Origin of the sequence: Actinoallomurus vinaceus, from assembly GCF_039542055.1 — a bacterium.
GTDB lineage: Bacteria > Actinomycetota > Actinomycetes > Streptosporangiales > Streptosporangiaceae > Actinoallomurus > Actinoallomurus vinaceus.
This window is the reverse complement of record NZ_BAABHK010000025.1, coordinates 1-56,785: the sequence shown is the minus strand read 5'-3', so window position 1 is coordinate 56,785 and position 56,785 is coordinate 1. Positions and strand designations below refer to the sequence as shown.

Here is a 56,785-nt window from a genome sequence, read left to right as displayed (position 1 = left end):
ACGCGATGAACCGGCGGGCGGCCACGTCGCCGCGGAAGATGACTCGGTCGTAGCCGCCGGGTTGGACGTGGCCGACGTATTCCATGCCCAGGTCGTATTGGTCGGTGAAGAAGTAGGGCAACTCGTCATAGACGGCCTCACGGTCGAGCATCCTCGCGGCGGCGGTGGCGGGCTGGTTGAGGGCGTTGGCCCAATGCTCGACCCGGATGTGGCGGCCCAGGAACGGGTGGAAGGCGTTGGCGACGTCGCCTGCGGCGCTGATGTCGGGGTCGTTGGTGCGCAGGCCGGAGGCGACGACTATGCCGTTGTCGACCTGCAGTCCGGCCTGCTGGGCGAGCCCGGTGTTCGGGCGGATCCCTACGCCCACGACCACCGCATCGGCGTCGATGGTGGTGCCGCTGGCGAGCTGAACCCCGCTGGCCCTTCCGTTCTCGGTGACGATGGCGGTGGCCTGGGAGCCCAATCGCATATCGACGCCGTGCTCGCGGTGCAGACGGGTGAACACCTCGGCCACCTCCCAGCCGAGTACGCCCACCAGCGGCAGTTTCGCGGCCTCCACCACAGTGACCTCGACGCCCGCCTGGCGTGCGACGGCGGTGACCTCCAGGCCGATCCACCCACCACCGATCACCACCAGCTTTGAACAGGTGGCCAGTACCTCCTTGATGACCTCACAGTCCTCAAGCCGGCGCAGGTAGTGCACTCCGTCGGCGTTGGCGCCGGGCACGGGCAGCCGACGCGGCGAGGACCCGGTCGCCAGCAGCAGCTTCTCGTAACCGAGATGCGTGCCGTCGTTGAGGGCGATGTGGTGGTCGACGCGGTTGATGCCGATCACCGCTTGGCCGAGTCGGAGGTCGACGTCGTGATCGGCGTACCAGGCGTGGGGATGGACGAAGACCTGCCCGCGTTCGCTCTTGCCCGCGAGGTAGCCCTTGGACAGCGGAGGCCGCTCATACGGCCGATGCGGCTCGTCGCCGATCAGCACGATCCGGCCGTCGAAGCCCTGCACGCGTAGCGCTTCGGCTGCTTTGGCCCCGGCCAGACCGGCGCCGACGATCACGAACGTACGGGTAGATGTCACGGTGTAGTCCTTCCTGCCCGGGGCGGGCTGGTGTGCCCGCGCGACGACGGCGACCAACCTCACTGCGTGAGCAGTCCCATCCCTCCTGCGTGCCCGCCAGCGGGTGAGGTGAACGTCATGCCAGGGTCCCCAGTCCGAACCTATTTTAGAGGGCTATCATCATCTAAAATAGTAGGAGCGGGAAGGGGGTACCGGTGACCTATGTGATCGCGGAGCCGTGTGTGGATGTGCTGGACCGGGCCTGCGTGGAGGAGTGCCCGGTGGATTGCATCTACGAGGGCGGCCGTGCGCTGTACATCCACCCCGATGAGTGCGTGGACTGCGGGGCGTGCGAGCCGGTATGCCCGGTGGAGGCCATCTATTACGAGGACGACGTCCCGCAGCAGTGGTCGGCGTTCACCGCCGACAACGCCGCCTTTTTCACTGAGCCGCTCGCGGGCCGGGCCGAGCCGCTGGGCGCACCGGGCGGAGCAGCCAAGCTCGGCCGTCTGGGGGTGGACACGCCGTTGGTGGCCGGTCTGGAGGAGCAGGGATGAGCACTCAGGATCGTGCGCGCGCGCACGCGGTGCTGTCGGTGCCGGCTCGCCTTGACATCCTCGACCGTCTGCGGGCATCCCCGCATCCCTTGGACGCCCACGCGGTGGCCGCCGCCACCGGCTTGCACGTGACGACCGCACGTTCCCACCTGGACGCTCTCATCGAGGCGGGGATCGTCGTGTCACAACGGCAACCGCCCCAGGGGCGGGGACGGCCGCGCACACTGTATGCGCCGTCGTCTCGGGAGCGGGACGGCGGCCCGTACCAGGAACTGAGCGACCTGCTGGCTGCACACTTCGGCGACACGCCCGCCCAGCGGACGCGCCGCGCTCAGCGGGCCGGACGCGACTGGGCGGCCCGGCGGCTGGAAGCGGCGTCGGAGGGGAGTCATTCGGCCGCCGAAGCGCGGCAGGTGGTGGCCGGCCTGTTCACCGAGATGGGTTTCGACCCCGAACCGGCCCCCACCGGGCGCCTTTTGTTGCATGACTGCCCGTTCCGGGACACCGCCCGCGCCCACCCAGAAGTGGTGTGCGCGGCTCATCAGGGGCTGCTCGCCGGCCTGCTGGCTCGCCTGAACCCCGCCGCGCCCGTCCCCGTCCTTGAACCGTTCGTCCGCCCCGATCTGTGCGCCGTCGACTTCGGCGACGCAGCGTCCGAACCGGAGGTGGGCTGAATGGCGCATCTGGCGGCGGCGGTGGTGGTGTTGATCTGGGCCGGGATGGTGGCCGCCATCTCCTTCCTCGAAGCGCCGCTGAAGTTCCGGGCGCCGGGCATCACCGTGTGCTTGGGGCTGGGGATCGGACGGCTGGTGTTCCGGGCGCTGAATCTCGCCGAGACCGCCTTCGTGGTCATCCTCGTCATCGCACTGGCCGCAGGGCACCCGACCGGCCGGATATGGGTTCCGGCGGCCATCGTGTGGGCCTGCCTGTTCATCCAGGTGGGCGCGCTTAGTGACCGGCTGGACCAGCGGGCCGCCACCATCATCGCCGGGGGCCAGGTCGCGCCGTCTCTCCTGCACCTCGGTTACATCGCCCTCGAAGTGATCAAGATCATCGCTCTGCTCGCCGTCGGCGTGCTATCGCTGGCCTGATGCCAACAGCAGGTGACCATGCATACCGGCGTCATCCAGATCCCACGCGACCCGATCGGACGGATCATGCCGTTGTTGATCGGCCCACCCGGCGGCCGTGCGCATCGAGGTGCCCGTCGAAGAACGGGCCGAGGTGGAAAACGCCAGCCGGGGGGGTAGTCACGCTTTTGACGGGTTTTCCCGCCTGGCTGCCTCGATGACCTGAAACGTCCCCCGCAAGGAGAGGACTCATGGCCACGACCGGTACGCAGGCGCCGGAGGCGGCGACCAGGTCGGCGCGACGCGGGCACATCCTGGTGTCCTGGCTGACCAGTACCGACCACAAGGTCATCGGCTACCTGTACCTGATCACCTCCTTCAGTTTCTTCCTGTTCGGCGGGGTGCTGGCGCTGATCATGCGCGCCCAGCTGGCCCAGCCCGGCCAGCACCTGGTCTCAAGCGAGCAGTACAACCAACTGTTCACCATGCATGGCACGATCATGCTGCTGCTGTTCGCGACCCCGCTGTTCATCGGCTTCGGCAACGTGATCATGCCGCTGCAGATCGGCGCTCCTGACGTGGCGTTCCCGCGCCTGAACATGCTCAGCTACTTCTTCTTCACCTTCGGCGGGCTGATCACCATCAGCGGATTCCTCACCCCGGGCGGAGCAGCCGGCTTCGGCTGGTTCGCCTACACCCCGCTGTCGGACGCCGTGCGCTCCCCAGGCATAGGCGGCGACCTGTGGATCATGGGCCTGACCTTGTCCGGGCTCGGCACGATCTTGGGGGCGGTGAACTTCATCACCACCATCTTCTGCATGCGGGCACCGGGCATGACGATGTTCCGGATGCCGATCTTCACCTGGAACGTGCTGTTCACCAGCATGCTCGTGCTGATGGCCTTCCCCGTGCTGGCCGCCGCACTGCTCGTCTTGGAAGCCGACCGCAAACTCGGCGCGCACGTCTTCGACGCCGCCAACGGCGGCGCGATGCTGTGGCAGCACCTGTTCTGGTTCTTCGGCCACCCCGAGGTCTACATCATCGCGATCCCGTTCTTCGGAATCATCACCGAGGTCATCCCCGTGTTCAGCCGCAAACCACTCTTCGGCTACATCGGGATGGTCGGCGCGACCATCGCCATCGCCGGGCTGTCGATGAGCGTGTGGGCCCACCACATGTTCGCGACCGGCCAGGTCCTGCTGCCGTTCTTCTCCTTCATGTCCTTCCTCATCGCCATCCCCACCGGCATCAAATTCTTCAACTGGGCCGGATCCATGTGGCGCGGGCAACTCACCTTCGAAACCCCGATGCTGTTCGCGATCGGATTCCTCATCACCTTCTTGTTCGGTGGTCTCACCGGTGTCATCCTGGCCTCACCCCCACTGGACTTCCATGTCACCGACTCCTACTTCGTCGTCGCCCACTTCCACTACGTCGTCTTCGGCACCGTGGTGTTCGCGATGTTCGCCGGCTTTTACTTCTGGTGGCCGAAGATGACCGGGAAGATGCTCAACGAGACCTGGGGGAAAATCCACTTCTGGCTCACCTTCATCGGGTTCCACACCACCTTCCTGGTCCAGCACTGGCTCGGCGCCGGCGGCATGCAACGGCGTATCCCCGACTACGCAACCGAATTCACAGGCCTCAACGTCGTCTCCTCCATCGGATCGATCATCCTGGCCCTGTCCACGCTGGCCTTCCTCTGGAACGTCTTCACCAGCCGCCACGCAGCCCACGTCACCGCCGACGATCCCTGGGGACACGCCAACTCCCTGGAATGGGCCACCACCTGCCCCCCACCACGCCACAACTTCACCGCCATTCCCCGCATCCGCTCCGAACGCCCCGCCTTCGACCTCCACCACCCCTACGCGGGAACCAGAGGCACACCGCAGGCACCCGCGGAACGCAAGGACCCCACCTGAGCCCGCATGCGGCGGGCCGCGTCCGTATGCGCGCGCCGGCCAGCACCTGCGTTTGCCAAATGGGCCCGCGGCCCACAGGCTGAAATGGATCGCTATTGTGCGGCGGGATCCAGTGCCCCGGCGGCGTGGCCCCAAGACAGCGGCGTGCTTGCCCTGACGGAACCCTCAGGAACGTGACCGGCGGAGCTCCTCTCCGCCGCGAAGCGGGAAGGAGGGGCATACCATGAGCGACCCATTGGCCGCGCTCAGTGCCCGCGGGGTTTCGATCTGGCTCGATGATCTGAGCCGGGAACGGCTGGTATCGGGCAGTCTCGCTGACCTGGTCGCCGACAAACACGTGGTGGGAGTGACGACCAACCCCACCATCTTCGCCAAGGCCATCACAGCGGGCGATGCCTACAACCCGCAGTTGCACGACCTGTCCGTCCGGGGAGTCGAGGCCGAGGAGGCGCTGCGGGCGCTGACCACGTTCGACGTCCGCGCCGCCTGCGACGTGCTGCGGCCGGTCCACGACGCCACAAACGGAGTGGACGGGCGCGTTTCGATCGAGGTCGACCCACGCCTCGCCCATGACCCCGAGGCGACCATCGCCGAGGCACGGGCCCTGTGGTGGCTGGTCGACCGGCCAAATCTGTTCATCAAGATCCCGGCCGTCCGTCAAGGGCTGCCGGCGATCGCCGCGTGCCTGGCGGAGGGAATCAGCATCAACGTCACGTTGATCTTCTCTCTGTCCCGCTACGACGCGGTCATCGATGCCTTCCTCGACGGGATGGAACGCGCCCGGCAGGCCGGCCATGACCTGTCTTCGCTCGGGTCGGTGGCTTCGTTCTTCGTCTCCCGCCTCGACGCCGAGGTCGATGCGCGACTGGACAAGATCGGGACGGCGGAGGCTGCCGAGTTGCGCGGCCGGGCCGCGCTCGCCAATGCCCGACTCGCCTATCAGCACTACGAGCAGGTGTTCTCCTCGCGACGCTGGGAAGCGTTGCGCGATGCTGGTGCTCGCCCGCAGCGGCCGCTGTGGGCATCGACGTCGACCAAGGACCCGGCCTCCCCCGACACCCGTTACGTGGTCGGCCTGGTCACGGCCGGTGTGGTCAACACCATGCCCGAGGCCACCTTGCGTGCGGTCGGTGACCACGGTCAGGTGCCCACCGACTCGGTGCGCGGCCACTACGCCGAAGAACAGCAGGTGCTGAACCGGCTGCAGGCCCTTGGCATCGACTACGACGACGTGGTGCAAAAACTCGAGGACGAGGGCGTGGCCGCGTTCGAGGCGAGTTGGGACCGGCTCCGCGAACAGCTGTCCGCCACCCTGCGCGCACAGCCCGCGGGACAGCACAGGAGTTGACCACGGCCTCGGACACGACGCGCCTGATCGTCGGAGCGAACCCGGCGGGGCCGGGGCCACGCAGCCCCTGCCGCGAGGAGTGTCGACGAGGGCAGGATCGTGCTGGTCGGCGAGGACAACACCCTCAAACCAGCGGCGCCCACCGGCGCCGCTCAGACCCTGCTGCGCCGTTCCGCGGGCCGGGTAGCGTGGGAAGCAGGACCAGGAAGCAGGACATGAAGCCCTCATACCGCGATCGAAGGCGGAAGGGTCCTTATGACGCATCCACAACAAGCGCCCTCCGGTCCACGCAGTGCGCTGCTTCCGGCGGATGCGGAGCCGGCCGGTAGCGGAACGGATACGCGCGGGCCGCGGCTGGCCTCGGTCGTGGTGTTCGTCCACGACCTCGACGACTCGGTGGACTTCTACCGGGAGCTGCTGAGAATGGAGGTCACGGTCCGCACCACCAGTGCCGCGTTGCTCGTGGGCCGGAACGGTTTCCAGGTGTACGTACGCACTGTGGGCCCGAGGGCCGCCCACCCGGTAGGCCACGTCGGCGCGCAGTACGTGATCTGGACGGCGGACGGCCCGGAGGATTTCCAGCGGTGCGAGCGCGTGCTCAAAGCCCGGTCCGACCATGTGTACACCAGCCACGGCGAGGGCTTCACCGTCATCGAGGGCCGGGATCCCAGCGGCCTGCCGGTACTGGTGGCCTATCCGGGGCCGGACGAAGTGGCGCGGCTGGAGATCATCGCTCGTTACTACGCGTGATGCCGCAAGAAGCGGAGTACTCAGCTCACGAGGAGGCCCCTCCATGACACGCAAGAAGACGGTGCACGTCCGAAGGGTCTACGAGGCTCCAGAGCAGGCCGACGGCACCAGAGTGCTGGTCGACCGGATCTGGCCCCGGGGAATGACCAAGGACAAGGCCCACCTCGACGAGTGGTGCAAGCAGGTCGCACCGTCCACGGAACTGCGCAAGTGGTACAGCCACGACCCCGAGCGTTTCGCGGAATTCAGCCGCCGCTACCGGACCGAACTCAACGATCCCCAGCACGCAGACGCACTGGCGCACCTGCGTGACCTCGCCAAGGAACGGACCCTGACACTACTCACCGCAACCAAGCATCCCGAGATCAGCGAAGCCGAGGTGCTCGCTGAGCTGCTCCGGGACTGACGCGAGCATTCGTCCCGCCTTGAGGCTGCTATGAACGATCAATCACCACAGATAAACGGTCCCCCACCGGTCACAGGGCTGGTCGGTGAACGGCTCGTACCCATCACGGACGAGGCCGAGTGGGCGGCCGTGTCTCCGCGGCAGATCACCCCCGAAGAATGGCAGCGGTTCGAGGACTACCTGAAGGAGATCTTCGAGGCGCTGGGCCTAGCCATCGGGTCAGCGGCAACGGCCGACACCCCCCGCCGGTTCCTGCGCGCCCTCTTCGACGCCACCAGCGGGTATGAAGGCGACGAGAAGCTGGTCACCGCCTTCGAGACCGAATGCCATGGCGGTCCGGACTGCCAGATCAGTCAGATCGTCGAAGGGCCGATCCCGTTCTTCTCCCTGTGCGAGCACCACAGCCTGCCCTTCTTCGGCAAGGCATATGTCGGCTACATCGCGCACGAACACGTCCTCGGACTGTCCAAACTGACCAGGCTGGTGCGCCTGTTCGCCCGCCGGTTCTCGATGCAGGAACGCATCGGCCGCCAGCTCGCCGAATCATTGCAACAGATCCTTCAACCCCACGGCGTCGCGATCCACTTGGAAGCGGTGCATCTGTGCACGCAGATGCGCGGAGTACGGGAAATCGAATCCAGCACCCGCACCACCCACTGGCGGGGCACCTACGACGAGGACCCGCACCTGCGTGCCGCATTCTTCACGCTGTGCGGCCAGCGGGGCCTGGCCGGACATGGCTGAGGACACCGCCGCGCATCCCGCCAGCGCAACACCGCCAGACTCACTGGAGCCGCTGGAGCTGCTGTACGAAGAGGCCGGGCAGCCCCGCTTCACCCTGCCGCCGACGCTCGCCACGGCCTACAACGGGGACCTGGGCTTCACCACGCCTTGCGTGTACGCGAACTTCGTCACCTCCATCGACGGAGTGGTCGCCCTCGGTCCCGAATACCCCTCCTCCGGCTCGGCGATCAGCGGGCATGAACCCGCCGACCGCCTCGTCATGGGACTGCTACGCGCATGCGCCGACGCCGTACTCATCGGGGCCGGCACGCTCCGAGCCACGCCCCGCCACCGGTGGACACCCGACCACGTCTGTCCGCAAGCCGCCCCCGACTTCGCCGAGCTACGACAGAACCTGGGACGCGCCACACAACCGGAACTGGTCGTGGTCACCGCGAGCGGCGACGTGCCCACCATGCACCCAGCCCTGCAGTCGGGCGCGCTCGTGGCCACCACAGCCGACGGCGCCCACCGCCTGAACGGACACCTGCCAGCAGTATGCAAGATACTCACCGCGGCCGAAGGACCCACCGTCCGTATGGTTGACGTCCTCGCGGCTCTGCACGCCCACGGACACACCGCAGTGCTCACCGAGGGCGGGCCGCACCTCATCGGCCACCTGCTCGGTGAGGACCTGCTCGATGAACTGTTCCTCACCACATCCCCGGTGCTCGCCGGCCGGGCCGGCACAACCCGACCCGGGCTGATCGCCGGGCTCGAACTCCTGCCGAACCGGCCAGCGTGGACAGACCTGATCAGCGCACGGCGACGCGATTCCTACCTTTTCCTCCGCTACCGACTTCGGCCCCCACGTGCGCATGTTCGCCCGCAAACAGCGTTGGTCAGTTGACGCGAGCGATGCGCCCGTCATTCGGGCCCAGGTCGCCACCACCAAACCCGACCCCCCAAGGAAACCTCGCCCTGATCAAGCAGGCCCTGATCCGCACCTACCTGCACATCGGCCCCGGCGCCGAACCCCCAACCGACTTCAAACGCTGGCAGACCGGCACGCGATCCAGAGTGAAATGTGAGACCGCCACCTTCCTCCTAACGCCTACCAGCAGATACGCCGCAGGTGGGGGGCTGTACGGTCAACGGCTCTGTCGCTATTAACTGGACACACCCGCAGGTCCACCTGCCGGCTCAGGTGGCGGGGTCGGGTCGAAGTTGGGTCGGGAGCGCTCGGACCCGAGTGCCGGGTTCGGTGAGCTCAGCGCGTAGCTGCTGGTTCTCCAGAGTGAGCTGGTTGACGGTCCGGACGAGGTGCAAGACGTCTGCCCGGAGTTGGGCGAGTTCTTCGGCGTCTTGGGCCCGCAGCTTCTTGAGCTTGGCGAACTGCTGACGCAGGCGGGCTTCGCTATCGGGCATCTGACCGCGGGCGCGGACCTTGTCGTAGAACTCGTTCTTCAGGTCGAGGTGGCGTTGGGTGAGGGCGTTGCGTGGGACGTCGGCCTCGTGAGCGAGCGCGACGATCGTCAACCCGCCGGTGGAGCGCTGGGGCGTCCCAGCCAGGATGCGATCCATCGCTGCGCGGATACGGTCGCGTTCGTCGGGCGCGGGACTCATCAATCGGCTTCCTGCAGGTGGAGGCGAGTGCGGTCGTGCTCATGCGCGAGATGCCGGAGACGGGCGGCGCTGGCCTGCAGACGGCTGCCCACGGGGCCGGGGAGACGCCGTGCTTGACCTTCCATGGCGGCGGCGCGGTGGCGGAGCTGATCAGCGTGCCTGTCGGTGCGCGCGATGTTCGCGCACGAGCTGACACACCGGTCGAGGTGGGGAGACTCCGTCACACCGTCGCGGTGGCACAGGGCGCGATCACGTTGGTAGACACACATCAGCAGGGTGTTGGGGTTGTCGTAGACCGCCAAGGTCAGGGTTGTTGAGGATCGTCCTGGCGGTGCGCAGAGTGATGACGACACCGCAGAACCGGGGTGCGGTCGCTGCGGCGTTGAGGGCGCGGCGTGCGGAGACGCCGACGCCGTCCGCCAGGTCGGCGTGCAGGTCGGTGACGGTGTCGACGGTGGCGCGAGCTGTTTCGATGTCCAGCAGGTCGCCGAGGCCGTCGCGGCTGCGTGAGGCGTAGGCGCCGCTCACGGTGGTTCTCAGGTGGCCGTACTGGATGGCCAGTGCCACCAGCCCGCCGGGTCGGCGCGCGATATGCCAGGCCAGAGTGCGACGGAATCGCCGAGTGCCGATGCGGCCATGTGGGTCGGCCGGCACGAACTCGTGGAAACGGTCAAGGACGGCCGCCTCAGTGTTCACCCAGGTGACGAAGTCCTCGATGCGGTTGCCCATGGTGTCGAGCGCGATGGCCTTGCCGGCCCGGTAGCGGCCTCGGTTGCTGACCAGATCGTGGGCCAGGTTGTCGAAGAGGAGATGACCAGGTGAGACAAAGCGTTCCAGGGTTCGGATGGCATTTACCACGGGGGCGATGGCGACCCACGGCACCTCACGGAGCACTCCGGAGGACAGATGATTGCCGTCGTCATCGCGGGCGGTCTTGTAGACATGGCCATGGATGAGGTGTCGGGGGGTGAGCCCGTCCTCGCCGGGTTCGGGGTCGGGGCAGCAGCCGCTGCGCAGGCCCAGAACCTCACCGGGCCGCATCCCGGTGAGATAAGCGATGACGATGAAACAGGCCGTGCCCAGGTGCCGCATCAGCGGGCCGGCTTCGTTGAAGTCGATCGCGGTGCGCCATGGCCTGCCATCGATGGCTCCGGTGATGCGGATCTGCAGCGGGCAGTGCCCGGGCCAGGGCGGCGACGGACGGCCTCCCTCCAGGCGGGCCGCCGACGGGCCAGTTCGTGGACGTGCTGGGCCGGGGCGCCCAGGCTTCCGGCTAGATACTGGGCGGCCAGTCGGGGAATGCCCGACCTCACCACGGTCGGGACAGGCTGATTCGTAGTAACGAGCCGGTCGATGTGCGCCCGGACCGCTTCCCGGGACGCGGGAGACCCGATGGTATTGCCAGCCGCTTCGATGAGCCGGGTCCGCTCTGCCCAGGCTGCGAAGATGTCGTCGGCAAAGTCCTCGATCATGCGTATCGCCCAGATCAGCAGCGGCCCCATCGTCTGGGCGGCGAGCGCTTCGGTGAGGTTCTCCCCGCCCGCGCGGGTTGCCGGCGGCAGGTAGTCGTCAACGCCGCTTTCCCAGGGCGGCCTGCCGATGCCCCTGGGTCGGCCGCTCAGCGCGTCAAACACCCACAGCCGGGTCACCGACGTCAGGTTCATGTGCACGCTGTCGCGGGCGGTCCCCGGTCACGCAGGAAGGCCCCGTACTCCTCCAACGTTTCGGTGGCGCAGTCGGCCAGCGTGTCGATGCCACGCCGTTCCAGCCAGACCGCCAGGTCCCGCCACGCCATCACTGTGCGATACAGGCAGCGGGCGCCGACGCGAGAGCGCCAGGTGGTGGCGCGGCCGCGGAGAAAGCTCCCCGGCAATTCACTGTTGATCATTATCCAGGCGGCCAGGCGGAGCTCTTCCCGAAGACCGGAGGGAAAGCCAGACCAGGAGATCGGGGACACATCCGCGCTGGGGTTGTCATTGATCGCCGACAGTGGCCACCGGTCGTCGCTAAAGCGGATGACGGGACCGCGGTATCCCGCAGTGAGGTGCTGGCGCGGGAAGACCGGGGTGTCCGGGCCCGGCCGCCCAACACCCAGGTCAGGAGCGACGGTCATGCGTCCAGCGCTCCCGTCAGCAGACCGCCGACCAGCGCCCGGTCGACGTCAGTCACTCTGCTCAGCGCCTGGGCCCATGTGGCCGGTCCCAGGCGTTCACGTAGATCTTCCAGGCGGGTGTGGGCGTCTGCCCAGTCGGACTGCCACAACCGTGGGCTCATCGCCGAGCGGAGATTTCCCAGGGCGTGGTGCAGGTGAGCCAGGCGAGAATGGTGGCCGGGATGGATGTGGGCGTTGGTGCAGCCCAAGCACATCAGGAACGAGGCCCCGCAGCCGCCGCCAGGGGCGGGGAAGGGGCCGTGGTCGGGGTCGGTGCAGTCCGCGGTCGCCGTCGGCACGTCGCCGGGGTCGGCTTGGTCCCGCAGCTGTGCGACCAGCACGGCCTGCTGAGCGTGCCGCAGAGCCGATTCGGCGCCGTCGGCGAGCAGGGGAACGGTTGCGCGCTGCGTCTGAGGGTCGGACAGCACGTAGACACGGTCGTGGGTGTCTTGGGTGTTCTGCAGCGGCTCACCACGTACCACCTGAACGGTGCGTCGTCCCCGCCGAAACGGTGATCCGCCTGCGCCGTTGACCCGGCCCCAGCCCGTCAACGTCTGACCGGAGATTCCCATGCGCAACAAGGGTCCCACACCATTGTCCTGGCCTTGGTGCGGCATGGTGGTGCGCCAGACGAGAAGGCGATCGGTGCCCGGGGCCAGGTCCTCCACGATCGCCCGGGCGAACCGAGTGGCCCGCAGCGACTGGGTGATCAGCCGGCCACCCGAACCGGCCCCATGGTCAGTGACGTTGCGGGTCTCGTGGTGGCGGCCGCTTCCCCGCCTGCGCTTGACCAGCTCAAGTCGGTAGGTCGGTTCATCAGGGTCGGCATCGGGCGTCGCCCGCGGAACCGCCAGCGTGTCGATCACTGACAGGTTCCACCCGAATTCCGCCATCAACAGCACGCCCAGCGCTACTGCCTCATCGCGGGAGAGAAAAAGCCGCTGCCAAGTGCACGCGCCCGATTCGCCCCCCAACGCCCTCAGGTATCGGTAGCGCACCCGTCGGGTTCCGTTGTGCGCGCGGGGGTAGGACGGGACGTCGGCGGTGCGGGCCAGGCACTCCAACGCCTCCCCGACCAGCCACTCGCGGCTGCCCTCCTCAAACGCCCCGCCCCGCCACCGCTCCAGGTGCGCTGCATTGTCTTCGATACGCAACACAGCGCTACGGAACATCCGCCGAGCGGCCACCTTGATCTGGTCGAAGTCGCCGGCCTGATACGACTCCTCAACGCGGCGGGGCCGCACCATGCGCCGTGCCATGACTTCAGCGGCCGACCTCGACAGGTGCTCGTCGTTCAACAACAGCGCGGCCACGCGCGTCACCTGCTGCTGACCGCCGACCGTGGCGGGACGGCTGATCCTCCAAGCGTCCCAGATCGCCGCGGTGATCTGCGCAACCTCCGTCGGGGGTGCGGGAAGGCCGGCCAGCCAGCTGGCGAACGAGCGCACCGGCAGCCAGTAGCCCTCACTGGTCCGGTGACTGGCCCACCCGTTCGAGGAGCAGCGCGCCGCGAACACGCGGGCCAGTGACCGTTGCAGCCCCTCGGCAACCGGCAGCTGCGCAAAGTCGTAGCAGGCCACCCGGCCACGGTGATCGCGGTGGTCAACCACCAGGCCGCCGACCAGCACCGGTGGGCGGCGATGCGGCGTCGGTGGCCGCGCAGCCCGCCGGCCGCGGCCGCTCACGTCTCCACCGCCCGCCGGGTGACCCGCATCCGCGCATCGATGTCCTGGATGCCTTCACTCTCCCGAGCCACCCGGGCAAACAGCAGGTCCATCATCCCTTCGCCCGCCGCCCCGTCGCCGACCTCCGGGGCGGGGCGCTGGCCAGCAGCGACCGCAGCTGCAGGTCCGCCACCGGGGCCAGGTAGATGTTGCGTGTCGTCTCGATCGAAGAGTGCCCCAGCAGATCCTGCACCATCCGCCACGGATCCCGGGCCTGCCCGCCGCGGACGCCCCGGATGAGTCCGAGTGCCGATCCTCCTGCCAGAACCTCGCCTACACCGACCGGGACATCAACCAGATGACAACGCACGTCACCGCGCTGGAGCGCGCGGCCACCGACCCGTTGACGCCCCGGCCCCTCCGCGACCGAGCCGCCGCCCAGGCCACCCAGCGGCGAACCATCATCGCCCGCCACGAAGCCTCCCGACCGGGAAAGTGACATGACCCGATCACCCCGTGACCGCGAGGCCGAGCGCACCGCTATCCGGGCCGCCGCCGACCGGCTCCTCGCCGGCACACCCCTACGGTCGGCCAGCGGCAAGCTCACCGTCAGCGAGCTGATCACCGAGTCCGGAATCCGCCGAGACGTCATCTACGCCGACCACAAGGACCTGGTGGAAGAGTTCCAAGCTCGCGTCAAGGCCCGACGCAACGTCCCCACCGCGATGCAGGACCTCGCCGAACAAAACACGACCCTGAAGACCGAGCTCGCTGCGGCCAGGAAGGAACTCGACGCCGAACGATGCGCATCGGCGACGCTCCGCAAGGTCATCGCTGAACTTTCCCTCGAACTCCAACAAACCACCGATGAACTGGCCGCAGCCTCCGGCGTGAGCCGCATTCCCCGCACTGGAAGGCGTCACTGAACGCCTTCCAGATCGCCTTCGAAGGCCGGCTCACCCCAGCGACCCACTGACCAGTCCAACAATCAAGATCATCCGATAAGTGGACAGTTCACCGCCCGCAGATTCGGAACGACAACAGCCACTTATGCGGTCCTCGGGCGGCGACGGTCTCGATCCTCTGCCTCGTCCGACGCAACCGCGGGGGTGGCATTCTTCGGGCCGCGGAGGGCGATGTAGACGAGCAGTACGCCCATGACGGCGACGCCTGCCCACATGGCCTGCTGCCATCCGTCGACGTAGGACTGCTTTGCGGCGTGGACCAGGTCCTGCGCGTGTGAGCCTGCGCTGCCCGAGGCCTCGACGGCGTTGGCGATGCCTTCCCGTGCGGTGTCCGCGGTCCCCTGGGGGATGCCGTGCAGCCTGTCGTCGATGGCGTTGCGGTAGCCGGCCGTCAGGAGTGCGCCGAGCATGGCGACGCCGAGTGCGGTGCCGAATTCTCGGGTGACGTCGTTGAGAGCGGAGGCGACGCCTTGTTTCTCGCGCGGCAGGGAGCGGGTGATGGCCTCGGTGGAGGGCACCATGGACAGGCCCATGCCGATGCCCATGACAATTATGCCGGGCAGGATCGACAGGTAGCCACCGTCGACAGAGACGAACAGGGCCATGAGCGCCAGGCTGACGCCGGACAGCGCGATTCCCACGGACATGGTCGGGCGGGGGCCGATCTGCGCGGCCAGCCTGGGGGCCAGGCCGGAGGCCATCATCATTGAGACGGCCAGGGGCATTAGCGCCGTCGCGGACAGCAGTCCCGACCAGCCGAGCACGGCCTGGAGGAACGGGAAGAGGACCACGGAGATACCCGCCTGGACACCGAAGACCGCTACCAGCGTGATCGAGCCGCCGGCCAAGCCGCGCTCACGGAACAGGCGTACGTCCAGCAGCGAGGCGTCCCGGCGGTGCAGCTCCCAGGACACGAAACCGGCCGTGGCGATGAGGCCGATGGCGAGGCTGATCAGAGTCCCGGGTGCGGTCCAGCCGCGGTGCGGTCCCTCCTGCAGGACGAAGATGAGGCCGACCACGGCGACGGTGGACGCCAGTGCGCCGACGGTGTCGAAGGCGTGGGCGGAGCGCTCGTGGGAGTTGGGAACTGACTTCAGCGTCATGGTCAGGGCCATGACGATCAGGACTACGGGCAGGACGAACAGCAAGCGCCAGTCGGCGACGTCGACGAGAAGGGCGGAGAGGAACATGCCCAGGATGCCGCCGCCTCCGGCGACGCCGGTCCACACGCCGATCGCCTTTCCGCGCTGCTCCTCGGGGAAGGTGGAGGTGATGACGGCCAGGGTGATGGGCATGATCGTTGCTGCGCCGATACCGCTGGCCACGCGCGCGGCAATCATCACCTCAGCGGTCGGGGCCAGGCCCGCCACAATGCTCGCGACGCCGAAGACGGCCAGCCCGGCGATCAGCATGGGCTTGCGGCCCAAGCGGTCACCGATCGCGCCGAGCGGCAGCAGCAGTGCGGCCAGGGCGAGGGTGTAGCTGTTGATGATCCACAGGACCGTGTTCTGCGAGGTGTCGAAGTCGACGGCCATGTGCGTCTGGGCGACGTTCAGCCCGGACACTGACGCGATGACGGCCATCAGCGCCATCGAGACGGCGATCAGGATCGCGCGCAACTGACGCGCGTCCGGCGCGCCTCCGCCGCTCCCCTCAGCGGGTGCCACCTGTGCAGGGTTCGTACTCATGGATTCCTCTCAAAAGGGCATGCAGAATCGGCGACGGAACAGGACCAGTTGCCGAGTGAATGGGAGGTGGGTCCGACCGCCGCGCGCAGCGCTTGGCGCGGCGGCGCGGTGAGCCAGTGCGGGCCCGGACGTCAGTGGGCCCGGACGTCAGGTGGTGATGGCGCCCTGTGCTGCGGCGAGGGCCGCGTCGGCACCAGCGGTGGCCAGCAGGGCGTTGATGTGGGAGGCGGCCAGGGCGCCAGCCGCGGCGAAGGCACCGACCTGGGCGGCCAGGTCGGCGGCGCTGCCGGCCACCCACACGCCCGGCGCCTCGGCGGTGCTGGCCATGCCGGAGGCGAAGCGGCGCCCCATGTTGTCGGGCAACTCCTCCATCGACAGCTACAGGCCATCCAGGCCCTCGGTGCGGGCCTGCATCTGGGTGGCGACCACGAGGATGCGGTGGGCCACGAACGTGCCGCCGGCGCCGAGGACGACGATGCGGTGCTTCATGTGATGCTCCCGTCGGTTCGCTTGCTTCCGGTGAGTTGAGCGGAACAGCGCCCGATCGCTGACAGGAACTGCATATGGCATGGGTCACAGAGCGGCAGGGCACCGCTCGACGAACAGCACTCTCAGCACGTGACGGCAGCGAGCCGCTGCACGCTGTCCACATGCGGCCGGTGGCGTCCCAAGCCCGCGAGCGGTTCATCACAGCGCGGAGGCTGCGCCTGGCCGCGGTCGGCGTCGGGTCACCACTGGGTGATGAGCGGCGTGTCCGGTCCGTGCTGCCGCCAGGCTTCGGTGAGGCGGACGAGACGGGTGGGGGCGGCGATGCCGCGCACGGTTGCGATCTTGCCGCCTGTGATGTCGAACGTCACGGCGCCGATGACCTGGTCGCCGAGCACGAAGAGGATGGCGGGGGCGCCGTTGAGGAGCGCGTAGTGGATGGCGGGCGTGCCGCCGGCGAATCGCCGTTTCGCGGGTGTGGGTTTGAAGCCGGCCCGTGCGACGGCGGCGATGCGCTGCGGAGTGTCGTATCGCAGCAGCGTCTCGGTCAGGCCGGCGCCGTCGGAGATCGCGGTCGCGTCGTCGGTGAGCAGCGCCACCAGCCGTTCGGTGCGGCCCGAGAAGGCGGCGGCGAGGAATTCCTCGACGACCCTGCGGGCGGATACCGGGTCGGCTTCGCCGCCGCTGCGGCGCGCGGCGGTGATGCGGCGCCGGGCCCGGTGGAGGTGCTGCTGGCTTGCGGACTCGGTGATGTCGAGGATCTCGGCGATCTCAGCGTGGCTGTAGGAGAACGCTTCGCGCAGGAGGTAGACGGCCCGCTCGAGGGGCGACAGGCGCTCCATGAGAGTCAGCACGGCCAGGGAGACCGATTCGCGCTGCTCGAAAGTGTCGGCCGGGCCGAGCATCGGGTCGCCGCCGAGGAGCGGTTCGGGCAGCCAGGCGCCGGCGGTGCGTTCGCGGCGGGCTTGTGCCGAGCGAAGCCGGTCGAGGCACAGGTTGGTGACGACCTTGGTCAGCCATGCTTCCGGCACCTTGATCCGCTGCCGGTCGGCGGCCTGCCAGTGCAGAAACGCATCCTGCACGACATCCTCGGCATCGGCGGCGGAGCCCAGCAGCCGGTAGGCCAATGAGGCCAGCCGGTTCCGGCTGGCCTCGAACCGGCTGGTGTCGAAGCGATCCGTGGCGGCGCTGTCCACGCGGGCCACCCTATGAGGCGGCTACGCGAGCCTTCTCGGCGTACGCGACCGCCTTCTCGGCGGTCGCGTCTGGTGCGGCGGCCAGGCGGTGCTTGCGCTTGGGCATGCCGAAGGTCGGGTGCGAGGTGGCCCACAGCGACATCTTGACGATGCCCGCCTTGATCCGCGCGGCCTTCCGGCCGCCCATGTACTTCGGCTTCGCTTGCCCTTCGTCGTCGACCATCTGCAGGATCCCGTCCCGCCGCCCGAGGCTGATGTGGTTGTACGCGTAGACCAGCTTGGTGTTCGCGATCTTGCGGCCGATCAGGCGTCCCACGATCGCCTCGATAGCCTGCCGGCCGGTGTAGCCGGCCGAAGCGCAGGACATCGGCAACGGCCGGCCGTTGTCGCCGATGGCGTAGGCGCTGTCACCGATGGCGTAGACGTTCGGATGCGAGACCGACCGCATGGCGCGATCGACGACGATCTGACCGTTCTCGGTGACCTCCAGCCCGCCGGCGGCGGCGATGGCGTCGACCTCGAACCCTGCCGTCCACACAGTCGCGTCGGACGCCAGGGCGGTGCCGTCGGCGCACAGCACCCGCGTCGCTTCGACGGCCTCGACGCAGGTGTGCTCCAGAACGGTGATGCCCAGCCGGTCGCAGGCCTGGCGCAGGTGACTGCGAGCCCCGGCGGAGAGCCGGGCACCCAGCTCGCCGCGGGCGACCAGCGCCACCGACAGGCCGGGCCGGGATTCGGCGATCTCGGTAGCGGTCTCGATTCCGGTCAACCCGTCGCCGACGACCACCACACTCCCGCCCTCGCCCCGCCTGGCCAGGCTGCCCAGGCGCTCGCGCAGGCGCAGCGCCGAGGGCCTGGCGGCGACGTCGAAGGCGTGCTCGGCCGCGCCGGGGACGCCGCGGTCGGCGCCGTGGCTACCGAGCGCGTACAAAAGCGTGTCGTAGCCGAGCTCGCCACCGCCGTCGGCGTCGGCCACGGCGACGACCTGGCCCTCGGGGTCGATGGCGGTGACACGGGCCACGCGCAGCCGTATCCCCGTGCCCGCGAAGACCTCGGCGAGCTTCGGAGCCTCGACCTCCCGACCGGCCGCCAACTGGTGCAGCCGCAGCCGCTGGACGAAGTCCGGCACGGCGTTGACCACGGTGATCTCGATGTCCGCCGGGGACAGCCGGCGGGCCAGGGTCCCGGCCACATAGGCCCCGGCATAACCGGCGCCGAGGACGACGATGCGGTGCTTCATGTGATGCTCCTGTCGGTTCGCTTGCTCCCGGTGACTTGAGCGGAACAGCGCCCCGATCGCTGACAGGAACTGCATGTGGCATGGGTCACAGAGCAGCAGGAGCGCCCTGTGGCTCGGCCTCCGCCGTCCCGAGGCGGAGCGCGGTGGCGAACTTGACCATCCGGTCGTGCTGCTGGGCGATCAGGTCCCACTTAATGGGCCGGGTCAGGGAGGCACCGAGGGCCAGCCAGCCAGGCGGGGCAACTTCAGAAGACCGAAGCTCCGCCTCCTCATCCACGCCTTGGCCGGCGTGAGAGTTAGCGCCGCTCACCGACGTGGCCGTTGTGCGTACCGAACGAACTCGACAACAGGAGTTTCGACAACCGACTTGCGTAGTGAACATAGCCCACGTGCCAGCCGGAGACCATGACCGCAGCACCGATCAGACTGGCCCAGATCCACGGCCGGGATCGGACCGCCGACCAGCCTTCCACCAGGTCCGCCCGCAGACTCGAGGACCGGCGAGCGGCACGGGGGGCGTGAATGGTGGCGATCAGTGCGGCGGAGGCGAAGAACGAAACCGCGTTGAGGCCGACACCGTAGGCCGGGCCGGCGGTGGCGACGATCGTGCCGCCGATGGCCGGTCCGACGGTTCGGATGACATGGCGCGACAGTTGAACCAGCGCGTTGGCCTCCTGCAGCTGCTCGGCCGGGGCGATGGCCGGTATCAGCCCCACGCGGGCGGGTTCGGAGAACGACGCGGCGGCCGAATTCGCCGCGGCGAGCGCCGCCAGGTTCCACACGGCCGCACGCCCGGTGGCAATGAGAACGGTCTCGGTCACGGTGATCAGGCCGATCACGACCTCGACGACCGCGATGATCCGTGCCCGGGGCAGCCGGTCGGCGACCACCCCGCCCAGCGGGCTGATCACGATGCCGGCGACCATGTTCGCCAGCAGCACCATCGCGATCCCCGGCGCACCGGCCCCGGTCCCCAACACGACGAACGCCAGGGCACCGACCTCCATCGTCGTCCCCGCGGCATTGATCTGACCGGCGATGAAGTAACGACGGAAACGCCGGTCCCCGCGAAGCGGCGCGCTGATCCGGTGCAGATGCCCTCTGGCCTGGCCGGATGTGGCGAGCCGCTGAAGCAGGCCACGTCTGCTCATATCGCCAGCACTCGGACGACGGGCGAGCCGGAGGTAGAGCCATACGCGCGGCGACTGCTGCCGCTCCTGCAGCTTCGAAGCGCTAACTCCCAGAATGTTCGCGTCGGCGTGATCATCATCCGCCTTCAAGGGGGACCGTGTCGGGCGTGGACACTACGCGGCGGGGCGCGTGATCGTGTGGTCCGACACGTATCGGCCGCCATCGGCCGTACCTGATCGACGATGCGGGCGGAATGACCTCGCGCAGGGGGCCGGCGATGCGTTTATGCGAACACCGTGGTGCCGCCCCCGGTGAGCCGGTCGCTCGGATTAGGGTGACGCCGGTGACGGCGACCGACAGCCCCCGGACCCCGACTGCAAACTCTGCGCGTGCTCTCCGCGACGCCATGATGGACCAGCTCCTCACGGACGGAAAGATCACCTCCCCACGGGTGGAGCACGCCTTCCGGACGGTGCCGCGGCACGAGTTCGTTCCGGCCGGCACGGCCCTGGAGGCCGCGTACGATGCCTATCAGGCGGTGGTGACCAAGACCGGTGAGCAGGGGGCCGCGATCTCCTCGGTCAGCGCGCCGTTCATCCAGGCCCGCATGATCGAGCAGGCCGAGCTCCGGCCGGGCATGAGTGTGCTGGAGGTCGGATCGGGCGGCTGCAACGCTGCGCTGCTGGCCGAAATGGTGGGCCCCAAGGGACGCGTTGTCACGATCGACATCGATCCGGAGGTGACCGACCGCGCCAGCATCCTGCTGGACGCCACCGGGTACGGCGGCCGGGTCACGGTGACGTTGGCTGACGCCGAGCAGGGAGCCCCCGAGTTCGCACCCTTCGACGCGGTCATCGTCACGGCCGGCGCCTGGGACATCCCCCCGGCCTGGCGGGAGCAACTGGCCGACGACGGGCGGCTCGTCGTACCGCTGCGGATGAACGGCATCACCCGCGTCATCGCTTTCCGCCGCGAGGCGGATCATCTGGTGAGCACCTCCGCCGAGGTGGCGGGGTTCGTCGCGATGCAAGGCGCTGGCGCGCGCCACGAACCAGCAGTCTCGCTGACCGACGTCCAAGGCCGCCGCGTCGAGCTGTGCTTCGATGAGGGGGGCACCGGAGAACCCGCACCTGCTGGACGGCGTCCTGGCGACCGAGCCCGCTGCGGTGTGGTCCGGCGTCACGATCGACCGCGGCGTCTCGTTCGCTGACCTGCACCTGTGGTTCGCGTGCTTCCTGCACGCGGTCGCATGGCGGGACGTATTCGGGGCTAGGAGGTGGTGCCGTCGGAGTACCTGATCGAGTAGGTGAGCGGGGTGCTGTCGATCGTGGCCCACCAGTCGCAGTGCGAGGAGCCCGACGGTACGGACACTGGAAGGGCGCGGCCGAAGCCCTGCCCGCCGCCGTCGATCGCGTCCTCGCCTTGTTCTGCCGATGTGGGGCACTGCCAGGTGAAGTACACGTTGAAATTGGCGGTGCTGGCGGTGCTGGGGGTGCTGGAGGCGTAGTAGGAGGCGTTGAAGTTCCTGCCGCCGCTCGGGGCCAGGCATACGGTCAGGTTGAATTTCGCCCAGCCGTTCGACCAGGAGCCGCTGGTGCACCGGCCGTTGGCGGCGTGCGCGGCTCCCGCGGTCCCCACCATCGTCGCGGCGGCGGCTGCGACCGCCAGCGCGGCCAGCCTCATATGAGCTCTATGTGTCGGGTTCCTTCCGTTCCGGAGAGAGATACAAAGGGCGTACGTCGATGACGGCCTCGGGGCGGGCCGCCGTGTGGGCACGCTCCGCAAGCCGCGGAGTGCGCCGGACGGCCGCGGCCATGTCGGCGACCAGACAGCAGTAATGCGCCGTGCCGCGGGGCCGGTTCAGTACTCGATCGCTGTGGCGGCCTGAGCAGCGCCGGCCGGCAGTGCAACACCGGTCAGCGCCAACGGCACTGCGAGCATGAGCGCAGCGCACAAGCGCTTCATCGTTCCTCCCTTCGCTGTTCGTCGGCTACGCGGAGCTTCAGCGCGATCAATGCCGAGGTCGGATAAGGGCGAGCAGGCGTCGGTCGTTTGTCGAATTGCTGCTCGACTTCACCGGCGTACACCACGTTCAATCGACAGGCCTGGGGTTGCCCAAGTTAGCTGCGCCGCCGTCGTCAACCGGTGGCGCTGTCTGCCGAGTGCACGATGGCCTTGAACGAATGAGGTACCCCGTGTTCGTCCGGGAATGAGTCCGAACGGCTCCGCGCGGGTCTTCGCGGCGGGGTCGTTCGGTCGGGCAGGTGGTGGCCCTGAGGGCACCCCGGGATGCCTTTTCATCCCTTCGGACTGGAGCCCCGGTTTGAGGCGGCATGGTCGGGGACCATGACGTGGAACCCCTTATCCGAGGGTTCTGCATTCTGCGGTCAGTAGTCGTAGGCGCGTCTGGACCAAGCCCAGGGAGATCCGTTCCCGGACTCGAAGACCCGTCCGATGGCCCACACGCCCGAGGAGCAGCTGATGTTCACGTGGTAGCTGTTTATGTAAGGATCGGTGTTGCTGCCGGGCCACCAGTGGTTGTAGTCCGAATCGGGGTTCATGCCGTACGTGGCGCCGTTGCACGAGTCATAGATACCGACATAGGCGCGCACGTCCGTGCTGCCGCCGTGCCCCTGGAAGGAGGCGACATAGCCCGCGTCGTCGTGCTTGATGCAGGGCATGAGGAACCAGTTGTTCCAGGGCGAGGTGCCGCCTTGCCATTCGCCGCAGGCCCATTGCCCAGCGTGGGCGGTGCCCGTCATGGCGACGGTCGCGCCGCCGGTGAGCGCGAGAGCGGCTGCTGTCGTGGCAACGGCGCGGCGGGTCTTGGATGGTTTGAACACGGGAGCTGTGTCCTCTTTCAGCTCGTGATCGTGAGTCGTGGGCTCTGAGCGGCTCCGTAATAGCCGTAGTGGCCGTCGATGGTGGCCCAGAAGCCGGTCTGGACGACATAGGTCCCCGGGACGAGGCCCCTTAGCTTCGCGCTGAAGGTGGCGTTTGACGCCGACTGCCACCCGCCGCAGCCGCCGTCGGCGACCTGCCAGGTGGTGGTGCCGCTGACGGCGAGCAGTTGGATGCACGGATCGATCCCCAGGCCCGAAGGTCCCACTGATGCGGTGCTCCCTCCGATGTTCCAGTTGGTCTGGCCACCACCGCTGGTGCTCGACATATAGATGCACGGGTTGAGGTAGACGCCGGCCGCGATGTAGGCCCAGCCGGCCGTGTCCGAACGGCACCCGCCGCCGGACCACGAGGAGGCGTGAGCGGTACTCCCGGTAGCCAGGAGCGCGGCGGCCGTGGCCGTACCGGCGACCCCAAGGGAAATGATCTTCTTCATTGGTGTGAACCTCCGAGCTCGGGGCTAGTAGGCGGCGGAGCACTCGACGTAGTCGCCAGTCGTGTAGCCGTACCAGCAGCTGATCTCGCCGGTGAAGCCGGCTAAGAAGCTGCTGCTCAAGTTCGGCCTCTACCCGCATGCGCTTCCTGCGGTGTGGCGGCATCGGACGCAGCGGTCACTCCCGTTCGCTTGGCATGCTCATTACTTGGGTCCGGCCACTCCCCTTGGCCACCTCCCTTGGTCGCCTCAAGCGCGGAATCCGAAGGCACGCTCCGCACGCATTGCCTGCCCACTGGTCTTGGGTGAGCCCCGCTACGGTGACGCTATGGACACGGGTCCGTCGGCCGTCCTAGATTCGTCCTTGTGCGAGGTCGGCCGGGGGATCGGCGCTGATCGTCAAGTGCCGGGGGGACTATGAGATTCGGCGTGCTGGGGCCGTTACACGCCCAGATCACCGGGCGCGAGGTCCGGCTCGACGGACCGCGGCAGGCCAAGATCCTGGCCGCGCTTCTGGTCGACGCCAACAACCTCGTCGCCACCGAACGGCTCGTCGCCGTGATGTGGGACGGGAAAGCACCCGCCACCGCGGATCGCCTCACCATCGACGCCGTAGACCTCGTGGGCGCCTGCCGCCGATTGCCCATGACCGCCGGTAGGTCAACGTGCGCTGCGCGCGAGCGGGGAAGGAGAACTCGGCCCAACGCTTCGCGGCGCTCATGCATGTACAAGGCGTGAGGGGCTAGATCAGGCCGCCGCTCCGCAAGGAAGGATCCGCTGATGGCCGTCCAGAATTCGCGCACGGTGATCGCCGTCTTAGTGGGTGTGGTTGTCGGCCTTTCGCCGCGATGATGTTGCGCCTGGACGGCGCGTCCCGAAGAAGCCGTGAACACTTCGTCAAGCACCTGACCTGCGGGTATACAAATGTCCCTATTTGTACGCGCGCCGCCACCTGTAGCTTCAAAGCTGTGGATTAAAAGTCCACAGTTCTGCAAGAATTCCCTACTCGACGCGCTACGCGTCCTATTCAACAGTACCACTACGTGCCATTCCGTCCGCGTTCGCCATTCGCTTTCCGGTGCATCGGCCCGACGGTGTACCGGCTGCTGCCGGGGTGTGCCGCGACATACGAGCAAACAAGGAGCAAACACGGGCCCGCGTCGGCGACGATTGGCCGCGATGGCGGACGTTCGAGTCCCTGCCTCGCCCCTTGAGGTAGGGGCGATCATCTGGTGTTGACACCCGGGGACGCGTGACACGAGAGTGGCCGCGCGATGGACGCCAAAGATCTGACATCCGCAGAACGCCGTGTCTACCGGGCCTTTCCGCGTGGCGACGAGGTCGACTTTCGTGACTGCGATGACGATCCCGTCGACGGTGCGTCCTGGGGTCCGAACGGACCATTCGTGCCAGGGTTCTTCGTACGCTGCTTCTCCGCGAGGGGGCCGGGCGAGGCGAGATACCGGCGCTGCGGGTCGTCGGCGCCCGCATCACCGGTCCGCTGGACCTGCGGAATGCGGTCGTCGCGCATCCCGTCCGGCTGAGGACCTGCTATTTCGAGGACGCACCGAACCTGTACGCCGCGCGGACCCGCCAGCTCAATCTCTCCGAGTCGGTCCTTCCCGATCTGGTCGCCGCGGAGATCCAGATGGAGGGTGCTCTGCACCTCACCGATTGCCATGTCCTGGGAACGGTACGGCTGGTCAGCGCGAGGATCACCGGCGCGCTCCTGCTGGACGGCGCCCGCCTCGGCTCGGGAAAGGGCGAGGTACTCCAGCTCAACCCGGCGCACATCCAACACGACCTGTGGGGCCCTGGCCTCACAGCAGCCGGGCAGGTCCGGTTGGACGGGGCCCACATCGGCGGCGCGTTGAACCTCCAGAACGCCGAACTGACCAACCCCGGCGAGGTCTGCCTTCGAGGAGTCAATCTCACCATCGGTTCGGGCATCTACGGTGAAGGCCTGACCTCCCGCGGGGAGATCAGGCTGACCGGCGCCCGGATCGGCGGCTCGTTCAACGTCTCATACGCCGCGCTCACTAATCCCGGTGGCCCTGCCCTGACAGCCCCAGTGATCAACGTCGGGCTCGACATGCTCTGCGTCCGGATGCGGTCCGAAGGACATGTCCGTTTCAGAGGCGCGCGCATCGCCGGGGTCGTGAACCTCGATGACGCGACGCTGATCGATCCCGGTGGCACCGCGTTGCAGGCCGAGAACCTCGCCGTGGGCACGGATCTTCAGGGGATGCGGCTACGCGCCGACGGTCGCGTGGACCTGCGGGGAGCGAAGATCACAGGCCAGCTCAACCTCGCCTACGCCAGGCTTACCAATGCGGGCGGCATGGCTCTGCGGGCCAGTGGTTGCACGGCGGCCGAGTGCTGGCTTCGCGATGCCGAACCGATCGTAGGGTCGGTCAACCTGCGCCGTGCGCAGTTCGATCTCCTCCACGCCACCCCCGACCTGTGGCCCGGTCCGGTCAAGCTCGATGGCCTGATCTACGGCAGGCTGGCTCCCCACCTGCCCGCGCGCGAACGACTGGCATGAGCTGCCCCGGGTTCGGTGAAGTGAGCTGCCCCGGGTTCGGTGAAGTCCTTCAAGCCAGTCATGATCTTGGCTGGCGGGGAGGAGAATGACCCCCGATGGCGGCACCACGTAAATACCCCCAAGAGCTCCGTGACCGGGCGGTGCGCCTGGCGCTGGAGTCCGACCGTCCTTTGGCTCAGATCGCCCGGGATCTGGGCGTGCACAAAGAGGCACTGCGGACCTGGGTCCGTCAGGCCCAGGCCGATGCTGGGCAACGCCCCGAGCAGCTCACCTCGGCCGAGCGGGAAGAGCTTCGGCGGCTGCGTAAGGAGAACAGCGAGCTCAAGCGCGCGAACGAGATCCTCAAGGCCGCGAGCGCGTATTTCGCCGCCGAGCTCGGCCAGCCCCGGACGAAGTAGTCGCCGTGATCGATCACCTGCGCGACGACTTCGGGGTCGAGCCGGTGTGCAGAGTTTTGGATCTGTGCCCGGGCACCTACTACGGCCGCAAACGCCGGCCGCCATCGGCCCGTGCCCGGCGCGATGCCGATCTGCTCGCACAGATCAAGCAGATCCACACCGACAACTACGGCGTCTACGGTGCCCGGCGCGTCCATCAGCAGCTGCGGCGCCAGGGCGTGCAGGTGGCGCGCTGCACCGTCGAACGGCTGATGCACACGCACGGCATCGAAGGCGTGCGCCGCGGATCACGCGCCCGCACCACCACCGCGGATGAGACGGCGCCACGGCCACCGGACCTGGTCAACCGGCACTTCAACGCCGACCGGCCGGATCTATTGTGGCTGGCCGACATCACCTATGTGCGCACCTGGGAAGGCTGGGTGTATGTCGCGTTCGTGCTGGATGCCTTCTCCCGCCGGATCGTGGGCTGGCAACTGGCCGATCACCTGCGCACCGACCTTCCGCTGGACGCACTCGAGATGGCGCTGTGGCAACGCAGCCGTCGGCGGCCGGTCGAACGCGGCACGCTCATCCATCATTCCGACCGCGGCTGCCAATACACCAGTTTCCGTTACACCACCCGCCTGTCCGATCTGGGCGTGAGTGCCTCGGTCGGTTCGGTCGCCGACTCCTATGACAACGCGATGGCCGAGGCGCTGAACGGCACGTTCAAAGCCGAACTGATCCACCGCCGAACCTGGCGGACACGTGACCAGGTCGAATACGCCGTCGTGGAATGGATCGGCTGGTATAACCACCGCCGGCTCCACTCCGCCATCGGCCACGTGCCACCCGCCGAATACGAGACCAGCTACTACCGTTCGATCAACACCCTGGCGTCGACCGGCACCAGGTAGACCGGGCTTCACGAAACCCGGGGCAGCTCAACCCGGGTTGTAGCCACGGAGATCTACGAACAGATCTCCGTCGGGAAAGCGCTCGCGGACACGGTGGGCCCAGTGCACAGCGAGTGTCGTCTTCCCGACCCCTCCACCCCCTGTGATGGCCGAGATCACCACCGAGCGGGCTTGACCATCGTCGGCGAGCAGCGCATCAAGCGCAGCAAGGTCCGTCTCCCTGCCGACGAACGATGAAGCACCAGCGGGCAGCTGGCGAGGTACGGGCAACCGGCTGATCGAGTCGTGATACGGTCACGTCCACGCGGGTGGTGTATGAGCCAGCCTTCGCGTGATCCTGTTTCTGCAGGTTAAGCGGTGATCGCTTGAGTGGCGGTGTCCTCGGTCGGCGTTTCGCCGGCGACCAGTCGCAGGCGGGCTTTGGCCAGGAATTCCAGGCCCATGTAGCGGCGGGCTTCGGTCCATTCGTCGGTTTGTTCCATCAGGACCGCTCCCACCAGGCGGACGATCGCGGCCCGATCCGGGAAGATCCCGACCACGTCGGTGCGGCGGCGGATCTCTTTGTTCAGCCGTTCTTGGGGGTTGTTGGACCAGATTTGCCGCCAGATCTCGCGCGGGAAGGCGGTGAAGGCCAGCAGGTCATCACGGGCCTCGTCCAGGTGGACGGCGGCGTCGGGGTACTTGGCCTCCAAGCTGGCCACCACCCGGGCGTGCTGGGCGGCGACTTCCTCGGCGGCGGGCTGGTCGAAGATGGTCCGCACCAGCGTCGCGACCCACGGCTGGGCGGACTTGGGCACCTTGGTCAGCAGGTTCCGCAGGTAATGCGTGCGGCAGCGCTGCCAGGCCGCCCCCGGCAGGGTGGCGGCGATGGCCTCGACCAGCCCGCGGTGCGCGTCGGAGATGACAAGCTGGACCCCGGATAGGCCGCGGGCGACCAGGCCGCGCAGGAATGCCAGCCAGCCGGCACCGTCCTCGGCGGAGGTGACCTCGACCCCGAGGATCTCCCGGTGCCCGTCAGCGTTCACGCCGGTCGCCACGAGCACGTGGACGTTGACGGTGCGGCCACCTTCACGGACCTTCTGCGTGAGGGCGTCCATCCAGACGAAGGAGTACGGGCCGGCGTCCAGGGCCCGGTTCCGGAATGCGGTGACCTGGTCGTCCAGGACCTTCGACATCTGGGAGACCTGGCTTTTGGAGATGTGCTTGATCCCGAGCTGGTCGACCAGCTTGTCGACCCGCCGCGTCGAGACCCCCAGCAGGTAAGACGTGGCGACGACCGAGACCAGGGCCTGTTCGGCACGGCGACGACGCTCCAGCAGCCAGTCGGGGAAGTACGACCCGCTGCGCAGCTTCGGAATCGCGAGCTCGATGGTGCCCGCGCGGGTATCCCAGTCCCGCTCCCGGTAGCCGTTGCGGCGGTTGACCCGCTCGCCGGACCGCTGCCCGTACTCGGCGCCGCACAGGGCATCGGCCTCAGCGCTCATCAGCGCCTCAGCCATGGTCTTGACCATCTTTCGCAGCAGATCCGGTTCACACGCCCCGATCTATCTGCTCGGCGATCCAGCCTGCGGGGTCCACACTGTCACTGACGGCCATCGCGTTGGTGTCCTTTCGATCTTGAAGTGGCTAATCGAAAGGATCACGCGATGGCCGTCTCAGTTCACGACGCCACGCCTCTGATCAGCGGAAACTCGTACACCACGTCCGTGGACGCAACCCGTGATACACCTGCACGCCACCACGAACCTCAGGAGCCGTTGTGGATCCGGCCGAACGGCGACGCCACACCACAAGACCGGCCAGCAGCGCCGGGGCCGGCACCACCACCGACACCAGCTGTGCCACGTTCGCCGCAGTTGACAAGTCCCAGCCGCCTAAGGCCACAACGATCGCGCCTAAGGCGACCCCGAGGCCTAGCGCACCCCCGGCGAACCCGATTTCACGCCACCGCGACCTGCCACGCCCTGCCATGCCAACCATTATGACCGCCGAATGCGCCGAACCACACTGATGAAGACAACCACGACCGAAGATCACGGCATTCGTCCGCATTCGGGCTTAGCCGATCGGTGACGAAAACTCGTAGACGCTCTCCTTTGGCTACACCAGTTCCCTGCACGACGCCGAGTATGACCACCTGGTCAGCCTCGAACTGGGCGGGGATCCCAACGACGCGCGCAACCTCTGGAAGATCGTTTGCGGGGATCGCCTGGCCGCGCTGCTGCGTACCTGCAGGAGTTTTGGTCTAAATACGGCCGCTGTCGGCCACGTATCGGTGCAGCAATTGCCGATGATGCGATCTTGTCTGCAAGGGCGGCTTCAGGGGGCGTGCCCGCGTTCACGTGCAAAAAGGACATGAGACGGGGAATCGGCGATGACCGTTGTCGGAACATGGAATCTGGAGAATTTGTTCAAACCGGGCGGCAGTTTCGGTCCGACCAGCCAGGCCGCCTACGACGCCAAACTCAAGGGCCTGGCCGCGACGATCACGGCGGCGGGCGTCGACGTCCTGGCCGGCCACCTGGGCGATGACTGGAAGCACAGGCGGTGGGGCTACCTCCCCGGGCGCGGGGAGCACCACTCACGGGGCTTGGACCAGTGGCCGAATGGGGGACCACCCCCGCGTGCCCGGGGAGCGCTGCCTGGAGTACGCTCTCGAACGCGATGAGCGGGGACCGCTATGCCGCCGCGGTCGCCGGCGCTGTCTCCACGGGACCACCCCCGCGTGTGCGGGTAGCACAGGTTGCCTTTCGGCCAGAAGGGAGCCGGGTAGGGACCACCCCCGCGTGCGCGGGGAGCACACCCACACCCATCCCGTCATCGAGGTCATGCAGGGACCACCCCCGCGTGCGCGGGGAGCACATGCTGCCCCGATGGTGCTCGCCTGCCCCACGGCTCGCCAGTCGAGGCCCGAAGCGTCGTAGTAACCCTTTTGTGGCTGTCATCCGGTTTCGTGCGGGTAGCGTCGCCGGGTGCCGTCGGCGATTATCGACGCGACGTGACCGCGCTGCGAAAGGCTCGGGTATGACGTGGCATCCGTGGAGACAGGCGTTCCTCACGGCGGGGGCGGCTGTGGTCGGCTTCGACCCGTCCACGCGCATGTGGGTCACCGACGCCGCCCAGGCTCAGGGGATGGTCGACCTGCCGCCGCTGAAGGGCAAGGTGGTGACCGATCCCGCCTCGCGCGGCCAGGCGGCCGACGACTTCGGGCACCTGGTCCATCGGACCCCCGGGGCCGTGCTGGAGCCCGGCGCCGTGTCGGACATCATGCTGATGATGAAGTACTGCCGGACGCACAACCTGCAGGTGGCCGCGCGCGGCCAGGGACACGCCACCTTCGGTCAGGGCCAGGTCGCGGGCGGTCTGATCATCGACATGACCCCGCTCAACGCGGTTGAGGTGCGGGAGGACACGGCCGTCGTGGAGGCGGGCGCGCTCTGGAGCAGCTTGGCGCAGGCGACCCTGGCCCACAACCTGACCCCTCCGGTCTTCACCGACTACCTGGAGCTCTCGGTCGGCGGCACGCTCTCGGTGGGCGGTCTCGGCGGCCAGACCCACCATCACGGATCCCAGGTGGACAGCGTCGTGGAGCTGGAGGTCGTCACGGGGGAGGCCAGCCTGAGGAGGTGTTCCGCGCGGCTGCGCCCCGACCTCTTCCGCGCGGCGCTGGCTGGAAGAGGACAGTGCGGCATCATCACCAAGGCCACCGTGCGCCTGCTGCCCGCCCCCGCGACGGTCCGCCACTACCTGCTCTCCTACCCGAGCGTCGCCGCGCTGACCGCCGACCAGCGGCGCGTGGTCAACGACGGCCGCTTCGCCTACGTGGAGGGAGAGCTCGGGCTGCCGACCGGCTCCGCTGGCTGGAGTTACCAGCTTGAAGCGGTCGCCTTCTTCAACGGTACGACCCCGCCCGACGACGCCAGGCTTCTCGACGGTCTGGGCGACCAGCCCGGCGACCGGCAGATCCAGGACATGTCCTACTTCGACTTCCTCAACCGGCTCGCCGAGGGCGTCGCCTATCTGAAGTCCACAGGCGAGTGGTACCGCCCGCACCCCTGGTGGAACATGTTCCTGCCCGCGAGCCGCACCGACGCCTTCGTGGAGGCCGCCATCAAGGACCTGACCGAGACCGAGGTCGGCGCCAGCGGCGTGGTCCTGCTCTATCCCTTCCCCCGCGCCCGCCTGCACCTGCCCTTGCTGCGCATGCCCGACGAGGAGACGGTCTTCCTCTTCACACTGCTCAGAACCGCCTCGCACGGAGCCGAGAGCCCGCAGGACATGGTGGAGACCAACCGTTCCCTCTACCTGCGCGCCCAAGCCGTCGGGGGTTACCAGTACCCGGTCGGCTCCATACCCACCACGCCTGAGGAGTGGCGCACCCACTACGGCCCCGCATGGGCCGCCTTCGAGGCGGCCCATGAACGCTACGACCCCGACGGAATCCTCACTCCGGGCCAGGGCGTCTTCCCTCCGGGACCGTGAAGTCCGCAGCCGGATCACCCGTGCCGAGTTTCGCCGCCAGGCGAAGGGCGCGGTGTTGCAGGACCTTCGCGTTGCCGATGCTGGTTCCGAGTGCCGCCGCTGCCTGCCGGAGCGTACAGCCCTGCAGGAAGCGCAGCTCCAGCACCGTCCGGTAGCGCGGGGGCAGGCGGGACAGGATGACCGCCGCCCGGCCTTCAGGGGCGGCGTGCCCGGGAGGCCCCCGCGTCCAGCAGGTCCTCGACGCCGATAACGGTGATCTCCAGACCGAGCGTGCTCCCCGCGCACGCGGGGGTGGTCCCTGTGCTCCCCGCGCACGCGGGGGTGGTCCTGACCGCGTACGCAACCCACTACAACCGGCACAGGCCACACCGTTCTTTGACTCTTCGAGCTCCTGCCGACGGCGCAGATGTGATCCGACTGCCGGTTGGTCGCATTCACCGCCGCCAACTCCTCGGCGGTCTGATGAACGAGTACGAAAGAGCAGGGTGACCAAGGACGGCTCAGCCGCGAAGCTGCAGGTCGCCGCTCATGGCTGGGTTTTGACACCCTTCACGGCCCCCGAGCCGCTTACCGAACCACGCCGACTCGATCAGCGTGACATCCTTCGACGACCGGCTCGGCGGCGTCCTCTGTGAGTACCGACATGTCGCATGAGCGTCCTGCGCCCGACACTGCCCATCGCGGTCGGCCCGCGCCGAGAACGCCGAACACGCCGAACACGCCGAACACTGAGTCTTGAACGCTCGACACCGAGCGCTGAAGCGCCGACCGCCGTCCTGTGCTTCGTCACAGGGCGGCGGCGAGTTCGTCCAGGCTCGCTGTGAGAACGTCCACACCCTTGAGGAACTCATCGATCGTGATGTGCTCGTCGTCCGCGTGGTCCAGAGAGCCGTCGCCCGGGCCGAACGCGGCCATCGGCACGTTCCAGTGCGGCGCCACGGTGTTCATGTCGGACGTGCCCGTCTTGAGGGTGGGACGAGGCTCGCCGCCGCACCGCCGGATCGCCGCCGACACCGCCCGCACGACCGGGTCGCCCCGTCCGCTCCGCACCGCGGGGACATGCCGGACGACCGTGATCTCGCCGCCGTTCGCGCACGCGCGCAGCCGCTCGGCGAAGGAGTCGGCGTCGAACCCGAGAGGAATCCGGCAGTCGATGTCGAGCCAGGCTTCGGCCGGGTCACCGTGCATCCCGCGCAGCGTGGCGGCGGGCAGGCCGAACGTGCCGTGGTCGCGCTCGGGGCCGAGGGCGTCCAGCAGGTCGTGCCAGAACCCCACGGCCGCCTCAGTGGCCTTGGCTGCGGGATTGGTGGAGTGCGTCGCCGGACGCGCTACCCGATAGTCGAGGTCGATCTTGCCCTTGTAGCCCAGCACCACCCGGGACCAGCCGCTTGGCTCGCCGACCAGCAGCGCGTCGGGCGCCGGGAGCGTGCGCGCCAGATGCTCGCCGCCGCGCGACAGCCGCTCCTCCTCGACCGCGCCCGCGACCCGGATCGTCCCGGGGAAGGACGGCCGGGCCGCCGCGGCGCAGATCATCGCGGCGAGCGGGCCCTTGGCGTCCACGGCGCCACGGCCGATCAGCCGGTCGCCGTCGCGCCGCGCCGGGAGCGGCCGGTCCACAGTGTCGAGATGGCTCAGGAGCATCACCACCGGCCCGTTCCCCGTGCCGATGTCGCCGATCACGTTGCCGGCCTCGTCGCGGCGCGCGGCGAGGCCGAGGTCATTCATGGACTTCTCCAGAAAGCGCGCCAGCTCGTCCTCCCCGCCGGACGGCGACGGGATGGCGAGCATGTCGTGCAGCAGGTCGACCGGGGTGCTCATCGGATACCTCCGAGGAAGCCCCTCGCTTCAGCGGGGGGAGGAATTGGACTCCTGCGGAGCAGGACCAGGGGTTGGCATTCGCCGCCAGGGCGAATGGCGGTGCTCGGATCCGTCGGTTTGGTGTCAAGAGCCGGAAGGAGTCGCGGATGTCCGCCGAGTACGCTACCTCTCGGTTCCGCTTCCGGGATGGGGGGCTGATCCTCGCCAAGGTGCGTGAGCCGCTGGACATCGTGTGGTCCCGGCCCCTGCCCGAGTGCTCGAAGCCGTCCACCGCGACCGTCTCGTAGGACCCGGCGGGACGCTGGATCGTGTGCCTGCTGGTCGAGGACCCCAGTGTCAAGCCCCTCCCCGCCACAGACACGGTGGTCGGGGTGGATGTGGGCCTGGATCATCTGCTGACTCTGTCCACCGGTGAGAGGGTCTGTAGGAGAAGATGCCGTTGCACGTACGTACGTGGCCGCGGCGCGACCTACGACCGGGACCTGAACGCAGCGCGCAACATCCTGGCGGCTGGGCCGGCCGTGTCTGTTTGTGAAGCCGGTGTAAGACCTCAACGGGACTGCTCCTGAACGGGGTAGTCGGCGACGAAGCAGAAAGCCTCACGGCGCGAGCCGTTGGAATCCCCCTCGTTTAACGAGGGGGAGGAAGTCAGGTGATCTCCAGGATGGTGCCGGCGCCGCCCAGGGCAGCGGTGACCGGGCGGGGGACCCGTCCGTCGGAGACCGACACCCGGGGGACGCCGGCCAGCAGCGCCTCGCGGGCGGCGATCAGCTTGCGGTGCATGCCGCCGCTCGCCGCGTGGGGCACCGGGCCCTCGCGGGGGAGCGCGCAGCGGCCGAGCAGGCTGCCGGCGTCCGCGGCGTCGCGCAGCACCCCCGGCGCCGAGGTCAGCATGACGAGCCGCTCGGCGCCAAGCGCGGCCGCGATCGCCGCCGCGGCCCGGTCGGCGTCCACGTTCACCGGCGCCCCGTCCTCGCCGGTCGCGGGTGGCGACACAACCGGGACGAACTCCGCGTCGAGCAGCACGCGCAGCACCCGCGGCCGGACGTCGGTGACGCGCCCGCTGTGATCGTCGCGGACGACGACGGTCCGGCCGTCTCGCACGGCCCGCTGCGCCGCCTTGCGTCGGGCCCGCAGCAGCCCGCCGTCCAGCCCGGTCAGGCCCACGGCCGGGACGCCGTGCCCCGCCAGGGCGCGCAGCAGCCGCGGCTTGGCGCGTCCGGTGAGGGCGAGCGTGACCACGTCGAGCATGGCGGGATCGGTGTGCCGGCTGGTCACGCCGCTGGGCGACACGAGGGTGCGGGACGCCACCCCCAGCTCGCCGGACAGCCGCTCGATCTCGGGCGCGCCGCCGTGCACGAGGACGACCTCGCCGACGCGGTCTGCGAGGTCGGCACAGACCGTCTCGGCGGGCACCGCGCCGCCGCACTTGACGACCGTGACGCCCATCAGACCGGATGCAGGCCGGGAAACCCCAGGCCCAGGGTCTCGTGCTGGCCGGTGCGGATGTTGAGGCACTGCACCGCCGCGCCCGCACCGCCCTTGACCAGGTTGTCCAGCGCGGCGATCGCGGTGATCCGGTCGCCGTCCACCGCGAACCCGACGTCGCAGTAGTTGGAACCGGACAGCAGCTTGGGATCGGGGAGCCGGTGGGCGCCTTTGCGATGGGCGACGATCCGGACGAACGGCTCGTCCGCGTAGTGCTCGCGGTAGGCGCGGCGGATCGTCCGCTCGTCGGCCGTCCCGGTGGCGTGGCAGACGACCTGCACGCCACGGACGGCCTCGACACCGGTGGCGGTCATCCGCGCGTTCAGCCCGGTCAGCCGCGACACCTCCGCCTCGTGCCGATGCCGCACCGGCGCGAACACCCGCATCGCGCCACTGCGCTCGGCGTGCAGGTTGCCGTCCCCGGCGAGGGCGCCAGAGCCGGACGACCCGGTTCGTGCGTCGATCTGCACGTCCGGGCCGACCAGCCCTGCCAGCGGGCGCAGCGCGAGGATCGCCGCAGTGGCCATGCATCCCGGCACGCTGATCAGATCGGCCTTGGCCAGGTCGTCCCGGAACAGTTCCGGGACGCCAGGGACGAACGCGCCGAGCAGCTCGGGCGCGGTATGCGGCAGGCCGTAATACCGCTCATAGACGGCGGGATCGGGAAGCCGGAAGTCGCCGGACAGGTCGATGACCGTCCCGGCTCGTGCCCGGACTTTGGGGAGCAGGGTCATGGTGGTTCGGTGCGGCGTTGCCAGGAACAGCACGTCGCAGCCGGTCAGATCGTCCGCCGCGCTGAACACGAGGTCGGTCTGCGCGCGCAGATTCGGGTGGACGGAGTCAACGCGGCGACCCGGAAAACGCGTGGAGACCGCCTGGACGACCTCCACCCCGGGATGTCCGATCAGCAGCCGGAGCAGCTCGCCGCCCAGGTAGCCGGCGGCGCCCATGACGGCGACCCGGATCACTGTGCCTCCCTGAGAGGTACGTGGTCGTCGTTCTGCTCCGCCGCCGAGATGGCGTACGCGACGATCGCGTCCGCCACGTCCACGGTGTCGCCGTGCGCGGCCTGGAAGCCCTGGAACTCGACGGCGTGGTTGACCTCCAGCACCAGCGGCCCGTCCGGACCCTCGACGAGGTCGACGCCCAGCACCCCGCCGCCCACCGCACGCGCCGCAGCGAGCGCCGCCGCCACCAGCTCGGGGACGAGCGGGCACGGCTTGGAGCGCCCACCCCGTGCGGCATTGGTGCGCCAACTGTCGGAATAGCGGTACGTCGCGCCGACGACATCGTCCCCGGCCACGATCATCCGAATGTCTCGCCCCGGCTTGTCGACGAATTCCTGCAGGTAGACGATGTGCTGCACCGGGGACGGCAGGGCCGCGCGGTGCTCCAGCAGAGCCTCGGCGGTGTCGCGGTCGTGGGCCGCCGCGACGAGCCGTCCCCAGGAGCCCGCCAGCGGTTTGATCACCACCGGGAAGCCCAATCGCTCGGCGGCGTCGGCGCCCTCGTCCGGGCTGAGCGCGACCGCCGTGCGCGGCGACGGGACCCCGGCACGTTCCAGCGCCAGCGATGTGCGCAGCTTGTCGCCGCACATCTCGATCACGTCGGACCGGTTGACCGTCGCGACGCCTCGCGCCTCCAGAAGCAGGGACGCGTACAGGGCGCGGCTGTGGGAGATCTCCCGGTTCAGGGCCGCCGCGAAGAACGGCCCACCGCCTGCCGTGTCGCCCAGCTCGACGCTGAACCGGCGGGTGTCGACGTGCGTGTACGGCACCTCACGACGCTCCAGGGCCGCGAAGATGCGTTTCTCCTCGTACCGCACCCGGGAGGCGAGGACGGCCAGCGGCCTCACTCGCCCCAGTCCTCCTCGATCTCGGGCGCGAGGGCGAGTGAGACCGGGTCCAGGCCGACCACCTCCAGCTCGCTGGAGCAGTCGGCGCACTGTGCGATCTCGCTCAGCCGCACCGGCTCGGCGAGTTCGACGGGGCCCTCACACTCGGGACAGGTCCGGGTCATCCGTGCCACCTCCAGGGAATCCGGTGATCAGGTTTATCGCCGCGGTGACGACCGCGTCCGCCGTGATGCCGTGCCGGTCGAGCAGGTCGTCCTGACCGCCCGCCCGCCTGGCGAACACGTCTGGCATGCCCACCCGGAGGACCCGGGCCGGCGCGTGCTCGGCCAGGGTCTCGGCGACCGCGCCACCGAGACCGCCGGACCGCCAGTGCTCCTCGACCGTGACCGCCCCCGCCGTGCCCGCGACCGCCGCCACGACCGCGTCCACGTCGAGCGGACGCAGCGTGTGCAGGTTCAGCACGATGGCCCGCACGCCGCGAGCCTTCAGCCGGTCAGCGGCGCGCAACGCCGCGAGCACCGGGTGCGGGCCGCAGGCGATGATCGCCACGTCCCCGGGCCGCGCGGCGGGGCGCAGCCACTGGGCACGGCCGATTTCGAACGCGCCGCCGCCCACGTCCGGGGTGGCCTTGCGGCCGAGCCGCACGTAGACCGGGCCGGGCAGCGCCGCGCTCTGCCGGATCGCCGCCTCGGCTTGGGCCGCGTCCGCCGGGACGACCACGGTGAGGCCGGGCAGCGCCCGCATGACGGCCAGGTCCTCGAGGGCGTGGTGGGTCGGGCCGAGATGGCCTGCGGCCAGCCCGCCGTGGGTGGCCACGATCCGTACGGGCAGTGCGTTGTACACGATGTCGATCTTGATGGCCTCCAGCGCGCGGGTCGCCGCGAAGGCGGCCATGGTGGTAACGAACGGGGTCTTCCCGCTCGCGGCCAGGCCCGCGGCGGTGCCCATGAGGCTCTGCTCGGCGATGCCGAGGTTGAGGTAGCGGCCGGGGACGGCGGCGAAGGCGTCCACGTCGAACAGCCCGGTGTCGCTGTCGAGGCAGTACAGGCGCTCGTCGGCGAGCATCAGCTCGGGCAGCAGGGCGCTGTACACCTCTCGCGCCGACCGCGCCGGCAGGGGTTTCGCCTGCGGCTTCGACGGTGACTTCGTCGCTGGCTTCGTGGATGGCTTCGCGGGGTGCGGTTCGTCCGGTCTGGTGTGGAGGCTCTGTTCGGTCACGAGGTCGCCCTCCTGTGCCGGGCGCGCAGGACGGCCAGGGCGCGTTCGGCCTGGCGGGTACCCAGCGTCGCGTAGTGGGAGTGGGCCCGGCCCTCGACCGACGGCAGCCCGCGCCCCTTGACGGTATGCGCGATGACCACCGTCGGACGGTCCGTCGCACCCGGCTCGAGTGCGGCCCGCAGCGCGTCGAAGTCGTGGCCGTCGGCCTCGCGGACCGTCCAGCCGAAGCCGCGCCACCGGTCGGCGAGCGGCTCGAGACCGACCGTGTCCTCGGTGGGCCCGGTGAGCTGCAGGCGGTTGCGGTCGATGACGGCCGTCAGGTTGCCCAGCCCGAGCGACACGGAGGTCATGGCCGCCTCCCACACCGATCCCTCCTGCAGTTCGCCGTCGCCCATGACGGCGAAGCAGCGTCGGTTCGGGTCGGCGAGGGCGAAACCGTTGGCGAGCGCGAGGCCGTGGCCGAGGGAGCCGGTGGGCATCTCCACCCCGGGGACGGCGCGGATCGGGTGGCCCATCAGCCGGCTTCCCGGCCGCGCGTACTCCGCGAGCTCTTCGGCCGGGAAGAACCCGCGCTCGGCGAGGACCGCGTACAGGCAGATGGCGCCGTGCCCCTTGCTGAGGATCAGCACGTCGCGGTCGGGCGCGGCGGGACGCACCGGGTCGATTCGCAGCACCTCGAAGTACAGGACGGTGAGGATCTCCACCAGCGACATCGACCCGCCGAGGTGGCCGCCCTCGGGCCCGGCGCACATGCCGACGATGTGCTCGCGCACCTGGTGGGCCGTCGTCGCCAGGTTCGTCGCCACCCGGTCCGTCATCGTCGGCCCGGGAGTGTGGCGAGCACGAAGTGGCCCGGCAAGTGCACGGCGAGCCCCTCCCGGATCTCGGCGACCAGCTCCTCGCCGGCCAACCAGATCGTGGAGGAGCGGCGGTCCAGCAGCGTCGCCGCAGCGGTGAAGTCGCCGACCAGGGCCGTCCCCGGCGGCACCATGCGGGTGCGGCTGACCTTGACGCCCTGCGTGGCGAGCCGCTCCAGAAAGGCGCCGTCGTCCACCAGGGGCCACCAGTCGTCAGGGTGCATGACGATCCCGTCGGCCGACCCGCCGTACCACTCACACAGCGCGGCCGTGGCCAGCAGCGTCGCGGCGGCCGACCGGTCCGCGGCACCGGGCTCGCGGTGCCGGATGCCCGGGGTGCGCAGCAGGCCGCGGATGTCGCCGGACCCGTTGAGCAGCGCGTCGTTCTCGGCGGTGCCGAGCCGGACGAGCAGCCGGTAGTCGACGAACGCGGCCAGCGCGGCCGGGTCGGCGAGGATCTCGGCGGGCACCGGCACCGCGGCCCGGATCGTCTGCGTCCGGACCGTCCGCGCGCCCACCTCGAACTTCCACTCGGGGGCGGCGTCGTCCGGCGCGACGTTCTCGGCGCGCTCGGTGAACACGGTGACCTCGTCGGCGTCCACGACCGCCTTGCGGAGCAGATGCCGGACGGTCAGCCGGGGCCGGCGCTTGGCCGGCGGGAACAGGTCGCTGATGGAGGCGCGCAGCTCGACCGCCGCCTTCGGCCCGTACCGGGCGTGGGCGAGGGCGAACTCCTCACCGGGGCTGCGACGGGTCAGTTCGGGATCGTCCAGCATCATGCGCACTTCGGACAAGGTTCACATCCCCAGGGAGCGGCCGCCGTCGACGACCTGGACGGTTCCGGTGACGAAGCTCGCGCGGGCGCTCAGCAGGAACGTTCCGGCCGCCGCGACCTCCTCGGGACGGGCCACCCGGCCGAGCGGGATGTCCGCCTGCTCCGCGATCCGGACGGTCTCCGCCTCGACGTCGCCGTCGAGGCCGCTGAGCAGCGCGTCCGTTGCGGTGTAGCCGGGGGCCAGGACGTTGACGGTGACGTCCCCCGGCCCCAGCTCGTGAACGAGGGTCTTGGCGTAGGCGGCCAGGCCCGACCGTGCGATGGCCGACAGCGCGTACTTGGGGATGATGTCGCGGATCGTCTCGCTGGCGACGATCAGGATCCGCCCCCAGCCCGCCCGCTGCAGGTGCGGCAGGGCGGCCTGGACGAACCCGATGTGGGAGATCATCCCCAGGTCGACCGCGTCGCGGTAGCCGTCCGGGCCGAACGCGCCGGTCGGCCCGGCGGGCGGCCCTCCGGCGTTGCTGACCACGATGTTCACCGCGCCGTGCTCGGCGGCGGTGTCGTCGACCCAGGCGCGCGCGGCGCCCGTGTCGCGCAGGTCCAGCACGCGGGTGCCGACCTCGGCGCCGAGGTCGGCGGCGATCTCGTCGCGGGCCTTGGCGAGCCGTCCGGCGTCGCGGCCCGCGATCGACACCGTGGCGCCCTCGCGAACCAGGTCGCGGGTGATCGCCAGGCCGATGCCCGACGAGCCGCCCGAGACCACGGCCACCTTTCCGTTCAGTCCCAGATCCATGTCACACCTTCGTCTCGTAGCCGTACCGGCGCAGGAGCGGAAGCGCCAGGAGCGTGGTCGCGGCCCGCTGCGGGCGGGGCAGCTCGGTGTGCCATCGGCGGTCCTCGTCGATGGGGGTCCGGCCGCGGCCGAACCGGTTCGGGTTGCCGGTGACGGTGTGGTTCCTGCCGAGTTCGACCGTCCCGTCGGCGGCGACGGGGTTGGGTCCGGCGTGCCCGATGAGCTCCAGGATGTCGGCGACGGCTCTGCGCGGGCTGCGCACGAAGTCCTCGTAGCGCAAGTGCAGCGCGTCCGCGCGGTGGGTGCGGCCGACGGCCTCGGCGGCCAGGTTGAACCCGGTCCAGAGCAGCGTGCTGTTCAGCGCGGAGCGGCGCCCGGTGTACGCCTTGGGCTGCATCCACGACCAGGCGACGGCGCGCGGGTCGCGGATCAGGTGGACGTAGGACGCCTCGATCCCCGGCAGCGCGGACAGCAGCGCGGCGTCGGAGGCGTACTTGGAGCTGTCGACGATGGTGTGCGCGCCGCAGACCTCGGCGATCGCATGGTAGGTGGCGGCGAGCGTGGCGGGCCATCCGTTGTGCGGTGCGGTCCGCAGCGCTCGCCAGGTGTGCCGGGTGCGGTAGGCCTCCTGCCAGGCCACGACGTCCGCGGCGTGCTGGGCGAGGGTCCGACCGTCCGGCCGCACCGCCTCCAGCACCCGGGACCAGACCGGGCACTCGCGGTGGTTCAGCCCGCACCCGCACCGGCCGTTGCTGCCGGTACCGAGGACGCCGTTGCGCCAGAGAAAACGCAGTTCACCGACGTGAACGACGCCGGGCGCCTCGGCGAGGACGTTGCCCAGCACCGTGCTCCCGCTGCGGCACCAACCGGTGATGTAAAGCACCTTCATCGGCAACCACGACCCCTTGGGAGGACCGGCGCGAGTTGATCAGTCTGCATGAAAACATGATCTTCTGAAGAAAGGAACCATTCGGCTCGACCGGTACCAATGTTTCGGCGGCGGACGCCAGAACAGAGCAAACGGAGCTTGCGATGCCGCCCGGGTGCGGCCCCGCTCGCCGCGACGGGCACCCGACGACACCGCGTGAGCGCCCGGCCTCGCCCCGGGCGTCAGCCGACCCGGTCCGGCGTCAGGCGCCCCAGTCCGGGCGGGCGGTGATCTCGAGGGCGGCGCACGTCCAGGCGAACCCGGCGCCGATCCCGACCAGCAGCACCAGGTCACCCGGCTTGACCTGCCCGGACTCGGCCAGATGCGCGAGCCCGGCCAGCTGGTCGGCCGCGCCGATGTGGCCGGTGCGGCGGCCCCAGTCCCAGGTGGTGCGCGCGACGTCCAGGCCGAGCGGCTCGGCGTAGCCGGTCCGCAGCACGCGAAGGCCCACGTTCGGGAAGACGACCCTGGCGACGTCGCCGAGCTTCAGCCCGGCCTCCTCCAGGGTCCGGGCCACGGCCTCGGTCAGGCCCGCGGTCGTCCGCTCACGCACACTGCCCACGAGACGGCGCGCGTCGGCGGCGGCGAACGCGGCGCGGCGGGTCCGCACGTCCACCGTGCGGCCGGGTGCCGTGGCGAACGGCTCGTCGCCCCGGTACATGCCTTCGAGCGCGGTGTCCACGACCGTCGAGACGGACAGCAGCCGGGCGAACCCCTCCCTGCCGACCACCACCGCGGCCGCGCCGTCCCCGTAGACCAGGCCGGGCACGTCCGCGCGCCACCGGTCGAAACCGGGCCCGCCGAAGCGGTCGGCAGTGGTGACCAGCGCGCAGCGCCGGGACGCGTCGGCGGTCAGGTACGAGGCGGCCAACTCGATCGCGCCGATGGCCCCGGCGCACATCTGCTGGACGTCGAGCGCGGGCGCGTACCGTCCGTCCTCGCCAAGCACCTCGCGGTGGACGTACGACGCGGTCGGCCAATAGTCGAGACCCTGGAACCACGTCGAGGCGTGCAGCAGGAGCGCGATCCCGGACGGCGGCGTCCCCGCCCGGCTCAGCGCCAGCCGCGCCGCGGCGACGGCCATCTCGGGCGGCGCCTCGTCCGTGGCGACGGTGATGGAGGCGTACTCGTCGGCGGCCAGGTCAGCGGGGTCGTAGCGGCCGTCGGCGACCGCCTCCGCAACGTCCACTGGCGCCGGAAGGCGGTGGGCCGGACCGTTGAGGAAAAGGCCGTCGCAGCGCATGCGCACCTCCGGGGACGGTGACGGCGGACGATCATCACATTAAGGTGATCTTCGTCGGGGGGAGAACCGTTTCCGGCGTCGGCAGGAGGCCGCGTGGGCGACAACGAACACTCAGTTCCGCTTCCCGGTACCGAATGGGCGGTCTGGGAGGACGCGGTCCTCCGGACCACGGGATTCCCCGCGGACGGGCTCACCCTCTTCGGCGCGCCCGAATGCGCGGCCGTCGCGGACGCCTTCCTGGAGAACCGCGCGAGCGAGGCCGACTTCACGCGGGCCCTGGACACCGCCATCGCGGACGCGGGACACGCCGCCCTGGACGTGGCCACCGATCCCCTCTTCCGCGAAGCCCTGACATGGCAGAACCTCGCCGCCGCCCGCAACCTGGCGCGGCTCGCCGAGCCCGAGCCGTCGCGCGAGAACGGGAAGACCGGGAAGGAGCTCCGCCGTGCCCGCCACAAGCGGCGCGCGCGGGAGAACGCGGTGGTCCGCTACTGGCAGCGCTACTGCGGCAAGAACGACACCATCGGCTTCTTCGGCCCCGTCACCTGGAGCACGCTCGACCCGGAGGCGGCCACGGCGGTGATCGCCCGGCCCGGCCCGGGGCTCGTGCGGTCGCGCCAGGTCTCCTACGAGTTCTGGGTGCTGGAGGCGTACGTCACCACGCTGCTCACCGATCCGGACGTGGCACCCTGGCTGCCCGTCGGCGTCCACCCGCACCTGGCCGTCCAGGACGGACACCTCCTGCAGCCGGGCAAGGACCCCATACCCCTGGACGACGTCGAAGCGACGGTGCTGTCGCGGTGCGACGGCGTCCGGCCCGCGGCCGAGATCGCCCCCGATCTGCGCTACGCCGAGGCGCTCGACCGGCTGGTGGAGGGCGGGGTCGTCTGGCGGGGCGTGAACATGCCCTACAACTCGCGGGCGGAACGCGTCCTGCGCGACGCCCTTACCGCGATCCCCGAACCCCGGGCCCGCGAGCGGGCGCTGGCCGGGCTCGACAGGCTCGACCAGGCCCGCGCCGCCGTGGCCGCCGCTGCCGGTGACGCGGACGCCCTGGCCGACGCCCTCGACAACCTGGATGCCGAGTTCACGGCCGTGACCGGAGCCGAGCCCCAGCGCCGGGACGGTCAGATGTACGCGGGACGGCGCGTCTGCTTCGAGGACACCGTCCGCGACCTGGACATCTCCTTCGGCCGGCCGATCCTCGAGGCGCTCTCCGGGCCGTTCGGGCGTGTGTTGCTGCCCGCCGCGCGGTGGGTCTCGGCCGCCTTGGCGGAGGCCTACGACGACGCCTTCCGCACGCTCTACGAGCGGCTGCGCGAACCGGGCGCGGACGGCGTGCAGATGCCGGTGTTCTGGGACGCCGTCCAGCCGCTGCTGACCGGGCAGGATCGTCCGGCGGACGCGGTCGCCGCCGAGTTCGCCCGCCGCTGGAACGAACTGGTCGGGCTCGACACCGCCACACCCGGCGAGCGCCGCCTGCACCTGCACAGCGCGGACCTGGCGGAGCAGGCCGCCCGGCTGTTCGCCGCCGACCGCCCCGGCTGGGCCGCCGCCCGGATCCACAGCCCCGATCTGCACATCTGCGCGCCGAGCGTCGCCGCGCTGGCGGCGGGGGAGTTCTCGCTGGTGCTCGGCGAGATGCACACCGCGTGGCCCACGCTCGACAGCGCCGTCTTCACCGACCGGCACCCCGACCCCGACAAGCTGCGCGAGGCCGCGGCCACCGACATCGGCCCGCAGTTCCGCCCCCTGTACCCGACCTGGTGGCCGCAGTACACCGCGCGCATCGCCCCGGTTCTGGGCGCCACCGACCATCAGCTCGCGTTCACGGCGGCGCCCGGAGCCGACCCCGGACGCGTCCTGCCGACCGCCACGCTCACCGTCACCGACCACGACGGGAGACTGGTGGCCACCGGCCCGGCCGGGCTTCACCGTCCGCTGCGCGAGGTGTTCTCGCTCCTGTTCGGCTGGCTGGGCGCCGAGGCGTTCAAGCGCATCGGCACCGGCGCGCACCACCCGCGCATCACGATGGACCGGCTGGTCGTCGTCCGCGAGACCTGGCGCACGACCGTCGGCGGGACGGGGATCGCCCCGAAGAAGGGCGTCGTCCCCGAGTACCTGGCCGCCCGCCGTCTGCGCGCCTCCCTCGGGCTGCCGGAGCGTGTGTTCGCCAAGGTCGGCACGGAGATCAAGCCGACGTACGTCGATTTCAGCGGCCCCCGGTACGTGTCGGCGTTCGCCTCGATGATTCGCGCGGCCCGCGACTCGTCCGGCGACGACGTCCCCGTGACGTTCACCGAGCTGCTGCCCGGGCCCGAGGAGGCGTGGCTGGAGGACGCGCAGGGCCGGCGCTACCTCTCCGAGCTGCGCATTCAGATCTGCGACCCGGAACGTCCCGGATCACCGACCGGGTCCCCCACCTGATCGTCAGCCTGATCGGCGGGGCGCCGGCGGAAGGCGAACAGCGCCGTCGCCAGCATCGCGACGGTGAAGACCGCGCCCGCGGTGAACGCGTCCCGCATGCCGTCCACCTGCGCGGTGCCGCCGTGGGAAGCGTCGTGTGCCGCGGCGCCGTTCGCGGTGACCAGGACGGCGACGCCCAGCGACCCGCCGATCTGCTGCATGCTCTGCAGGAACGCCGACGTCGCACCGGCCTCCTCCGCCGGGACGGACGCCATGGCCACGAACGTCGCCGCCACCGCCACCAGCCCGGTCCCGGCACCGAACAGCAGCACCGGCCCCAGGACCACAGCCCCGTAGGAACCGACCTCCGGGACCCGCGTCAGCCACACCATCCCGGCCACGCACAGCAGTGCGCCCGCCGCCATGACCGGCTGCGCGCCGTACCGGGGCAGCAGCCGGGGCACGGCCCGGCTGGCGGCGATGAGGGCGACCGTCGTCGGCAGGAAGCCGAACCCGGTCGCCAGTGGCCCGTACCCGAGGACCTGCTGGACGTAGAGGGTGAGGAAGAACATCATCCCGCTCATGGCCGAGGTGAGCAGCAGCCGCATGAGGAACGCGCCCACCCGGTCGCGCTCGCCGAACAACCCCAGCGGCATGATGGGCTGCCGGACGCGCGTCTCGACGACCGGAAACGACGCGAGCAGAACCGCGGCGGCGCAGAACGCACCCACCGTCAGGCCGTCGCCCCAGCCGTGCTCCGCCGCGCGGATCAGCGCGTACACGAGCACCGTCGACCCGGACGTGCAGGTGAGCGCCCCGGCGAGGTCGAAGCGTCCCTCCCGGGCCCGGGACTCGCGCAGCGCGCGCGGCGCCAGCAGGGCGATCAGCGCCCCGACCGGCACGTTCACGAACAGCACGGCGCGCCAGGACGTCCACGCGGTCAGGAGCCCGCCGAGGACGAGCCCGGCGACCATGCCCGCGCTGCCTGCGATCGCGAACACCGACAGCGCGCGGCTCCGGCGCGGCCCGTCCGGGAAGGTGGTGGCGATGAGCGCGAGGGACCCCGGCGCGGCGAGCGCGGCGCCGGCGCCCTGCGCGGCCCGCGCCGCCAGCAGCCACCCCGGCGCGGTCGCGAGGCCCCCGGCCAGCGATGCGACGGTGAACAGCGCGACGCCCGCGATGAACGCCCGCCGGTGCCCGAGCAGGTCGCCGACCCGTCCCCCGAGGAGCAGCAGGCCGCCGAAAGCGAGGGTGTAGGCGTTGACCACCCACGAGAGCTCGGCGTCGGTGAAACCCAGGCCGCGCTGGATGCCGGGCAGGGCGATGTTCACGATCGACGCGTCCACCACGAGGACGAGCTGGCAGGCGGCCAGGAGCGCGAGCGCCGCCCCGCCACCTCGTTCGTCGTGCGGGTCGCGGCTGTCGAAGAGCATGAGGTCCTCGCGGATGCCGGGGGTGTCAGGGCTCGGGCGGAAGCTAACCGACGACGGCGCGCCGCCACGGTCTGATGGACATCCTCCCAGGGGCCTGGACAAACCGGTGAAGATCATGGATCTTCACTCCTGGCGGTCCCGAACGAGCGGCTCGACCACACCGAGTTCTCGCTGAGGACAGAACGGGAGGGCAGACATGGCCGACACCACTGCGCGCTACCGCGACGATGGCTGGTGGCGGGACGAGACCTTCCTCGACGACCTGCGGCGCCACGTGCGCGACACACCGCACAAGACCGCGGTGGTCACTCGGCGCCATTCCGACGGGCGCACGCACCGGCTCGACTACGAGGAACTCGCCGCAGCCGTCGACCGCTGCGCGAGCGCGCTGGTCGAGCTCGGGCTGCGGCCCGGCGACGTCCTCGCCGCGCAGCTCACCGACCGGTGGGAGCTCGCCGCGCTGACGCTCGCCTGCGTTCGCGCCGGCGTCGTGTACTGCCCGCTGATGAAGACCTACCGGCGCCGGGAACTCGACATCATGCTGCGCGTCACCGAGGCCCGGGTGCTCATCACCATGGCCGAGGACAACGGCGACAAGCTGGGGGAGTTGGGCGCGGAGTTCGCCGCGGAGCTGCCGTCCCTGGAGCGCGTGTTCGTCGCCGACGGCCCCGGCCCGGACGGTACCGGCGAGTTCGAGTCGTTCTTCTTCGGCACCGCCTGGGAGGAGCGGCACGGCCACCTGCTCGACGGACGTGAGCTCGGCCCCGACGATCCCTACCTCGTCCTGTTCACCTCGGGCACGACGAGCGAGCCCAAGGGCGTCCTGCACAGCCAGAACACGCTGTACGCGGCCGTCCGCGGCGAGGCGGACGTCTTCGGGCTCGACGACACCCTCGTCATGTACACCACCGCGCTGTACACCCACTACACCGGCGTCGTGCAGGGCATGCTCATGCCGCTGATGCTGGGCGGGACCATGGCGTTCCAGGACGCCAAGGAGCCCGGCGACGCCCTCGACCTCATGGCGGCCCACGGCGTCACCTTCTTCTACTGCGCGCCCTTCTACCTGCTGAGCCTGATCGGGGAGCAGAGGGCCCGCCCGCGCGACATCCCGCACCTCGCCTGGCTGGTCAGCGGATCCGCACCGATCCCCCCGTACTTCATCAGCGAGACGAAGGACGTCTTCGGGCTCCGCCTGTTCTCGCTGTGGGGCATGACCGAGAATGGCCCGGCGACGATCACCCGACGGGACGATCCGGAGGACTGGGCCGCGCACAGCGACGGCAGCCCCATCGCGGACATGGAACTGCGGATCGACCCCGTCTCGGACCGCACCGACGGCGAGGGCGTCCTGTGGGTGCGCGGCCCGACGCAGTGCCTCGGCTACTTCCGCCGGGACGACCTGTACGACGCCGAGCTCGACGCGGACGGCTGGTTCAACACCGGGGACCTGGCCCGTCCCGACGGGCGCGGCGGCATCCGCATCACCGGCCGGGCCAAGGACATGATCCTGCGCAACGCCAACATCGCGCCGGTCACCGACCTGGAGGCGATCATCGGACGGCACGCCGGCGTGGACGAGGTCGCGGTCATCGGCCTCCGTGACGAGCGCGAGGACGAGACGATCACCGCGGTGGTCCGCCCGGCCCATCCGGGAACGCCGGTCACCCTCGAGGAGCTGCAGCGCTCGCTTGACGAGGCCGGGATGACCAAGGCGTACTGGCCGCAGCGCCTCGAGGTGCTCGACGACTTCCCCCGGACCGCGACCGGCAAGATCCGGAAGGCCGAGCTGCGGGTGCGGTACGCGCTGGCGCGCCCACCGCACCCGCGGACCCCGTGATCACGCCGGTCCGCCGATCACGTCACGACTGATCACGCCACGACGCGGACCCCGCCGAGCCAGCGGTTCAGCTCGAGAAGGTAGGAGAGGCCGATCGCGGACGTCCGGGCGGTGATCGGGCCGGGCAGCGTGTCCAGCTCGGACGTGACCGCCGTCCGGACCTTCTCTCGGTCCATGAGGTCGAAGAGGGGCGCGTCCGGCTCGTCGAGCACGTCGAGGACGAGTCCCTGCATGGCCGCCACGTACCCGGGGTCCTGGCTGGCGGGGTAGGCGCTCTTCGGCCTGGTGACGATCTCGTCCGGCAGGAGGTCCGCGACGGCCCGGCGCAGCAGCGCCTTCTCGATCCCGCCGTCCGCCTTCAGCTCCGCCGGGACGTTGAACAGGTACTCGGCGAGCCGGTGGTCGGCGAACGGGACCCGCACCTCGAGGCCGACGGCCATGCTCATCCGGTCCTTTCGGTCGAGCAGCGCGCCCAGCCACCGCGTCAGGCCGAGGTAGAACACCTCCCGCTGCCTGCGCCTGACGGCGTCCTCGCCCTCCAGGTGCGGAACCTCGCCCAGCGCCTGCCGGTAACGCTCCGCCTCGTACTCCTCCGGCCGGATTTCGCGCCTGATCTCCTCCCGGAGCAGGTGCTGCGGCTGCCGCCTCCCGTACATCCAGGGGAACGACGTGTGGTGGACGAACCGCTCGTCGATCTGCCAGGCGTAGCCCCCGAACATCTCGTCGGCGGACTCCCCTGAGAGGGCGACTGTGCACTGCTCCCGGACCGATCGGAACAGGTAGTACATCGACGTGTCGAGATCTCCCCAGCCGGGAAGGTCGCGCGCCCGCAGGCCGTGGTCGAGGCCCTCGACGAGGCTCTCGGTGCTGACCTGGGTCACGAAGTGCTTGAGGCCGAGCCGCTCGGCCACCAGCTTTGCGTACGGCTCGTCCGGGCTCGGCCGCCAGGAGTCGCTGCCCGGGCTCGCAGGCGCCGGGACGCTCACCGAGTGGCTGGTCAGCTCGCCCTCGAACGTCCGCGCCGCCATCGCCGTGATGGCGCTCGAGTCGATCCCGCCGGACAGTAGCGTGCCGACCGGCACGTCGGCGACCAGCTGGCGGTCGACGATGTCGGTGAGCAGGGCGCGTATGTCCTCCGTCGTGGCGCGGAAGTCCCTGGTGTGGGGCCGGGCCTCCACCTGCCAGTACCGACTCTCCCGGTGCCCGGACGCGTCGGCGATGACCAGACAACCGGGCCTGACCTCCCGCATCCCCCGGTAGACGGCGTGCCCAGGCGTTCTGGCGCGGGGGACGGCCATCAGCTCGGCGATCCCCTCCAGGTCCACCTCGGCGGCCATCTCGGGATGCGCGAGCAGCGCCTTGGGCTCCGACCCGAACACGATGCCGTCGCCCACAGGGGCGTAGTAGAGCGGCTTGATGCCCAGCCTGTCCCTCACCAGGAGGAGCCGCTGCTTCTGGTCGTCCCAGATGGCGAACGCGTACATCCCGTTGAGCCGGTGGACGAGGTCAGGGCCCCACTCCAGATAGGCGACGAGCAGCACCTCGGTGTCCGACCGGGTGCTGAACGACCAACCTGCCGACCGCAACTCCGCACGCAGCTCCTGGAAGTTGTAGATCTCGCCGCTGAACGTGATGACGACCTGCTCGCCACGCCGTCCGGTCCGCTCCATCGGCTGCCGGCCGCCCTCGACGTCGATCACGGCGAGCCGCCGGTGCCCGAACGCGGCGTGCCGGGACAGCCATATGCCCTCGGCGTCCGGACCGCGCGGGGTCTGCGTTCGTGTCATGTCCGAGATGACGGGACGCTGCCGCCGTAGGTCCCGCGTCCAGTCGACCCATCCGGTGATGCCGCACATGAGCAGTCCTCTGGTCGTCGTCCGTCGTTTTGTCGGTGGCCATTCGCCAATGGCCGTTCGTGGGGCCGTGGAGGTCATGCGGAAAGGAGATGGCCCTGCGTGAACGCGAAGAGGCGGGGAAGGCCGGCATTGACGAAGTCCCAGTCGTGCCCGCCGGGGCGTTCCCGGTACTCGTGGGGGACGGAACCGCCGGCCAGCGCGTCCCGCGTCCTCCGGTTCATCGAGATCATCCGGGGATAGTCGTCCAGGCCGACGTCGAGATAGACCTCGAGCGGGTGGTCCGGGTCCCGGTCGCGGATGAGGGAGTAAGGGTCGTATCTGCGCCTGACCTCGCTGCCGACCGGACCCCACACGCGCTCATGGTCTCTGGTGGACGGAATCGTCAGGCTCCGGTCGCCGCGGAAGCCGTGGTACGGGTCGCCCTCCCGCAGCGGGGCCTCGAATGCGCCGCCGTTGCTGCACACGACCGAGAACCGGTCACCGTGCAGCAACGCCTGGTAGAGCGCGGCGGCGCCGCCCATCGAGAAGCCGCCGACAGCCCGCCCGTCCCGGGTCGCCACGGTGTTGAAACGGGCATCGACGTGGTCGACGACCTCGCGGACGAGGTAGTCCTCGTAGCGCCGTCCTTTCGCGTCGTTGATGAACCAGGCTCGTCCAGACTCGGGAAGCACCAGGATGAGCCGGTTGGAATCCACCACGGTCGACAGGTCGGCGCACTGGAGCCAGGTGTTGCGGTTGCCGCCGAAACCATGCAGCAGATACAGCACTGGGAACGGCCTGCCGACGGGGGAATAGCTCGGCGGCAGGACGACGGTCACCGTCTTCTCGCGGCCGATCGGCGCGCTCCACCAAGTCTCGGTCAGAACCTTCATCGCCGTGCCCGCCTACGACTCGACCAGACCGCGCCGGTCGATCTTCCCGGTGCCGGTCGTCGGGAGCTCGCCGACGACATGGAACCGCTCTGGGACCATGTAGCGCGGGAGCTCGGCCAGGCAGTGCCGCCGCACCGGCCAGACGTCGAGCGGATGCTCCTCCGGCACCAGGTACGCCTCGATCGCGCGATCGTCGAGACCGTCCCCGACCGCGACACAGGCGACCTCCCGGACGTTGTCCGCAGCCGACAGGACCGCCTCGACCTCGCCGATCTCGACACGGTGGCCGCGGATCTTCACCATGTCGTCCTCACGCCCGAGGAACACGTGGTTCAGGTCGTCGTCGACGCGGACCAGATCGCCGGTGCGGTACGCCTTCAGCGGTTCCGCGCCGTCCTGCGGGATCAGCACGGTCTTGGCGGCTGTGAGGCCGTCGTCCCGCCAGTAGCCGAGCATCACCGAGTCACCCGCGACGCAGAGTTCCCCGGACCGCCCCGGCTCGTACTCCAGCGGACGGCCGTCCTGGTCGACCACGAACGTCCTCGCGTACGGGCAGGGGCGCCCGATCGGCACCGGCCGCGTGAGATGCGGCTCGAGGTCGGACGCGCGGACGGGATGGAACAGGCACACGTTCGTCTCGGTCGGGCCGTAGAGGTTGTAGAAGGCCGCCCCGGGGACGAGCGAGTGAAGCCGCCGGAGGTGGGCGATCGGAAACGGCTCGCCCGCGAAGAGGACGACGCGCAGCGGCGACTCCGCCAGCAGCCCGCCGTTCTTCGCCGCCAGCATCCGGGTCAGGGCTCCCGGGACCGAGTACCACACGGTGATGCGCTGGTCGGCGATGAGTTTGTTGAGTGCGCCGCCGAGTCCGACCTGGCTCTCCGGCACCAGCACTACGCAGCCGCCGGCGCTGCACGTCGCGAACAGGTCCAGGACGGACAGGTCGAAATGGAACGGTGCGTGGCTGGAGACCCGGTCGTCGGAGTCGAGGCCGAACTCGTCGACTGCCCATTCCACGAACGCGACGGCGTTGCCGTGCGAGAGCACCACCCCCTTGGGCGTGCCCTTCGACCCCGAGGTGTGCAGGATATAGGCCGGGCTCCGGAGATCGACGTCCGGGAGGCGCAGGTCTTCGGCCGGATCGGCGGACACCGCCGCCTCCCAGCCGATGACGGAGTCGTCCGGCTGCCGGGGGCCGACGGACACGATCGGGCAGGAGAAGTGCTCCCGCAGCCACTCGACGCGGTCGTCCTGAGCGATCACGCAGGCGACGTCGCAGTGCTCGATGATGTGGCCCGCCCGCTTGAAGGGCGCGCTCGGGTCGATCGGGACGTAGGCCGCGCCCGCCTTCAGGACGCCGTGGACGGCGGTCACCGACTCGATCGACTTCTGCAGCCACAGGCCGACCCTGTCACCGGGGGCGACGCCGTTGCGGATCAACGTGCCGGCGAGGGCCGAACTGCGTGCGTCCAGTTCGCCGTAGGTCAGTGTCCGGCCCTGGAACTCGACTGCGGGCGCCTCCGGCCGCTTCCCGGCCCAGTGGCGGAGGTAGTCACCGAGGCCGCTCACCTGGAGTCCCCGCTTCCCTCGGTGTCCGGCCAGGTGATGCCGAGCTTCCCGGAGATGACCACGCGCTGCATGTCCGAGGTGCCGGACGAGATGGTCATGCCGATGGCGTCCCGGAGATTGCGTTCGGTGTGCCCTTCGGACGAGTAGCCGAGGGCTCCGTAGATCTGCGTCAGGCTCGTGAAGATCTCCACCGCGGCCTCGCTCACGTACAGCTTGCCGGCCTCGGGGAAGATGGTCGTCGCCGTCCCGTCGAGCTCCGCGGCGGCGCGGTAGAGGAGCATCCGGGAGAGCTCCCAGCGGATCCGCATGTCGACGATCCGGTTGGAGACCGACTGGAAATGCCCGATGTGCTTTCCGAACTGGCGTCGGCGGCGGCAGTGGCGCACGCACTCGTCGATCTCGCGTTCCAGCACGCCGAGCCACGGCGCCAGCAGAAGGGACCGTTCCCACGCCATCGTCCGCGCGAAGATGGCCCCTCCCTGCCGCTCCGCGCCGAGCCGCCGGGAGGCGGGGATCCGGCACGCGTCCAGCTTGATCTCTCCCCAGCGTGCGGTGCGCAGCCCCATCTTCTCGGTCTGTTCCTTCACCGAGACACCGACGTCGGCCGGCTCCACCAGGAACGCGGTGACCCCGGTGAAGCCCAGGTTCCGGTCGACGGTCGCGTAGACGACGAACACGTCGGCGACCGGCGCGTTCGTGACGTAGAGCTTGTGCCCGGTCAGCCGGTAGAAGTCGCCGTCGCGCTCGGCCGTGGTCGTGAGCGACAGCGCGTCCGATCCGCTTCCCGGCTCGGTCATCGCGTTCGCCCCGATGAACCGTCCGGAGGCGAGCTGCGGCAGATATCTGCGCCGCTGGTCCTCGTCGCCGTACTTCCAGATCGGGACCTCGGCGGCCAGCACGTGCGCGCCCATCGCCATCATGAGGCCGTTGTCGCGGCAGCCGTGGCCGAGGCCCTCCATCGCGCGCACATAGGCGACGGGGTCACGTCCGGCGCCGCCGTACTCGGGCGGCAGTATCAGGCCGAGCAATCCGCGTTCGGCGCAGATCGTCCAATCGTCGCGACCGAACATGCCGGCTCTGTCGCGTTCGGCCACGTCCTTACTCAACGCCTCTTCGCCGAGCCTGCGAAAATCCCGGTACAGCCGGGCCTGGTCGTTATCCCATTCGAATCGCATGGCTCTCCGTTCAGCCGAGCAATATCTCATGCGATATCGGGAACCAGATCAAGTTCCCGCCCGCTCAAAGACAGCGGATGTGGTGAAAGAACGCCCCGGTGACGCGTGGCCGCCTTTCCGGCTAGGACGGTTCTGAAGGTGGCGGGCCGATGGCCGGGAACGATGACAGGTTCCAGGCCGGGCGGCATGAAGTGACCGTCCCATCACTGTGTGGAATCACGATGCTCCACCCCTCGCCTCACGGGAGTCGGCCATGGAAAACCAGGCCCGTCCGGACAGGCCGCTGCCCATTGTCCATGAGATATCTGATCTTGGAAAGTGTGAACTTTGGGCAGGTGGTGCCAGCCCGAGCGGCTCCGAGTGATCTCTTGCGCCCCGCAGATGCCTGTCGTACGGTACCGACCGTCAGCCAACCGCAGTGGTGAACGTTGCAGCCCGTGGACGCGCCCCGGCCGGTCCGCCTGGCAACGCCAGGAGGCTCGGACGGGCGAGGTCGACGGCCGGAGCCGTCGACACGCGAAGTCCTGTCGCCGGCGAAGGCGGCCGACTTCTCGGATATCGGCTCCCGCCAAGCCTCCCGCTCCGTAAGGAAATCTCCCGAGACGACGCCTGCAGAAGAGGGACATGCTGTGGATCGTGCCAAGAATCCGGATCTGACAGCGGAGATCAAGGACGTCGTGATCGGCGTACTCGAATTGGGCATCGACCGCGCGCAGCTCCACGAGACTGTCTCGCTCTACTCTCCGATGGTGGGACTGGACTCGCTGAGCCTGCTGCATATCCTCGTCCAGATCGAGAAGCGATGCGACATCGAGATCGACGACGAGGACGTGATGGCCGCGGAGCTGAGCGATGTTGGAAGCCTCGTGCGCTTGATCCGGGGAATCGTCGACGCGAAGGGTGCTGACGAATAACATGCGCCAGGTGTTCGACCTGGAGGCCGACCGGGTTCCCACGCATTGGTACAACGTCCTCGCGGATCTGCCGTTCGAGATCCCCGCGCCGCGTTCGGCGCCGGCCGTGAACGGGGAACGGAAGACACTGAATCCGCAGCTTCCGCTCTCCATGTACCGGCCGAGCATCGGACGTGACCGGTTCATTGAGATCCCCGAACCCGTCCGGGCGGAGTACCAGCGCTGGCGTCCAACGCCTCTGTACCGCGCGACCAGGCTGGAAAAGGAACTCGACACCCCCGCGCACATCTATTTCAAGTACGAGGGGACGAGTCCGTCCGGCAGTCATAAGATCAACACCGCGCTGGCGCAGGCTTACTACTACGCCCAGTCCGGGGTCAAGGAGATGATCACCGGCACCGGCGCCGGCCAGTGGGGCACCGCGCTCTCGATGGCGTGCCACCCCTACGGCATGGAGTGCACCGTGTTCATGGTGCGGTCCAGCTACCGGCAGAAGCCGTACCGGGGCACGCTGATGCGGATGAACGGCGCCCGGGTCATCGAGAGCCCCAGCATGGAGACCGAGGTGGGCAGGGCCGCCCTGCGCGCCGACCCCGACTCACCGGGCAGCCTCGGCATAGCGAACGCCGAGGCGATCGAGTACGCCAATGCCCGCAAGGAGGCACGGTTCTCGATCGGCAGCGGCGAGAACCACGTCCTGCTGCACCAGACGGTCATCGGCGAGGAGGCCCTCCTGCAGATGAGGCTGGCCGGCGAGTTCCCCGACGTGGTGATCGGCGCGATGGGCGCGGGGAGCAACTTCGCCGGGATCACGTTCCCCTTCTACCGTGCCGCGCGGGAGGAGAACGCCGGCACCCGGTTCCTGGCCGTCGAACCCGACGCCTGCCCCAAGATGACCCGGGGCAGATACGTCATGGACTACACCGACTACTCCGGTATGACACCCATGGTCAAAATGTACACCTTGGGCCACAGGTTCACGGCGTACCACATCCATGCCGGAGGGCTCCGCTACCACGGCGCCGCTCCGATCGTGAGTGCAATGTACGACAAGGGCCTGATGGACGCGACGTCCTACAGCCAGTCCCGCGTCTTCGAATGCGGCGCCGCCTTCGCGAGGGCCGAAGGACTCGTCCCGGCCCCCGAATCGGCCCACGCCGTCACCGCCGCGATCGACGAGGCGCTGAAGGCCCGCGAAGAGCGGACCGAACGGGTGATCCTCTTCAATCTCAGCGGCCACGGCCTCCTGGACCTCTCCGCCTACGAAACCCACCTCGCGGGAGACACCGTCGACGTCGTCCCCACCGACGAGCAGATCCAGGCGTCCCTACGCCCCCTCATCGAATCGCCGTAACCGCCGACCTGGCCTATGGACGCCTATGGACATCCCAGCGGCCAAGGATTGAACCGTGTGCTTGCCGACAACCTCACCCATGCAGGTGAGACGCAGGGCCGAGCACGTCAGATTCCCCGTGGCCCACTTGTGTGGGGCCTGCTGCAGGCCGTGGAAGAACTTCCCGGAAAAGACCCCTCTGCCATGAGAACTGATGAATCTCGATTTCCGGGGCGACATCGGCCCACGAAACGGTGGCACCTAGCAACAGAGCGGCGTAGGCAGAACGTAGGCACATGGCGGGTGCAGGCATCTGCCAGTCGATCGCCTATGAAGTGCCCAAGCCGATGTGGACCCCGGTCGGCCACGACCGACGATCCCGTCCCGAAGAAGCCGCGCATACATTCCACCAGGTGCCTGACCTGCGGGTTTCCAAATATCCCTATTTGTGCGCGCTCCGCCACCTGTAGTTTCAAAGCTGCGAATTAAAAGTCCACAGTTCTGGAGAAATTCCCTACTCGACGCGCTACCGTTTCCTATTTCACAATACCACTACGTGTCATTTGATCCGCGTTCGCCACTTGCTCCGCGGCGCATCGGCCGGGTGCCGTACCGGGTGCTGCCGGGCCGTACCGCGACAGGTTCCGGTAGGCCGTTGGCGAGGTGCCTGTGGGTCCTTTTCCAACGGCCTCCGGCCCGAACCGGACGTGATCGTTTCCGATCATCCGGCTCTCCGATGACTACTGCGTGAGTATCGCGGTTGGTTG

52 protein-coding genes and 2 pseudogenes (1 of these 54 cut by a window edge) are annotated in these 56,785 nt (G+C 69.4%); 21 read left to right on the top strand and 33 right to left on the bottom strand.

Annotated features, from left to right (window positions below):
• Window positions 1-1,081 carry the 5' portion of an NAD(P)/FAD-dependent oxidoreductase gene (locus ABEA24_RS48785; protein WP_345442556.1) on the bottom strand. Its footprint begins 155 nt before the window's first position, so 1,081 of the gene's 1,236 nt are visible here — the first part of the coding sequence; its start codon is at window positions 1,079-1,081; its stop codon lies beyond the left edge, outside the window.
• 194 nt (window positions 1,082-1,275) lie between these two features.
• Here ABEA24_RS48785 and fdxA point away from each other — a divergent pair, with 194 nt between their 5' ends.
• The 9 genes from fdxA (at window position 1,276) to ABEA24_RS48740 (ending at window position 8,749) form a co-directional block, all read left to right on the top strand.
• Window positions 1,276-1,617 (top strand): ferredoxin, encoded by a 342-nt coding sequence (gene fdxA / locus ABEA24_RS48780; protein ID WP_345442554.1) that lies wholly within the window; start codon window positions 1,276-1,278, stop codon window positions 1,615-1,617.
• On the top strand, window positions 1,614-2,291 hold the full coding sequence (locus tag ABEA24_RS48775; protein ID WP_345442552.1) for a helix-turn-helix transcriptional regulator: 678 nt from the start codon (window positions 1,614-1,616) through the stop codon (window positions 2,289-2,291). Before fdxA ends, ABEA24_RS48775 begins: the two co-directional genes overlap by 4 nt.
• Window positions 2,292-2,708 (top strand): hypothetical protein, encoded by a 417-nt coding sequence (locus ABEA24_RS48770; RefSeq protein ID WP_345442550.1) that lies wholly within the window; start codon window positions 2,292-2,294, stop codon window positions 2,706-2,708.
• 230 nt (window positions 2,709-2,938) lie between these two features.
• Window positions 2,939-4,612 (top strand): aa3-type cytochrome oxidase subunit I, encoded by a 1,674-nt coding sequence (ctaD, locus tag ABEA24_RS48765; RefSeq protein WP_345442548.1) that lies wholly within the window; start codon window positions 2,939-2,941, stop codon window positions 4,610-4,612.
• A gap of 223 nt (window positions 4,613-4,835) precedes the next feature.
• Window positions 4,836-5,960, top strand: coding sequence for a transaldolase (gene tal / locus ABEA24_RS48760; RefSeq protein WP_345442546.1), 1,125 nt, complete (start codon window positions 4,836-4,838; stop codon window positions 5,958-5,960).
• A gap of 255 nt (window positions 5,961-6,215) precedes the next feature.
• Entirely contained in the window at window positions 6,216-6,710 is a 495-nt protein-coding gene (locus ABEA24_RS48755; protein WP_345442544.1) for a VOC family protein, read from the top strand.
• Between the two features lie 43 nt (window positions 6,711-6,753).
• Window positions 6,754-7,116 (top strand): DUF488 domain-containing protein, encoded by a 363-nt coding sequence (locus tag ABEA24_RS48750; protein WP_345442542.1) that lies wholly within the window; start codon window positions 6,754-6,756, stop codon window positions 7,114-7,116.
• 30 nt (window positions 7,117-7,146) lie between these two features.
• Window positions 7,147-7,860, top strand: coding sequence for a GTP cyclohydrolase I (gene folE / locus ABEA24_RS48745; protein ID WP_345442541.1), 714 nt, complete (start codon window positions 7,147-7,149; stop codon window positions 7,858-7,860).
• A complete protein-coding gene (locus ABEA24_RS48740; protein ID WP_345442539.1) occupies window positions 7,853-8,749 on the top strand; it encodes a RibD family protein in 897 nt (298 codons plus the stop codon). The genes folE and ABEA24_RS48740 overlap by 8 nt, the downstream gene beginning before the upstream one ends.
• Window positions 8,750-9,042: 293 nt before the next feature.
• Here ABEA24_RS48740 and ABEA24_RS48735 read toward each other — a convergent pair whose 3' ends face one another.
• The 5 genes from ABEA24_RS48735 to ABEA24_RS48715 form a co-directional block, all read right to left on the bottom strand.
• Window positions 9,043-9,423 carry a hypothetical protein gene (locus ABEA24_RS48735; protein WP_345442537.1) on the bottom strand — a complete coding sequence of 127 codons (381 nt, stop codon included), beginning with the start codon at window positions 9,421-9,423 and terminating at the stop codon, window positions 9,043-9,045.
• A gap of 291 nt (window positions 9,424-9,714) precedes the next feature.
• Window positions 9,715-10,557 carry a hypothetical protein gene (locus ABEA24_RS48730; RefSeq protein WP_345442535.1) on the bottom strand — a complete coding sequence of 281 codons (843 nt, stop codon included), beginning with the start codon at window positions 10,555-10,557 and terminating at the stop codon, window positions 9,715-9,717.
• A complete protein-coding gene (locus ABEA24_RS48725) occupies window positions 10,557-11,129 on the bottom strand; it encodes a hypothetical protein (protein ID WP_345442533.1) in 573 nt (190 codons plus the stop codon). Before ABEA24_RS48725 ends, ABEA24_RS48730 begins: the two co-directional genes overlap by 1 nt.
• Entirely contained in the window at window positions 11,126-11,578 is a 453-nt protein-coding gene (locus tag ABEA24_RS48720; RefSeq protein WP_345442531.1) for a hypothetical protein, read from the bottom strand. The genes ABEA24_RS48725 and ABEA24_RS48720 overlap by 4 nt, the downstream gene beginning before the upstream one ends.
• Window positions 11,575-13,197 (bottom strand): hypothetical protein, encoded by a 1,623-nt coding sequence (locus ABEA24_RS48715; RefSeq protein WP_345442529.1) that lies wholly within the window; start codon window positions 13,195-13,197, stop codon window positions 11,575-11,577. The genes ABEA24_RS48720 and ABEA24_RS48715 overlap by 4 nt, the downstream gene beginning before the upstream one ends.
• Window positions 13,198-13,513: 316 nt before the next feature.
• On the opposite strand from ABEA24_RS48715, the gene ABEA24_RS48710 reads away from it, so the two are divergent.
• Complete coding sequence (locus ABEA24_RS48710) at window positions 13,514-13,780, top strand: hypothetical protein (RefSeq protein ID WP_345442527.1); 267 nt, start codon at window positions 13,514-13,516, stop codon at window positions 13,778-13,780.
• Between the two features lies 1 nt (window position 13,781).
• A complete protein-coding gene (locus ABEA24_RS48705) occupies window positions 13,782-14,207 on the top strand; it encodes a hypothetical protein (protein ID WP_345442526.1) in 426 nt (141 codons plus the stop codon).
• 122 nt (window positions 14,208-14,329) lie between these two features.
• Here the strand turns inward: ABEA24_RS48705 and ABEA24_RS48700 are convergent, their stop codons facing one another.
• The 6 genes from ABEA24_RS48700 to ABEA24_RS48675 all read right to left on the bottom strand — a co-directional run bounded on the left by ABEA24_RS48700 (window position 14,330) and on the right by ABEA24_RS48675 (window position 20,136).
• Window positions 14,330-15,913 carry an MFS transporter gene (locus ABEA24_RS48700; RefSeq protein WP_345442524.1) on the bottom strand — a complete coding sequence of 528 codons (1,584 nt, stop codon included), beginning with the start codon at window positions 15,911-15,913 and terminating at the stop codon, window positions 14,330-14,332.
• Between the two features lie 168 nt (window positions 15,914-16,081).
• A complete protein-coding gene (locus ABEA24_RS48695; protein ID WP_345442522.1) occupies window positions 16,082-16,306 on the bottom strand; it encodes a hypothetical protein in 225 nt (74 codons plus the stop codon).
• A gap of 356 nt (window positions 16,307-16,662) precedes the next feature.
• The gene (locus ABEA24_RS48690) at window positions 16,663-17,616 is read right to left on the bottom strand and encodes a sigma-70 family RNA polymerase sigma factor (protein WP_345442520.1); all 954 of its coding nucleotides are present in this window, start codon (window positions 17,614-17,616) and stop codon (window positions 16,663-16,665) included.
• 10 nt (window positions 17,617-17,626) lie between these two features.
• Window positions 17,627-18,856: an NAD(P)/FAD-dependent oxidoreductase gene (locus ABEA24_RS48685; protein WP_345442517.1), complete on the bottom strand. Its 1,230-nt coding sequence runs from the start codon at window positions 18,854-18,856 to the stop codon at window positions 17,627-17,629.
• Window positions 18,857-18,941: 85 nt separating this feature from the next.
• Entirely contained in the window at window positions 18,942-19,133 is a 192-nt protein-coding gene (locus ABEA24_RS48680) for a Tn3 family transposase (RefSeq protein ID WP_345442515.1), read from the bottom strand.
• A gap of 19 nt (window positions 19,134-19,152) precedes the next feature.
• Window positions 19,153-20,136, bottom strand: a complete 984-nt coding sequence (locus ABEA24_RS48675; RefSeq protein ID WP_345442513.1) for an MFS transporter — start codon at window positions 20,134-20,136, stop codon at window positions 19,153-19,155.
• A 104-nt stretch (window positions 20,137-20,240) separates the two neighbouring features.
• Between ABEA24_RS48675 and fxlM the strand changes: the two genes are divergently transcribed.
• Window positions 20,241-21,197: a methyltransferase, FxLD system gene (gene fxlM, locus ABEA24_RS48670; protein ID WP_345442511.1), complete on the top strand. Its 957-nt coding sequence runs from the start codon at window positions 20,241-20,243 to the stop codon at window positions 21,195-21,197.
• A 59-nt stretch (window positions 21,198-21,256) separates the two neighbouring features.
• Here fxlM and ABEA24_RS48665 read toward each other — a convergent pair whose 3' ends face one another.
• The 3 genes from ABEA24_RS48665 to ABEA24_RS48655 form a co-directional block, all read right to left on the bottom strand.
• Window positions 21,257-21,670, bottom strand: a complete 414-nt coding sequence (locus ABEA24_RS48665) for a hypothetical protein (protein ID WP_345442509.1) — start codon at window positions 21,668-21,670, stop codon at window positions 21,257-21,259.
• Window positions 21,671-22,374: 704 nt separating this feature from the next.
• Window positions 22,375-22,830: a hypothetical protein gene (locus ABEA24_RS48660; RefSeq protein ID WP_345442507.1), complete on the bottom strand. Its 456-nt coding sequence runs from the start codon at window positions 22,828-22,830 to the stop codon at window positions 22,375-22,377.
• Window positions 22,831-22,847: 17 nt separating this feature from the next.
• On the bottom strand, window positions 22,848-23,324 hold the full coding sequence (locus ABEA24_RS48655; protein ID WP_345442505.1) for a hypothetical protein: 477 nt from the start codon (window positions 23,322-23,324) through the stop codon (window positions 22,848-22,850).
• A 414-nt stretch (window positions 23,325-23,738) separates the two neighbouring features.
• On the opposite strand from ABEA24_RS48655, the gene ABEA24_RS48650 reads away from it, so the two are divergent.
• The 3 genes from ABEA24_RS48650 to ABEA24_RS48640 all read left to right on the top strand — a co-directional run bounded on the left by ABEA24_RS48650 (window position 23,739) and on the right by ABEA24_RS48640 (window position 27,163).
• Window positions 23,739-24,059 carry an AfsR/SARP family transcriptional regulator gene (locus ABEA24_RS48650; protein ID WP_345442503.1) on the top strand — a complete coding sequence of 107 codons (321 nt, stop codon included), beginning with the start codon at window positions 23,739-23,741 and terminating at the stop codon, window positions 24,057-24,059.
• Window positions 24,060-24,969: 910 nt separating this feature from the next.
• Window positions 24,970-25,866 carry a hypothetical protein gene (locus ABEA24_RS48645; RefSeq protein ID WP_345442501.1) on the top strand — a complete coding sequence of 299 codons (897 nt, stop codon included), beginning with the start codon at window positions 24,970-24,972 and terminating at the stop codon, window positions 25,864-25,866.
• Between the two features lie 95 nt (window positions 25,867-25,961).
• A protein-coding gene (locus ABEA24_RS48640) for an IS3 family transposase (protein ID WP_425551332.1) occupies window positions 25,962-27,163 on the top strand; the annotation gives its coding sequence in 2 pieces (ribosomal slippage) (window positions 25,962-26,253 and window positions 26,253-27,163; 1,203 coding nt in all).
• Window positions 27,164-27,513: 350 nt separating this feature from the next.
• Here ABEA24_RS48640 and ABEA24_RS48635 read toward each other — a convergent pair.
• Window positions 27,514-28,759: pseudogene (locus ABEA24_RS48635) on the bottom strand (IS256 family transposase).
• A gap of 1,428 nt (window positions 28,760-30,187) precedes the next feature.
• Between ABEA24_RS48635 and ABEA24_RS48630 the strand changes: the two are divergent.
• Window positions 30,188-31,645, top strand: a complete 1,458-nt coding sequence (locus tag ABEA24_RS48630; RefSeq protein ID WP_345442497.1) for an FAD-binding protein — start codon at window positions 30,188-30,190, stop codon at window positions 31,643-31,645.
• Here the strand turns inward: ABEA24_RS48630 and ABEA24_RS53930 are convergent.
• Window positions 31,608-32,012 (bottom strand): RNA polymerase sigma factor, encoded by a 405-nt coding sequence (locus ABEA24_RS53930; RefSeq protein ID WP_425551331.1) that lies wholly within the window; start codon window positions 32,010-32,012, stop codon window positions 31,608-31,610. The genes ABEA24_RS48630 and ABEA24_RS53930 overlap by 38 nt on opposite strands.
• Window positions 32,013-32,431: 419 nt before the next feature.
• Complete coding sequence (locus ABEA24_RS48625) at window positions 32,432-33,463, bottom strand: M20/M25/M40 family metallo-hydrolase (RefSeq protein WP_345442495.1); 1,032 nt, start codon at window positions 33,461-33,463, stop codon at window positions 32,432-32,434.
• A 125-nt stretch (window positions 33,464-33,588) separates the two neighbouring features.
• Here ABEA24_RS48625 and ABEA24_RS48620 point away from each other — a divergent pair.
• Window positions 33,589-33,897 (top strand): annotated as a pseudogene (locus ABEA24_RS48620) (RNA-guided endonuclease TnpB family protein); the annotation flags it as partial.
• Between the two features lie 214 nt (window positions 33,898-34,111).
• Here the strand turns inward: ABEA24_RS48620 and ABEA24_RS48615 are convergent.
• From ABEA24_RS48615 to ABEA24_RS48570, 10 genes are all read right to left on the bottom strand, one after another.
• Window positions 34,112-34,912, bottom strand: coding sequence for a [LysW]-aminoadipate kinase (locus ABEA24_RS48615; RefSeq protein ID WP_345442493.1), 801 nt, complete (start codon window positions 34,910-34,912; stop codon window positions 34,112-34,114).
• Window positions 34,912-35,919 carry an N-acetyl-gamma-glutamyl-phosphate reductase gene (gene argC, locus ABEA24_RS48610; RefSeq protein WP_345442491.1) on the bottom strand — a complete coding sequence of 336 codons (1,008 nt, stop codon included), beginning with the start codon at window positions 35,917-35,919 and terminating at the stop codon, window positions 34,912-34,914. The genes ABEA24_RS48615 and argC overlap by 1 nt, the downstream gene beginning before the upstream one ends.
• A complete protein-coding gene (gene lysX, locus ABEA24_RS48605) occupies window positions 35,916-36,806 on the bottom strand; it encodes a lysine biosynthesis protein LysX (RefSeq protein ID WP_345442489.1) in 891 nt (296 codons plus the stop codon). Before lysX ends, argC begins: the two co-directional genes overlap by 4 nt.
• Window positions 36,803-36,970 carry a lysine biosynthesis protein LysW gene (gene lysW, locus ABEA24_RS48600; protein ID WP_345442487.1) on the bottom strand — a complete coding sequence of 56 codons (168 nt, stop codon included), beginning with the start codon at window positions 36,968-36,970 and terminating at the stop codon, window positions 36,803-36,805. The genes lysX and lysW overlap by 4 nt, the downstream gene beginning before the upstream one ends.
• Window positions 36,945-38,024 carry a transketolase family protein gene (locus ABEA24_RS48595; RefSeq protein WP_345442485.1) on the bottom strand — a complete coding sequence of 360 codons (1,080 nt, stop codon included), beginning with the start codon at window positions 38,022-38,024 and terminating at the stop codon, window positions 36,945-36,947. The genes lysW and ABEA24_RS48595 overlap by 26 nt, the downstream gene beginning before the upstream one ends.
• Window positions 38,021-38,842 carry a transketolase gene (locus ABEA24_RS48590; RefSeq protein WP_345442483.1) on the bottom strand — a complete coding sequence of 274 codons (822 nt, stop codon included), beginning with the start codon at window positions 38,840-38,842 and terminating at the stop codon, window positions 38,021-38,023. The genes ABEA24_RS48595 and ABEA24_RS48590 overlap by 4 nt, the downstream gene beginning before the upstream one ends.
• Window positions 38,839-39,666: a family 3 encapsulin nanocompartment shell protein gene (locus ABEA24_RS48585; protein ID WP_345442647.1), complete on the bottom strand. Its 828-nt coding sequence runs from the start codon at window positions 39,664-39,666 to the stop codon at window positions 38,839-38,841. Before ABEA24_RS48585 ends, ABEA24_RS48590 begins: the two co-directional genes overlap by 4 nt.
• A 12-nt stretch (window positions 39,667-39,678) precedes the next feature.
• On the bottom strand, window positions 39,679-40,452 hold the full coding sequence (locus ABEA24_RS48580) for an SDR family NAD(P)-dependent oxidoreductase (RefSeq protein ID WP_345442481.1): 774 nt from the start codon (window positions 40,450-40,452) through the stop codon (window positions 39,679-39,681).
• 1 nt (window position 40,453) lies between these two features.
• Window positions 40,454-41,341, bottom strand: a complete 888-nt coding sequence (locus tag ABEA24_RS48575; protein ID WP_345442479.1) for a sulfotransferase — start codon at window positions 41,339-41,341, stop codon at window positions 40,454-40,456.
• A gap of 241 nt (window positions 41,342-41,582) precedes the next feature.
• Window positions 41,583-42,623 (bottom strand): ketoacyl-ACP synthase III family protein, encoded by a 1,041-nt coding sequence (locus ABEA24_RS48570; protein ID WP_345442477.1) that lies wholly within the window; start codon window positions 42,621-42,623, stop codon window positions 41,583-41,585.
• A gap of 93 nt (window positions 42,624-42,716) precedes the next feature.
• Here ABEA24_RS48570 and ABEA24_RS48565 point away from each other — a divergent pair, with 93 nt between their 5' ends.
• On the top strand, window positions 42,717-45,050 hold the full coding sequence (locus ABEA24_RS48565; RefSeq protein WP_345442475.1) for a lantibiotic dehydratase: 2,334 nt from the start codon (window positions 42,717-42,719) through the stop codon (window positions 45,048-45,050).
• Here ABEA24_RS48565 and ABEA24_RS48560 read toward each other — a convergent pair.
• Window positions 44,999-46,462 carry an MFS transporter gene (locus ABEA24_RS48560; RefSeq protein ID WP_345442473.1) on the bottom strand — a complete coding sequence of 488 codons (1,464 nt, stop codon included), beginning with the start codon at window positions 46,460-46,462 and terminating at the stop codon, window positions 44,999-45,001. The two genes, ABEA24_RS48565 and ABEA24_RS48560, sit on opposite strands and share 52 nt — an antisense overlap.
• Before the next feature lie 196 nt (window positions 46,463-46,658).
• Between ABEA24_RS48560 and ABEA24_RS48555 the strand changes: the two genes are divergently transcribed.
• Complete coding sequence (locus tag ABEA24_RS48555; RefSeq protein WP_345442471.1) at window positions 46,659-48,302, top strand: AMP-binding protein; 1,644 nt, start codon at window positions 46,659-46,661, stop codon at window positions 48,300-48,302.
• Between the two features lie 32 nt (window positions 48,303-48,334).
• Here ABEA24_RS48555 and asnB read toward each other — a convergent pair whose 3' ends face one another.
• The 4 genes from asnB to ABEA24_RS48535 form a co-directional block, all read right to left on the bottom strand.
• Window positions 48,335-50,158 (bottom strand): asparagine synthase (glutamine-hydrolyzing), encoded by a 1,824-nt coding sequence (asnB, locus tag ABEA24_RS48550; RefSeq protein ID WP_345442469.1) that lies wholly within the window; start codon window positions 50,156-50,158, stop codon window positions 48,335-48,337.
• A 74-nt stretch (window positions 50,159-50,232) separates the two neighbouring features.
• Window positions 50,233-51,030, bottom strand: a complete 798-nt coding sequence (locus tag ABEA24_RS48545) for an alpha/beta hydrolase (RefSeq protein ID WP_345442467.1) — start codon at window positions 51,028-51,030, stop codon at window positions 50,233-50,235.
• Window positions 51,031-51,042: 12 nt separating this feature from the next.
• Complete coding sequence (locus ABEA24_RS48540; protein ID WP_345442466.1) at window positions 51,043-52,596, bottom strand: amino acid adenylation domain-containing protein; 1,554 nt, start codon at window positions 52,594-52,596, stop codon at window positions 51,043-51,045.
• The gene (locus tag ABEA24_RS48535; protein WP_345442464.1) at window positions 52,593-53,771 is read right to left on the bottom strand and encodes an acyl-CoA dehydrogenase family protein; all 1,179 of its coding nucleotides are present in this window, start codon (window positions 53,769-53,771) and stop codon (window positions 52,593-52,595) included. Before ABEA24_RS48535 ends, ABEA24_RS48540 begins: the two co-directional genes overlap by 4 nt.
• Before the next feature lie 437 nt (window positions 53,772-54,208).
• Here ABEA24_RS48535 and ABEA24_RS48530 point away from each other — a divergent pair, with 437 nt between their 5' ends.
• Together ABEA24_RS48530 and ABEA24_RS48525 are read left to right on the top strand one after the other, a co-directional pair.
• The gene (locus ABEA24_RS48530) at window positions 54,209-54,685 is read left to right on the top strand and encodes an acyl carrier protein (RefSeq protein ID WP_345442462.1); all 477 of its coding nucleotides are present in this window, start codon (window positions 54,209-54,211) and stop codon (window positions 54,683-54,685) included.
• A gap of 10 nt (window positions 54,686-54,695) precedes the next feature.
• A complete protein-coding gene (locus tag ABEA24_RS48525; protein WP_425551330.1) occupies window positions 54,696-56,039 on the top strand; it encodes a TrpB-like pyridoxal phosphate-dependent enzyme in 1,344 nt (447 codons plus the stop codon).
• Window positions 56,040-56,785: the final 746 nt, after the last annotated feature.

What these genes read in the sequence shown, in the direction of transcription:
- ABEA24_RS48730 (WP_345442535.1), bottom strand. Translation starts at nt 10,557, where the DNA reads ATGCGGCACCTGGGCACGGCCTGTTTCATCGTCATCGCTTATCTCACC.
- ABEA24_RS48775 (WP_345442552.1), top strand. Translation starts at nt 1,614, where the DNA reads ATGAGCACTCAGGATCGTGCGCGCGCGCACGCGGTGCTGTCGGTGCCG.
- ABEA24_RS48665 (WP_345442509.1), bottom strand. Translation starts at nt 21,670, where the DNA reads ATGAGGCTGGCCGCGCTGGCGGTCGCAGCCGCCGCCGCGACGATGGTG.
- ABEA24_RS48555 (WP_345442471.1), top strand. Translation starts at nt 46,659, where the DNA reads ATGGCCGACACCACTGCGCGCTACCGCGACGATGGCTGGTGGCGGGAC.
- ABEA24_RS48545 (WP_345442467.1), bottom strand. Translation starts at nt 51,030, where the DNA reads ATGAAGGTTCTGACCGAGACTTGGTGGAGCGCGCCGATCGGCCGCGAG.
- ctaD (WP_345442548.1), top strand. Translation starts at nt 2,939, where the DNA reads ATGGCCACGACCGGTACGCAGGCGCCGGAGGCGGCGACCAGGTCGGCG.
- ABEA24_RS48645 (WP_345442501.1), top strand. Translation starts at nt 24,970, where the DNA reads ATGGAGGGTGCTCTGCACCTCACCGATTGCCATGTCCTGGGAACGGTA.
- ABEA24_RS48705 (WP_345442526.1), top strand. Translation starts at nt 13,782, where the DNA reads ATGACCCGATCACCCCGTGACCGCGAGGCCGAGCGCACCGCTATCCGG.
- ABEA24_RS48720 (WP_345442531.1), bottom strand. Translation starts at nt 11,578, where the DNA reads ATGACCGTCGCTCCTGACCTGGGTGTTGGGCGGCCGGGCCCGGACACC.
- tal (WP_345442546.1), top strand. Translation starts at nt 4,836, where the DNA reads ATGAGCGACCCATTGGCCGCGCTCAGTGCCCGCGGGGTTTCGATCTGG.
- ABEA24_RS48630 (WP_345442497.1), top strand. Translation starts at nt 30,188, where the DNA reads ATGACGTGGCATCCGTGGAGACAGGCGTTCCTCACGGCGGGGGCGGCT.
- ABEA24_RS48580 (WP_345442481.1), bottom strand. Translation starts at nt 40,452, where the DNA reads ATGGATCTGGGACTGAACGGAAAGGTGGCCGTGGTCTCGGGCGGCTCG.
- ABEA24_RS48560 (WP_345442473.1), bottom strand. Translation starts at nt 46,462, where the DNA reads ATGCTCTTCGACAGCCGCGACCCGCACGACGAACGAGGTGGCGGGGCG.
- ABEA24_RS48615 (WP_345442493.1), bottom strand. Translation starts at nt 34,912, where the DNA reads ATGGGCGTCACGGTCGTCAAGTGCGGCGGCGCGGTGCCCGCCGAGACG.
- ABEA24_RS48695 (WP_345442522.1), bottom strand. Translation starts at nt 16,306, where the DNA reads ATGGAGGAGTTGCCCGACAACATGGGGCGCCGCTTCGCCTCCGGCATG.
- ABEA24_RS48750 (WP_345442542.1), top strand. Translation starts at nt 6,754, where the DNA reads ATGACACGCAAGAAGACGGTGCACGTCCGAAGGGTCTACGAGGCTCCA.
- ABEA24_RS48740 (WP_345442539.1), top strand. Translation starts at nt 7,853, where the DNA reads ATGGCTGAGGACACCGCCGCGCATCCCGCCAGCGCAACACCGCCAGAC.
- ABEA24_RS48725 (WP_345442533.1), bottom strand. Translation starts at nt 11,129, where the DNA reads ATGAACCTGACGTCGGTGACCCGGCTGTGGGTGTTTGACGCGCTGAGC.
- ABEA24_RS48770 (WP_345442550.1), top strand. Translation starts at nt 2,292, where the DNA reads ATGGCGCATCTGGCGGCGGCGGTGGTGGTGTTGATCTGGGCCGGGATG.
- ABEA24_RS48735 (WP_345442537.1), bottom strand. Translation starts at nt 9,423, where the DNA reads ATGGATCGCATCCTGGCTGGGACGCCCCAGCGCTCCACCGGCGGGTTG.
- ABEA24_RS48575 (WP_345442479.1), bottom strand. Translation starts at nt 41,341, where the DNA reads ATGAAGGTGCTTTACATCACCGGTTGGTGCCGCAGCGGGAGCACGGTG.
- lysW (WP_345442487.1), bottom strand. Translation starts at nt 36,970, where the DNA reads ATGACCCGGACCTGTCCCGAGTGTGAGGGCCCCGTCGAACTCGCCGAG.
- ABEA24_RS48655 (WP_345442505.1), bottom strand. Translation starts at nt 23,324, where the DNA reads ATGAAGAAGATCATTTCCCTTGGGGTCGCCGGTACGGCCACGGCCGCC.
- ABEA24_RS48625 (WP_345442495.1), bottom strand. Translation starts at nt 33,463, where the DNA reads ATGAGCACCCCGGTCGACCTGCTGCACGACATGCTCGCCATCCCGTCG.
- ABEA24_RS48535 (WP_345442464.1), bottom strand. Translation starts at nt 53,771, where the DNA reads ATGCGATTCGAATGGGATAACGACCAGGCCCGGCTGTACCGGGATTTT.
- ABEA24_RS48755 (WP_345442544.1), top strand. Translation starts at nt 6,216, where the DNA reads ATGACGCATCCACAACAAGCGCCCTCCGGTCCACGCAGTGCGCTGCTT.
- fxlM (WP_345442511.1), top strand. Translation starts at nt 20,241, where the DNA reads ATGACCTCGCGCAGGGGGCCGGCGATGCGTTTATGCGAACACCGTGGT.
- ABEA24_RS48570 (WP_345442477.1), bottom strand. Translation starts at nt 42,623, where the DNA reads ATGCGCTGCGACGGCCTTTTCCTCAACGGTCCGGCCCACCGCCTTCCG.
- ABEA24_RS48685 (WP_345442517.1), bottom strand. Translation starts at nt 18,856, where the DNA reads ATGAAGCACCGCATCGTCGTCCTCGGCGCCGGTTATGCCGGGGCCTAT.
- ABEA24_RS48590 (WP_345442483.1), bottom strand. Translation starts at nt 38,842, where the DNA reads ATGACGGACCGGGTGGCGACGAACCTGGCGACGACGGCCCACCAGGTG.
- asnB (WP_345442469.1), bottom strand. Translation starts at nt 50,158, where the DNA reads ATGTGCGGCATCACCGGATGGGTCGACTGGACGCGGGACCTACGGCGG.
- ABEA24_RS48650 (WP_345442503.1), top strand. Translation starts at nt 23,739, where the DNA reads ATGAGATTCGGCGTGCTGGGGCCGTTACACGCCCAGATCACCGGGCGC.
- folE (WP_345442541.1), top strand. Translation starts at nt 7,147, where the DNA reads ATGAACGATCAATCACCACAGATAAACGGTCCCCCACCGGTCACAGGG.